36 protein-coding genes (2 of these 36 cut by a window edge) are annotated in these 57,671 nt (G+C 60.4%); 15 read left to right on the top strand and 21 right to left on the bottom strand.

What is annotated here, in order from left to right; translation table 11 throughout:
• The 3 genes from JNN07_26535 to JNN07_26525 all read left to right on the top strand — a co-directional run.
• On the top strand, positions 1-145 hold the 3' end of the coding sequence (locus tag JNN07_26535) for a DUF1553 domain-containing protein (protein ID MBL9171319.1). Its footprint begins 2,372 nt before the window's first position; the window shows 145 of its 2,517 coding nt (coding positions 2,373-2,517); its start codon lies beyond the left edge, outside the window; the stop codon is at positions 143-145.
• A 63-nt stretch (positions 146-208) separates the two neighbouring features.
• The gene (locus tag JNN07_26530) at positions 209-1,594 is read left to right on the top strand and encodes a DUF1501 domain-containing protein (GenBank protein MBL9171318.1); all 1,386 of its coding nucleotides are present in this window, start codon (positions 209-211) and stop codon (positions 1,592-1,594) included.
• Entirely contained in the window at positions 1,509-3,620 is a 2,112-nt protein-coding gene (locus tag JNN07_26525) for an acetylxylan esterase (protein MBL9171317.1), read from the top strand. Before JNN07_26530 ends, JNN07_26525 begins: the two co-directional genes overlap by 86 nt.
• A 245-nt stretch (positions 3,621-3,865) precedes the next feature.
• Here the strand turns inward: JNN07_26525 and JNN07_26520 are convergent, their stop codons facing one another.
• From JNN07_26520 to JNN07_26510, 3 genes are all read right to left on the bottom strand, one after another.
• Complete coding sequence (locus JNN07_26520) at positions 3,866-13,813, bottom strand: lamin tail domain-containing protein (GenBank protein MBL9171316.1); 9,948 nt, start codon at positions 13,811-13,813, stop codon at positions 3,866-3,868.
• Positions 13,814-14,170: 357 nt separating this feature from the next.
• Positions 14,171-15,286, bottom strand: coding sequence for a hypothetical protein (locus tag JNN07_26515; GenBank protein MBL9171315.1), 1,116 nt, complete (start codon positions 15,284-15,286; stop codon positions 14,171-14,173).
• Positions 15,287-15,468: 182 nt separating this feature from the next.
• Positions 15,469-16,047, bottom strand: a complete 579-nt coding sequence (locus tag JNN07_26510; protein ID MBL9171314.1) for an EF-hand domain-containing protein — start codon at positions 16,045-16,047, stop codon at positions 15,469-15,471.
• A 326-nt stretch (positions 16,048-16,373) separates the two neighbouring features.
• On the opposite strand from JNN07_26510, the gene JNN07_26505 reads away from it, so the two are divergent.
• On the top strand, positions 16,374-19,832 hold the full coding sequence (locus JNN07_26505) for a PSD1 domain-containing protein (GenBank protein MBL9171313.1): 3,459 nt from the start codon (positions 16,374-16,376) through the stop codon (positions 19,830-19,832).
• An 18-nt stretch (positions 19,833-19,850) separates the two neighbouring features.
• Positions 19,851-21,302, top strand: coding sequence for a DUF1501 domain-containing protein (locus JNN07_26500; GenBank protein ID MBL9171312.1), 1,452 nt, complete (start codon positions 19,851-19,853; stop codon positions 21,300-21,302).
• 642 nt (positions 21,303-21,944) lie between these two features.
• Here the strand turns inward: JNN07_26500 and JNN07_26495 are convergent.
• From JNN07_26495 to JNN07_26475, 5 genes are all read right to left on the bottom strand, one after another.
• Positions 21,945-22,847 carry a LamG domain-containing protein gene (locus JNN07_26495; GenBank protein MBL9171311.1) on the bottom strand — a complete coding sequence of 301 codons (903 nt, stop codon included), beginning with the start codon at positions 22,845-22,847 and terminating at the stop codon, positions 21,945-21,947.
• 83 nt (positions 22,848-22,930) lie between these two features.
• Entirely contained in the window at positions 22,931-23,560 is a 630-nt protein-coding gene (locus tag JNN07_26490; protein ID MBL9171310.1) for an OmpH family outer membrane protein, read from the bottom strand.
• Positions 23,561-23,575: 15 nt separating this feature from the next.
• A complete protein-coding gene (gene bamA / locus JNN07_26485; GenBank protein ID MBL9171309.1) occupies positions 23,576-25,963 on the bottom strand; it encodes an outer membrane protein assembly factor BamA in 2,388 nt (795 codons plus the stop codon).
• A gap of 9 nt (positions 25,964-25,972) precedes the next feature.
• Positions 25,973-27,445, bottom strand: coding sequence for a replicative DNA helicase (dnaB, locus tag JNN07_26480; protein MBL9171308.1), 1,473 nt, complete (start codon positions 27,443-27,445; stop codon positions 25,973-25,975).
• Positions 27,446-27,467: 22 nt separating this feature from the next.
• The gene (locus JNN07_26475) at positions 27,468-27,896 is read right to left on the bottom strand and encodes a hypothetical protein (protein MBL9171307.1); all 429 of its coding nucleotides are present in this window, start codon (positions 27,894-27,896) and stop codon (positions 27,468-27,470) included.
• Between the two features lie 246 nt (positions 27,897-28,142).
• Between JNN07_26475 and JNN07_26470 the strand changes: the two genes are divergently transcribed.
• The 6 genes from JNN07_26470 (at position 28,143) to JNN07_26445 (ending at position 33,581) form a co-directional block, all read left to right on the top strand.
• Positions 28,143-29,024, top strand: coding sequence for an ATP phosphoribosyltransferase (locus tag JNN07_26470; GenBank protein MBL9171306.1), 882 nt, complete (start codon positions 28,143-28,145; stop codon positions 29,022-29,024).
• Between the two features lie 13 nt (positions 29,025-29,037).
• Entirely contained in the window at positions 29,038-29,139 is a 102-nt protein-coding gene (locus JNN07_26465; GenBank protein MBL9171305.1) for an AURKAIP1/COX24 domain-containing protein, read from the top strand.
• A gap of 66 nt (positions 29,140-29,205) precedes the next feature.
• On the top strand, positions 29,206-30,936 hold the full coding sequence (locus JNN07_26460; GenBank protein MBL9171304.1) for a tetratricopeptide repeat protein: 1,731 nt from the start codon (positions 29,206-29,208) through the stop codon (positions 30,934-30,936).
• Positions 30,937-30,978: 42 nt separating this feature from the next.
• Positions 30,979-31,368 (top strand): DUF2203 domain-containing protein, encoded by a 390-nt coding sequence (locus JNN07_26455; GenBank protein MBL9171303.1) that lies wholly within the window; start codon positions 30,979-30,981, stop codon positions 31,366-31,368.
• 86 nt (positions 31,369-31,454) lie between these two features.
• Entirely contained in the window at positions 31,455-32,834 is a 1,380-nt protein-coding gene (locus JNN07_26450; GenBank protein ID MBL9171302.1) for a Gfo/Idh/MocA family oxidoreductase, read from the top strand.
• Between the two features lie 99 nt (positions 32,835-32,933).
• Positions 32,934-33,581, top strand: a complete 648-nt coding sequence (locus JNN07_26445) for a YceI family protein (protein MBL9171301.1) — start codon at positions 32,934-32,936, stop codon at positions 33,579-33,581.
• A 691-nt stretch (positions 33,582-34,272) separates the two neighbouring features.
• On the opposite strand, the gene JNN07_26440 is transcribed toward JNN07_26445, so the two are convergent.
• Entirely contained in the window at positions 34,273-37,680 is a 3,408-nt protein-coding gene (locus JNN07_26440) for an HYR domain-containing protein (protein ID MBL9171300.1), read from the bottom strand.
• A gap of 297 nt (positions 37,681-37,977) precedes the next feature.
• Here JNN07_26440 and JNN07_26435 point away from each other — a divergent pair, with 297 nt between their 5' ends.
• A complete protein-coding gene (locus JNN07_26435) occupies positions 37,978-38,826 on the top strand; it encodes a helix-turn-helix transcriptional regulator (GenBank protein ID MBL9171299.1) in 849 nt (282 codons plus the stop codon).
• Positions 38,827-39,116: 290 nt separating this feature from the next.
• Here JNN07_26435 and rmuC read toward each other — a convergent pair whose 3' ends face one another.
• From rmuC to JNN07_26395, 8 genes are all read right to left on the bottom strand, one after another.
• Positions 39,117-40,640, bottom strand: a complete 1,524-nt coding sequence (gene rmuC / locus JNN07_26430) for a DNA recombination protein RmuC (protein MBL9171298.1) — start codon at positions 40,638-40,640, stop codon at positions 39,117-39,119.
• Positions 40,641-40,671: 31 nt separating this feature from the next.
• Positions 40,672-41,058 (bottom strand): reactive intermediate/imine deaminase, encoded by a 387-nt coding sequence (locus JNN07_26425; GenBank protein ID MBL9171297.1) that lies wholly within the window; start codon positions 41,056-41,058, stop codon positions 40,672-40,674.
• A 17-nt stretch (positions 41,059-41,075) separates the two neighbouring features.
• A complete protein-coding gene (gene iscX / locus JNN07_26420; GenBank protein ID MBL9171296.1) occupies positions 41,076-41,276 on the bottom strand; it encodes a Fe-S cluster assembly protein IscX in 201 nt (66 codons plus the stop codon).
• 55 nt (positions 41,277-41,331) lie between these two features.
• A complete protein-coding gene (locus JNN07_26415; GenBank protein MBL9171295.1) occupies positions 41,332-44,904 on the bottom strand; it encodes a protein kinase in 3,573 nt (1,190 codons plus the stop codon).
• A 69-nt stretch (positions 44,905-44,973) separates the two neighbouring features.
• Positions 44,974-45,729, bottom strand: coding sequence for a sigma-70 family RNA polymerase sigma factor (locus JNN07_26410; GenBank protein MBL9171294.1), 756 nt, complete (start codon positions 45,727-45,729; stop codon positions 44,974-44,976).
• 472 nt (positions 45,730-46,201) lie between these two features.
• A complete protein-coding gene (locus tag JNN07_26405) occupies positions 46,202-46,657 on the bottom strand; it encodes a VOC family protein (GenBank protein MBL9171293.1) in 456 nt (151 codons plus the stop codon).
• Positions 46,654-48,102 (bottom strand): DUF1501 domain-containing protein, encoded by a 1,449-nt coding sequence (locus JNN07_26400; protein ID MBL9171292.1) that lies wholly within the window; start codon positions 48,100-48,102, stop codon positions 46,654-46,656. Before JNN07_26400 ends, JNN07_26405 begins: the two co-directional genes overlap by 4 nt.
• Positions 48,092-51,016, bottom strand: coding sequence for a DUF1553 domain-containing protein (locus JNN07_26395; protein ID MBL9171291.1), 2,925 nt, complete (start codon positions 51,014-51,016; stop codon positions 48,092-48,094). Before JNN07_26395 ends, JNN07_26400 begins: the two co-directional genes overlap by 11 nt.
• Before the next feature lie 507 nt (positions 51,017-51,523).
• On the opposite strand from JNN07_26395, the gene JNN07_26390 reads away from it, so the two are divergent.
• Positions 51,524-52,069 (top strand): hypothetical protein, encoded by a 546-nt coding sequence (locus JNN07_26390; GenBank protein MBL9171290.1) that lies wholly within the window; start codon positions 51,524-51,526, stop codon positions 52,067-52,069.
• A 2-nt stretch (positions 52,070-52,071) separates the two neighbouring features.
• On the opposite strand, the gene JNN07_26385 is transcribed toward JNN07_26390, so the two are convergent.
• Complete coding sequence (locus JNN07_26385; protein ID MBL9171289.1) at positions 52,072-52,671, bottom strand: hypothetical protein; 600 nt, start codon at positions 52,669-52,671, stop codon at positions 52,072-52,074.
• Positions 52,672-52,805: 134 nt separating this feature from the next.
• On the opposite strand from JNN07_26385, the gene JNN07_26380 reads away from it, so the two are divergent.
• The gene (locus JNN07_26380; GenBank protein ID MBL9171288.1) at positions 52,806-53,456 is read left to right on the top strand and encodes a DUF2959 domain-containing protein; all 651 of its coding nucleotides are present in this window, start codon (positions 52,806-52,808) and stop codon (positions 53,454-53,456) included.
• A gap of 308 nt (positions 53,457-53,764) precedes the next feature.
• Here JNN07_26380 and mtnP read toward each other — a convergent pair whose 3' ends face one another.
• The 3 genes from mtnP to JNN07_26365 form a co-directional block, all read right to left on the bottom strand.
• Complete coding sequence (gene mtnP, locus JNN07_26375; GenBank protein ID MBL9171287.1) at positions 53,765-54,628, bottom strand: S-methyl-5'-thioadenosine phosphorylase; 864 nt, start codon at positions 54,626-54,628, stop codon at positions 53,765-53,767.
• A gap of 488 nt (positions 54,629-55,116) precedes the next feature.
• On the bottom strand, positions 55,117-56,484 hold the full coding sequence (locus tag JNN07_26370; protein ID MBL9171286.1) for a glycosyl hydrolase: 1,368 nt from the start codon (positions 56,482-56,484) through the stop codon (positions 55,117-55,119).
• 17 nt (positions 56,485-56,501) lie between these two features.
• A complete protein-coding gene (locus JNN07_26365; protein MBL9171285.1) occupies positions 56,502-57,305 on the bottom strand; it encodes a 3-ketoacyl-ACP reductase in 804 nt (267 codons plus the stop codon).
• A gap of 108 nt (positions 57,306-57,413) precedes the next feature.
• Here JNN07_26365 and JNN07_26360 point away from each other — a divergent pair, with 108 nt between their 5' ends.
• A protein-coding gene (locus tag JNN07_26360; GenBank protein MBL9171284.1) for an alanine--glyoxylate aminotransferase family protein crosses the window boundary here: on the top strand, positions 57,414-57,671 show its 5' portion. Its footprint extends 861 nt past the window's final position; 258 of the gene's 1,119 nt are visible here — the first part of the coding sequence; its start codon is at positions 57,414-57,416; its stop codon lies beyond the right edge, outside the window.

Here is a 57,671-nt window from a genome sequence, read left to right as displayed (position 1 = left end):
GCTTTACCAGCTGGTGTTCGGCCGGCCCGCCAGTCGTGCCGACCAAGCGCTTGCTGCCCGCTACCTTTCGGAGTCGGGCAAGGATGGTTGGCGACAGCTGGTTCATGCATTGTTGATGACCAATGAATTTGCTTTTGTGGACTGAACTATGAAACCGCGAATGGCTCAGACCGGGGACGGTGTAGCATTCAGGCTGTCGCGCCGTGAGATGCTGGCCAGGTGCGGCACTGGATTGGGCTTGATGGGGCTGGCGGCCATGGCTCAGCCAAGCGGTGTCACCTCGGCGCTCGCCGCGAGCTCGGGTGGCATCGCGCTGCCGATGTCGCCGCGAGCTCCGCACTTCGCCCCGCGTGCGAAGCAGGTCGTGCATCTGTTCATGAACGGCGGGCCGTCCCATTTGGACACCTTCGATCCCAAGCCGTTGTTGGATCGCTACCATGGCAAGCCACTTCCCGCTAACAACCTGCGGACCGAGCGCAAGACCGGCGCCGCGATGCGGTCTCCGTTCGCGTTCAAACAGCATGGTCAGTCAGGCATACCGGTCAGCTCGCTGTTCGCCAAAACCGCCGTCCATGTGGATGATATGGCCATCATTCGATCCATGCATGCGGAGGTGCCCAATCATGAGCCTTCGCTGATGCTCATGAACTGCGGTGACTCCCGGTTGCCCAGGCCGAGCATGGGATCGTGGATCACTTACGGCTTGGGGAGTGAGAACCAAAACCTCCCTGGGTTCATGGTGCTTTGTCCTGGTGGGTACCCCGTGGTCTCCACACAAAACTGGCGTTCTTCGTTTTTGCCCGGAGCGTTTCAAGGCACCTATATCGACACCCAGCACACGGACGTGGAGAAGCTGATCGCGAACATTCGGAACAATCGTTTGTCGATGGAGGATCAACGTCGGCAGCTGGACTTGGTTCGGAGTTTGAATCAAGCGCATTCCGAGCAGCGCCAGAACGATCCGGCGCTGGAGGCGCGCATTGCGACCTTCGAGTTGGCTTATCGCATGCAGATGGAAGCGAGTGACGCCTTTGACCTGGCTCGCGAGCCGGCTTCGGTTCGCGACGCTTATGGAACCGGCACGCACGGTCGGCAGCTGCTGATCACCCGGCGGCTCATTGAGCGGGGAGTGCGCTTTGTGCAGGTCTGGTCCGGCGCGGGGCAGCCGTGGGATAATCATGAGAATTTGGAGAAGGAGCATGAAAAGCTGGCGGCCGGATGGGACCAGCCCATCGCGGCGTTCCTGGCGGATCTGAAACAGCGAGGGCTGTTCGACAGCACGCTCGTCCTGTGGGGCGGTGAATTCGGTCGAACCCCGGCTGCCGAGTTGCCGGCTTTGAACGGGCGCGATCACAACCACTATGGGTTCACCTGCTGGCTGGCCGGCGGTGGAGTGAAGGGCGGAACCGTTTATGGCTCGACGGATGAGTGGGGATATCAGGCTGCCGAGAGTCCGGTCCATGTCCATGACCTGCACGCCACCATGCTTCATCTTTTGGGATTTGACCATGAACACCTCACCTACCGCTATGCCGGACGGGATTTTCGACTCACCGACGTTCACGGCCAGGTGGTCCGGGCCCTGTTGGCTTAATCGCGGGTTCTGGATCACATGCATTCTGGCGTGCGGCCTAGGATTACCCTGCGCCCAAGGCGCGGCCTTCCGCAATCCGTATGGCCGTCAACCGACCAATGCCTCCATCGGCGATCGGATGCTGGCCGATTACTTTCGCGGTGAGACGCGTCGTCTGGCCGACGCGAGCTTGGAGGACATACAAACCCTGGATGAGTGGAAGTCACGACAACCCCAGATGCGCGCTGAGCTTTTGGAGATGCTCGGGTTGGACCCGCTGCCGCCGCGGACAGAACTGAGAGCTCAGGTGACGGGGACGCTGGTGGAGCCCGACTTCACGGTTGAGAAGCTTCACTTTCAGTCAATGCCGGGGCTTTATGTGACCGCCAATCTTTACCTGCCCAAGTCGACGAACCAACCGGTGCCCGCGATTCTGTATGCTTGCGGCCATGGCATGGTCAAAAGCAACGGAGTGAGCTACGGAAACAAGGTCCATTACCAACATCACGGAATCTGGTTCGCTCGCCATGGATATGCTTGCTTGATCCTGGATACCGTTCAGATGGGCGAGATCGAAGGGATTCATCATGGCACGGCTCGCGAGGGCATGTGGTGGTGGAACTCTCGCGGATACAGCTCGGCGGCCGTGGAAGCTTGGAACGGCATTCGGGCGTTGGACTACCTGGAGACGCGACCAGAGATTGACCGAACCCGGTTCGGTGCGACGGGCCGGAGTGGCGGGGGAGCCTATACCTGGTGGGTGGCGGCGTTGGATGAACGAATCGCGGCGGCCTGCCCGGTGGCGGGAATCACCGATCTGGAGAACTATGTCGTGGATGGTGTGGTTGAGGGACACTGCGATTGCATGTTTCCGGTGAACACCTATCGATGGGATTTTCCTCAGATCGCCGCCTTGGTCGCGCCGCGGCCCTTGCTCATCGCGAACACGGACAAGGACACCATCTTTCCTCTCGACGGAGTACAGCGCGTGCACGAGCGGGTGCGCCGCATTTACGATCTCTGCGGGGCCAGCGACCGATTGGGGCTGCTGATCACGGAGGGACCGCACAAGGACACTCAGGACCTCCAGGTTCCAGTCCTGCGCTGGTTTGACCGCTTTCTTAGGCGGGAACCGCGGTCGATTGAGTTGGCGGCGGCACCCCGATTTCGGCCAGAGCAGCTGAAGGTCCTGGAGCGGTTGCCGGAGGATGAAATCACTCGGCGATGCCAGGAGCAGTTCACCCGGCTGGCCAGTGATGCGGATCCGTTCGATGCAACTCGAGCCTTATCCCAATTGGAAAGGAAGACGTTCGCAGGGTGGCCGAAAGGCTTGCCGAACCCGACCGCCCGGCTTTTGTCATCACAAGAGCACGAAGGAGTCAAACTGTCGGTTTTTGCGTTTGAGAGCCAACCCGGCGTGACCTTGCGGTTTTATGTCGTTACTCCCGTCCAAGGCGCGATTAAGTCTCTCACGCTGCGGGTGGTGGATGAGCAGGGCTGGCGGGATCAGTTAAGGCTGGGACGAAGCGGGTTTCTCGCGTCCCTCAAGGCCGAGTGCGAGCAGGCGGGCGTTCTGGCTGATGCTGCGGTGCCTGATGGCGAACGAGAGGAGTTTTCGAAACTGATGGCTGCTTTTCGGCAGAACGAGACCTGCTATGTGACGTTGACGCCCCGCGGCGTCGGGATGACTCAGTCGGCGGGCGATCGAAAAGTCCTCACTCTCATCCGCCGGCGCTTCATGCTTTTGGGGCAGACCTTGGCCGGCATGCAGGCGTGGGATGTGCGTCGAGCCGTTCAGGCGTTGCAGGCGTTGCCGGGGTATTCCCCTCTTCCGATTCAGCTTGCCGCGAACTCGGAGATGACGGAGGTCATCAGCTTCGCCGCCTTGTTCGAGCCTGGGGTCAGTTCCGTGACGCTCCCTCATCCCGTGCGGAGGGATCTGGATGCACCGGATTTCCTGAACTGGTCTCGAATTGTCACGCCGGCCCAGCTGATGGTGATGTTGGAAAAGCGCTGCGCAGTGACCGTGCAGTCCAGCGGTCGGTGAACCAAGGATTTCCTTTTAGGGTTTAACGACGACATGGGTAGGGCGAGACTTGATCGATGATCGATCCGACGAGGTTTATAGTTCTGATCTCGATCGAGCCCTGACCGGCGCGAGGGCATCGAACGGAACGGGGCTAGGTCGCGGAGAGCCAAGGGGGCGACCTTCACCTTTCAGCCCTCGCGGAGTTGCCCCTTTACCATCCTGCCCCTGGGGCCGTAGTGGGCTCGACAGAGTCTCTCCCTACCTTAGGGCGCTTGGCGGCTGCGCAAGAATTGTTTGGGCAAGCCTTCGATAAGATTGGTGATGGAGAGCAACGAGCTGCCATTGGAATCGAATCTGCCGTTTCCGACCACGGTCCAGTTCAACAGGTCTTCGGAAGACTCCAGAGTGTAAGGCGTGCCGCCCGAGCCTTGGATCTGGACTTCCACCACGTGTGGGGAGCTGAGCTGCACCGAGCTCACACGGGTGCGCAAAACCTTAACTTGATCCAGGAACCCCTCGCGATTGCTGGTGTCCCCGAACGGCAGCGGCGTCAGGAATGACCAACGCACCGGTTGCGGTCCTGGGGGGACGGATATAATCCCCGGAGTCCAGGTCCCCTGGCGGGTTTGCTCCAGGACTTGGATACCGCCGATCCTGGCTACTAGCCGATCCCGGAGGACGGTTGAACCGAAGGACGAGTTCATTCCTCTCATGCGCCATTGAAAGCTAACCAACGCAGGACCCTCCACGGTTGTTTCCACCCAGGTAGCCGAGTTGTCGGTGGGCTGGGGAATGCGAAGGGCATCTGATCCGTCGGAGGTGATCGCTCTCTGCGAGGCCCAAGGCGAAGGTTGTCGGGTTCGCCACGGGAACTCCGGAGCTTCGACTGCATCCCCGCTCAACTCCAGAATGGCCTCGGGAAGGACCGACAGATTCAATCGCACCGTTCCGGTGCTGTAAGCGGAGATGCGGATCTGGTACGAGACTCCCGCCTCGCAGCCGAACGAGACCCGGCTTGCCCCGCTCTCGTTGGGACCGGAGGACGCGGCATCATCATCGGAAACATATTCCCACAGCGTATTGAGTTGCTGTCCCAGATAGACCGCCAGGATGGCATCCACTGATCCGCCGACCGGGCTGCGACTTCCGATGGTATCCAAGACGCAGATGCCATCGGTGGGGGCGATCCATTCGATCCAGAGGCTGCGGCCCACTCCACCATCATAGACCGGGGTGGGCTCGCCGGGTTCGGTGGTCGCACCGCGATTGTCGGCTGAAAGCGATCGATTCGTTCCGTTGATGAGCCCGCGCGAACGAAAGGCGTCCGTGAGAGCCTCCGGACGGAGACCAACCGAGAACCTCCGTTCGGTGGTGATCGAGGGCTGTCCCTCGTTGTCGGTAGCCAGGACACGCAGCACGTGATGGCCCACGGGGAGGTCGGTGAGTTGAGTGGTGTAGGGAGCGTTGGTCGTTTGCGCGACGAGATTGGTTCCTAAATAGAACATGACGGAAACCACTTGGCCGTCGAGGTCGGCAGCGGAGGCGGTCACCGAGATGGATGGGGTGCCCTCGCTAAAAAAGTCTCCCTCGCTCGGTTGGAGCACCTGAACCTGTGGCGCCTGGTTCAGGTAGAGGGAAAGCAGGTTGCTGATGGTGTAGGCTCCCAGTTGATCCACAGCATACGCGGCCACGGTGTTGCTGCCCGCCGGAGGATTGGTCCAGGTCGCCACATAGGGTGGGCTCGACCACTGACCGAGGAGAACAGTTTGGTTCGCCACCAGAATCACGTTCGTCACTCCATCCCCAGCATCGGGGTCGGCGGCCTGAATTTCGATCACGATATTCGTTGGGCTTCGTGGATAGTGGAGTTCGCCGGTTGGGTTCAAGACCAGCAGCGCGGGAGGTTGGTTCTCATCGTCATCGATGAAGGCTGTGGCGGTCCGGTTGGTGGCGAGCTTGTAGTCAGAAGTGGAAATGAGACTGAGCTGAACCGATTCCAGCGGTTCGCGCTGGGAATCGTCGAGCACTCGGAGGGAGACTTCCAGGGAATCCGTGCCGGCCGGCAACCGGACCGAGGATGGAGGGACTGCATAGTCCTCTCCGGCAGTGGCGGTTCCTGTCCAGCCTAGCTGCACGTCGAACGGCAAATCGTTGGTTCCGAAACGTTGGATCAGGAACGTTGCGCTGGTGGAGTTTCCCTCGCGGAGGATCTCGGCGGGTCCGGAGAGGGTGAGGACTGGAGCGGAGCGAACTGAAATTCGGGCGCCCGTGCTGAGGGCTGAGCCGGCAGGGTTGGCGGCCGAGAGTGTGTAAATGCCGGAATCGTCCAGACGAGGGTTGGAGATGACCAGTGTCTGGTTGGTCGCGTTGCGCACCGGTTGACCATTGCGCCGCCACTGAAAACGGAGAGGCGTGCTGCCTGCGACCGTTGAGGTGAGAGTGGCCGGCTGGCCCTCGTTGACGAGCACCAGGGCGGGGCTCGGTTGCTGCACGAAGCTTGGGGGCGTCTCGATTTCCACCAGAGCAGCGTCGCTCGTGACTCGTCCGTACCGATTGCTGACCTCGGCCACATAGGTTCCCAGCTGCGCGGGTGTCACCTGACGGAGAGTGAGAACCGGATTGGTGCCGCCGAGGAGCGATGTGCCGTTGTGTTTCCATTGAATCGCCAGTGGGCCGGGACCTTGGACGCCTACGCTGAGGGTAAAGTCTGACCCCAGCAGGAGGACAGAACCCTCCGGTTGCCGATTGATGGTGGGCGGACGGTTGAGCCGCAGCCTGGCGGTGGCACTGCGCGCCGCCCCGGAGGCGTTGCTGACCCGAAGGTCATAAGCGCCCTCGTCCGAAGCCGAGGCGGCCGAAAGCGTGAGAGTATTATTGGTGGCCCCCGGCAGCTCGAGCCCGTTCAATCTCCACTGATAGACCAGCGGCCCCGTCCCGGAAACTGTCGCGGAGAAGGAAACGGTTTGACCTGGCGTGGCCAGTTGGTCGGTCGGCTGACGCGTGAACGCAGGCGGCGGCGGGGCAGGAATTCCGTTGAGCCGGCCAGCAGTCGGAGGGGAAGCCACCCAATTCGTGGCCTCGTTGCCGTAACTTGCGGAAGAGCGTCGCTGCAGTGAGTTGCCCAGGCCACTTCCTTGGCCGTCCGCGCCCGTGGCCCAGGGAGGGAGGTCGGTGTAGGCGATCCGGTCCGCCAGAGAGCGCGGCAAGCGGGTGCCGAGCGGGGTGGTAGGCTGGTTCAGCTCCACGGTTTCACCGGAGTTATCCAAGCGGCCGCTCCACGGACCCTGGATCGCGACCGCCGCGGGCACCCCGAACCGGCTGCGGAACGAAGCCGTTAGCGACGCGTTCGTGGCGGGATCAAATCCGACCAACAGAAGAAATCCGTTGGGAGCGAGAGTGGTGCCGGGAACAAGGTCGAACTCGACGGCGTTTCGAAGATGCCAGGTGTTGGTGGGTTCCCAGGACGAGAACAAGCTCACCGGGCTGCCGCTGGTGTTCAGCAGTTCGATGAACTCATCGGTCTCAGATCCCCCGTCGGCCGCCTTGGGATGGTAGTGAATCTCGTTGATGACAACAGGGCCCACGCGCGGCGTGCTGTTAGTGGCACCCAGGGTGACCGAACTCAAGAGCGGGTAATCCAGGCCCAGGCTGGTCTCGAAGGGACCCGTGCTGACATCCACATCACTGGTGGCAGCTCGGGCGTGCGTTCGCAAACCCGAGAGCGCACCGCCCGTGGTGACCCCGCTCAGGTAGACGGTTTGGGTCTGTCCGGGCTCCAGGATGAGGCCGATGCCCCCGCCCGACGGAAGAGCTAGTTGCGCGGCGTCCAATACCAAGATTCCCCCCGGCGGCAGGATGGTGTGGTCGGGAAGTCGAGCCTGTTTCGGATTGCGGTCATCGGTGCTCAACCACCAGCCGCCAATGTGCTGGGGAGACTCGGAGGGATTGCGTAACTCGATGGCTCCGCCGCTGGCGCGCCGAGCGATCACTTCGTTGATGACGACGTCACCAAAGGGAATGTGATTGAGTTGACCTGGGCTGGCCGTGCGCGGGAAGCGAACCCACGCCGTGCCCCCATCGGGCAGGCGGCCTTCACTGATGCCGGTGTCCTGTTTGCTAAAGTTCACCAAATCGAGAATCGTCACGCCATCCCTACCGAACAGGCCAATGGTTTCACCGTTCGCCGCCAGCTTGAAGTTGACGTGGTCGGCCCCTTTCTCCGGCGCTCCATCGGCTCGCCATTGGAGATAGGCGCCACGGGGGCCAGTTCCCAGGAAACTGAGCGGCGGGATTTGATGTTGGGTAGGCTGCGATGGATTATCACTGAGGTGAAGTCCGGCCAATGCGACGGGGAGCAAACCCGGATTGAAGAGTTCAAACCAGTCATCCCCGCTCGTTGGCGCCGCCATCCACTCGTTGATGCGCAGGATGGATTCACTTTCCAGCGGTGCGGCGAGGTTGGGAGCCCCCGGAGTGGGGATGTTCAGTTCCCAGAAGGGGCCGGCCGTGGAGTATCGGCCCAAGGAATAGTCCGTGGCCTGGATGCCGAAGCTGAGTCCGTCCAACAAACCAGAGCCTGACGCGGGTGTATCGAACAGCAGGAGCCGGTCTCCTTCCGCCTTGAGGCTGAACCCGGCATTGAGAGTGTCGCTGTCTTCCAGCGAGGCGGGAAGATCGCTGCTCAACCGGACCACCCGATACCCCCCAGGGGGAAGGCTGGAGCCGGGAGGGAAGACCCACCGCCGCGGCTGATCGGCCGAGTCGGTCAGGCTCATCCCCGACAAGTCGGTGGCCTGCGCGACGGATGGGTTATAGAGCTCCACCCAGTCGGTAATGGTGCCATCGGCGTTGGTCAGTCCTTGGTTGCGCGCCAAAATCTCATTGAGCAGGACCTTCTGCGTGCTCGTGAAGTTCGTGACTGCCCGGTCGGCGCGCAACGAAAACCCTAGGGCGATGTCGTCGCTGCTGGCATCGCTTTGGTGAACCTCGATCGCCAAGAAGTTGATTCCCGGCACAAAGTTGGTGGCCGGTATGGGGATCGATTGGAGTCGGCCTTCGGGAGAAATAGACGTCGAAGCAAAGGTGTTGTGATTGAAGAGGGTCGGCACCCCCTGACGCGGACCCTGCCGGCCATTAAAATAGATGACCACTCCGTCGTCGTAGAAGAGGTTGGCAACGAAGGATGAATTGCTGCTGTAGAAGGGGGGCAGTTCGAAACTCGTGCGAAAGTAATAGGTGCGCACCTGGGCTTGGCCATCAGGTTGAAGGAGCACCAATGGCGTGCGAATCGGCTCGGGCAGACAATTGCAGTCTTCCAAGCCGAACGGTCCAACTCCGGACATCCAGTCGGCATCATCGTACTCAGGCTGCCGCCAAGCGGTCAACAAGTTCACATTGTCCTGACGATACTTCCAGACGTGGTTGGTGAAGCTGATGATGTTCGTGGTGTAGTTTTGGATCTCCCGAGCGAAGGGTGGGGCGGGTGCTGGGTTGGGAGACCCGGGCGTCGGCTCGTTGAAATAGGCAAGCAGACTCGCGCCGTTGGGCGAGCGGCCCTGGGAAATATCTCTTCGCTGGCTCTGGTACAGGAAGCAGTCGATGGTCGCGCCGGTTTGCGTGTGCAGCGAGAGGAATCCCTTGTCGGCGGATAACCCGAACCGGAGATGATTGGCTCCGGCAGCCTCATTCCCATCGGCCACGAACACCTGTAAACCCTTTCCATCGATGAAGCTGAGCGGGGCGATTCGGTGTCGGTTGGGATAGGCAATGGTGTCGTCGGTGAGGGTAAGTCCGCCGAGGCGAACTGGCAACGGATCAAGGTTGTACAGTTCGACAAAATCATCACCAGTGCCATTCGCCAGCCATTCGTTGATAACGAGGCGCCTTGGGTCTCCGGTGCGCGCCGTTCGGTTGGGCGCTCCGAGAGTGGGTAGGGCAAGATCCCAGGATCCATCCGGGAGCCGCGCGATCGAGAAGTCGCTCAGTTGAGGGCCGTAGTCGATGGCGTCCAGGGGTGGCAGGTTGGTTGCTCCGGCTCCAAAGAGCATCAGGCTTCCGCCCTCGGCCCCAAGTTGAAAACCCATATGGAATGGGCTTCGCCGTTCGTTTTCCGCGAACAAGACCAGATAGCCTCCGGGGGACAAGACTGTGCCAGTGGGAATCTGGAATCGATGCGGTTGGCTTGGATCATCCGTAATCCCCATTCCGCCTAGGTCGTACTGCGTCGTCCCGAGATTCTGGAGCTCTATGGCATCAGGAAAGCGTTCTTCGTGCACGTAGGCTGTGCGGTTTCGGGCCAGGAGTTCGCTCAGCACGATTCGCCGCGCGTTCGGATCAACCTGCCACGGAGCTGACTCCATGATGGTTTCATCCCATGTTCCCGCGCTGTTGAGTCCCAGCACCCGCACTCGGTGCGTGCCCGGAGCGAGTCCGGTAAGCGTTAGCGTGGCATCCAAGCTCCTGGTCTCGCTCAGAGGTCCGTCATCCAAGGCGAAGCGATAACCGACGTAACCAGCTCCGCTGACCTGGAGATCGGCCCGAGTGGACGTCGTGTTCCCGCGAGGTTGGCCGCGCAGCGCGAGTCCACCGGACACCAGAGCGCCCAGATCCCGCCCATCGGCTCCTGCCCCCAGGGCAGGGGATCCCGGTCGGAGGGCTACGGACAGCCTCAGGGCGTTGGCGCTCGTCAGATCCTTACGGCTGTCGGTGAGCCGTGGGTCTTCACGCAGGATCGGGCTGGCGTTCGCTGGGAGATCCTCGCCCGAAAGCAGGTTGAAGCTTGCAGTTAACTCCGTGGTTCCGAATTGAGGGTGCCCTTCGTAGCGATCGAGGAAGTTCGTCTCTGTTCCCCAAACCAGGTTTCCGGTGAGTCGAGCTCCCCATCCAGGCGTGGCGCCGCTGGCGCGCAGTCCAGGTTCATCGAATCGGAAGGCCGCGGCCTTGAGTAGATGAAAGGTGTTGTTTTCCGCAGTGACCCTGGCTCCGTTTCGAACCACGACTCCATGGTCGCTGAGAAGGAAGCTATTCCGCGCCAGCATGACTTCGGTGGTGGGGGACGCGCCGTTGTTGCCGATGATCGTGATGGCGGACGCCGAGTCCCCCGGCGGCGCTGTCTCGTGTGACTCTGCATGAGCGAACAGATTGCCTTCGATATGCGCATCCGCATCGGTGAGTTCGATCAGGTCGTCGGACCCGCCGAGAAAGTCATTGTCCAGAAGTTGGAGAATCGGCCCCGGGCGATGCCCTCCGGTGAAGCGGATGACGTCATTGGTGCCATTCAGGCCGGCGAAGTGATTGCGAGCGATGATCATGGAGCCGTCGGCTGGGATCCCTTTTCCGCGGATCACCTCATCGATGACCTCGGGTGGAAAACGGGAGTCGGACAGCCTTAGGGAGCAGTCCTCCAGGTCCAGGCACGTGTTCTCGGTGGAGAGCACGGTGAGGTGATCGATCTCGAGCCGCGACTGAAGCGCACGTATGCCGGTGCCGCTGGAGCCGGCCCCGATGAGGTAGACATGAGACAGCCGCACGGGACCGTCCGCTCGGTTGAAGACGATTCCTTGCCAGACGCTGAGGCTGGGATCGGCGGGATCCTTGCTGAAGAAGATGGGCTGCGTTTCGGTCCCGACCGCCTCGAACTCGCCTTCGACGAACAATCGGGTGCCGGGGTTGAAGATCACGGACACGCCGGGTTCGATCCGCAGGCGTGTGCCGCGGGGGACTATCCAGTCGTTCGTCACCCGATACGGGCTTTCGGCCAGGGTTAAGGTCCGGGTGCCCTCCACGGAACCCGAGAGCGGGGTGTGGGTGGGGGCAGGGGTCCAGGCGACAATATTCGTGCGTTCAAACTCTCGGCCCTGAGCGTCGAGCGACTGAATGAGCACCTGGTTCAGGCCATAGTTGAGCGCGACCCGATTAGTCCAGCGAGCCACCCAGGGTGTCACGAGAGCAGGGTTTCCGTTGACCAGCACCCGGCGGGTGCTCTCGGCATGAGTGGTGCCCCACATCAAAACGTTATTGGTGGCAAAGCGAACCAGCGGCCCGGTGACGGTGGATGCCGTTCCGCCGCGCCATTTCAGCTCGGTGGGAATGAGCCCGAGGATGGTGGAGGCTCGATTGGTGGCATAGCGCTTCATGTTGAAGATCGTGGTCGCGGGAACCCAGGAACTGAGATTCTCGTCCAACACCCGAGCCACGGACTGTGGCGAGAAAGCGCCTTGCAACTGCCTGAGCAGCTCCCCGTAGTAGAGTGGCGCGACGTCGGGATGCTTCAGCAATCGATCCACCGCGGGAAGTTCAGATGTCACGAAAATCTGGGCTGGGGCGCTGCCGGCTTCGCCCAGCACGGAGTCCCAGTCGTGACCAATGAGCTGGAAGCGGGGATCCTTCACACCTCGATACATAGCGTAGTCGTCGCCGATTCCGGTGCCCAGACTGGTCTCCGTGCTGCCCGAGAGCAGAAAAACCGAGAAGTAAGTGAGCCATTGCCGGATGTTAGCCCTTGCCTCGATGTGGGTGAGGTACGAGTTGGTGTTCGGGTTGGCCAACGCTTCGGTGAGACCGATGAGGTCGGTCCAGTCGTTTTCACTTTGGTGGGTGGTTTTCGAATAACCGGCGCTTCGGTAACGGACCGGATCCGTTCCGAGATACTCCAAGGTGGCGGCGTGACTGGAGGCGCGATAGAGATTTCCGTCGGCGTCCTCTGGAAAATGGTTTTCCGCGAATGCGGAGTCAGGCACTTCGGTGTGAGCATAGACACCCAGAGGTGGCTGGCCGGTCGTGGCGAGGTTGACCCCGTTGACGCGCACCTGGACCGGACGATGATCCTCGGTGAGCAGTCCCGCCCGTTTGGCGAGTGCCTCGCCGGCGATTTGGCTGTGGACACTGAAGATGTTGAGATTGAGTGCGGTGACTCCATTCCACCGTCGATCGGAGGGAATGTTCACGCGATAGTTCGGCGGGTTGAGGAAACGACTGCTGGCGCCCCGGAGACGCACGCCGCAGCCGTAGCGAACCTCGGATCGGCCGGATTCGCTGCTGATGAAAGTCGCGTTCAGCTCGACGTCGGAGTAGGGGTCATTTTGCGGAAGGCTGGCCAAACTGGCCCGGTCCGTCTCGGTCAGCACCAGGGAGTAGACGGGCTGAGGGCCGGAATAGGAGCTGTTGTCCACCTGGTAGAGTGCATTGGCATACTGAGCTTCGATTCCGAATCGGTCCCGAGTCGGCGGCGGATAGGTGCGGGCCGGCCCGGTGTCCGACGTGGCCTGCACGTAGAACTCGACTACCGTTCGATGGGGAAGCTCGGCGAGGATTACCCCGAAGCGACCATCCCCCGCCAGGCCATCGTTTTGGGTGCCGTCGTCCAACATGGAAACCTGGCTGAACTCAGCTGGCTTGGCGATCGAAGCAATTCGGTAGAACAGCACTACCGTAGGCGGGGAGTTGCTGGGCCCGCCGACCCGAACCGTGATTGTCACTGGCTCGTTGGACCGAGGAATCGAGGGGGCATGTTCCAGATCCCAAATCAACGGAGCGGGGTTGTTCAGGAGGCGGCTATTGGGGGCGCCGGGAGTGCCTTGAAAGCCGACGCTTGTCCCCCAATTGGCGCCGATCATGCCCGATTGCGTCGGATCGATTCGCTCCAATGAAGGTCCGGAGCCGTCGGCCGTGCTTTGATAGGACCAACCGCGGGCGGAGGAGGAAAACGTCTCGTAACGAGTCGCAAAATCTCCGGAGTCGGCATAGCGCACTTCATCCGAAGTGACGTCCTGAGCATCGACCAAGCGGAGGGTTTCGCCGGAGTTGGCCAAACTGCCTGTCCAACCGCCGAGCACGGCGGTGACCGCCGGATGATTTTGCGCAAAGGACTCCAAGTTGGCGGCTACCACCAGGAAGCCTCCGGGGGCAAGCGGGGCGGAATTGGTAAAGGTGAAGGAGATGCCGCGATCCAGCCGCCAGCCCTGCAGGTCGACGGTGTTGGTGTCCGTGTTGTGAAGCTCGATGTACTCATCAACCACCAGATGCGAACTGGGGTGAAAGTGGATTTCGTTGATGACCACTTGGCCGGCATTCAGTGCTCCCGATTGGAGGAAGACCGCGAGGAGGAAAAGACCGAGCGCCCCCCTGGGAGGAAGCGTGTGGCCGCTGGCGCTGGATCGCAGGCTCCGAGCGGTCGCGTGCAGTGCTTGAGGCTCGTTCGAAATTCGATTCATAAGCGGATATGCCTCCTAACGATACGGTAGTGTGGACAACTGAGTTCTAGCGTGTCAGCTCTGGGTCATTGGTGCAAGCGAACACTTCGCGTTGGCTCCACTGGGGGTGTGAGTCTGTTTCCGGATGAGGGCAAGCGGGATCCTCCCTCCGGGGGTGACCGAAAGGCTGTAGAGGGCTACAGCAGTCCATGACGCTTGGCGGGGCACTACGCCATATGGAGTGCGGCAGACCTCTGCCGCTTTGGGCCCCATGCCGGTGGGAGAGATGGACCCTCCCGCCCTTGTCAAACGGCGATCACGGCGCTCTCACTGCCTTCCACCAGGGATGGTGGGAATGCGACTTACACGGCGGGCAGACTAGTGTCCGTGGCTTTTGGTCCAACCGGCTGCGGCGTCCGGATCGAGAACTTCCCAGCGGTTCACTATGGAAGCGATCGTCTCGCGACGAACACCTTCGTCCCGGATTGCTGCGGTCCACTGCATTGCGGCCGATGGATCTCGTCGAAACGCCGAGGTGTCGAGCAGGGCTCGCAGCGCGGCGTCACGGGAAGCTCCTGGGCTGAGGGAGCGAACCCACTGCGCGGCGGCTCGAAGATCCTGTTTTGCCCAGCGACTGACCACCGCGACGGTGGCGCTGTCCCGCTCCTCCAGTTCGGTGAGCTTGGTGGCCCATTCGGCGGTCTGTTGGGGGGCGTGCTGGGCTCGTTCCCCAGCCACCTGGGCGATCATCTCGGTTCGCTCCGCCCCCGGCTCTCGTTGGTTGATGGCCTCGATGATGCGGTCAGACTGGTTCAAACTGAGCTGTGAGATGGCCGGCGCCAGGGCATCCAAGCGCACCTCCTCGGGGAGTCGGCTCGCCCATTCAAAAGCTTCGAGTGGATCTGTCTGCGACCATTGCTCGGCGATGGTTCGGGCGGCGGCGCGTTGGCGCGCATCGAACACCCCGAAGTCGCTCGAGTTTTCTTGAAAAAAGGCGGCCGCAGAGGCGGGGTCCAAACGTGACCAGGTGCTTAGAACACTCAGTTCACCCGTGAGGTTCTCCGGGGAAGGGAGCTGAGACGTGACGCTCAGAGCCAAGGCGGGATCCATTTCCGTCAAACGGGCGAGCATGAGCTGCTGAGAAAAGAGCTTTTCGGGACCGGTCGGCCGGTTGTTGAGGTCCTGTAAGGCCTTGAGGAGTTGGTCCGCATTCAGATGGCGAATCGCGAGTTCGGTCGATTGGAGATGAGCGAGCAGGTTGTGGTGGTACCCGGCCGACGCGGCGGCCGCTGCCGGGGTTTGTGTGGCCAAACCCGAGGCGAATGGATCGCGTTGTTCCCCACGATGCTCCATCGAGGGGGAGGGAGCGTTGACGGAGGCTGAAGTTTGATGATCTCGGGTTCCGTGGTGGCGATAGCCGCAATAGTAGGCGATTCCGATGGCCGCCAGGTGGGTGCCGAGGAGTATGGCGGGCAGCGGACACAAACGTTTCATAGCTCAGGGGGGGATTTTTTGAGGGGAGAGGGCTTGGTGAATGAACCTAAACTTCAGCGGGGTCAGGCTGGGACGTGAACCAGTCTGACCCCGCATTTTGAACCTCGCCCAGATCACCTGCCGGAAGGGAACCTAGTGGCTGGGTGCCTGGGTGGTTCGTGCTCGCCATCACGTATCCAGAGCTAGGATCGATGCTCCAGGTGGGCGAGAAACTCTTCCAGGCTCACGAGTGAGTCGCGGCTGCGGTCCAGGCGACCGAAGAGGCATCTTAAGCGATGCGTGCTGAGATCGGGCTGTCCCGCCTTAAATTCGTCCAGAGAGAGCTTGCCGTCGCCATTGCCGTCGAGCTTTACGAACGTGGCCGTTTGTTCCGCCTGCTGCTGTGCCAGCCACTCAGCCTTGGCCGCCGCCCGTTCCTCGCGCGACAGCACGCCGTCGTGGTTGACGTCGTATTTGTCGAGCAATGCCTGGCGTCGTGCTTGGCAGGCCGCCCTCACTGCCGCCCGTTCCTCGGCCGAAAGTCGGCCATTTCTATCCACATCGAATTTAGCCAAGACCGACGGTAACTTGCCACAGCTAGGGCCGGGAGCCGGCGGTGTGGGAGGGGGCGTCGGTGGAGGGACGGGCGTGGGATCCGGCACGGGAGTTGGGGTGGGGGGCGGTCCCAGGTTGTCCAGAGAGCCTTCTGCCGCTGCCTGGAGGTTGGGGGCTGCTAACGAAAGTGCTGCCACCATACTGAGAAAAAGTTTCTTAACGCACATAGTCTTTGCCTTTGCTGCAGGGGGTCCGTTTTGGATCCCACTGCAGGGTCTCTTTAGCAACTTGCGCACCGCCGCTGGAGCGGGCTAAAACGACAGAAAACTCCCCTCTTTTCGGTGTTTCTCTAAAGTGAGTGTCACTCGCTGGAGCACGAGGTGGCTTCAGACTCTCAAATTTGGGCGATGCTTCAGGAATGCGGCATCGGGTGGATTCGAAAAGACGCGGCTGGTGGTCGCGGCTGATTCCCCCACAATCCCCTAGATTCCATTGAAGTCCCCTTGCGCCGCCAGCGTCTTTATCTCATGATTCTAGCTAGGTATCTCGCGAGATGACAAAGGTATCCATTCAGTTCCTGGGCCCGGTCTTGGTCAGCTGCTGGCTATGGGTGGGCCGCGCGTGGGGGGTGGAGTCCGAGGGTGAGTTCTTCGAGAAGAGAATCCGCCCGGTTTTGGCGGAGCATTGTTTTGAGTGTCACAGCGCGGAGTCTCAAAAAAACAAGGGCGGCTTGCGAGTGGACAGCCGGTCGGGATTGCTGTCCGGAGGAGAGACGGGGCCTGCTCTGGTTCCGGGAAAGCCGCTCGAGAGCCTGCTCTGGTCGGCCATGGCTCATCGGCATCCGGAGCTAACCATGCCTCCCAAAAAGCCCAAGCTCCCCTCCAGCGTGTTGTCCGATTTTGAGAAGTGGATCCGGGACGGGGCGCATTGGCCAGGAGGCGACGCGGTAGCAGCGGTCCCGATTCCCGGTGGATTCGATCTGGAACAGAGAAAGGCGAAGCTGGATTGGATCTGGAAGCCTCCCGTTTTAGGCTCAGTCCCGGCGGTGCGGGATACCAATTGGGCTCGGGGAGTGATCGACCAGTTTTTGCTCAGTCGGCTGGAGAAGGAAGGTATTCGGCCAGCTCCGCCCGCGGAACCCGCGGTTTGGTTGCGTCGGGTGCATTTTGCGCTCACCGGCCTCCCTCCTTCCATGGCCGACCTACAGGCGTTCGTTCAGGATCCCTCCGATGCCGCTCGCGAGCGCGTGGTCGACCGGCTTTTGGGCTCCCCTCGCTTTGGCGAGCGATGGGCCAGGCACTGGCTGGACTTGATGCGCTATGCCGAGTCTCGAGGCCATGAGGGAGATTACATCATTCCCAACGCTTATGAGTATCGAGACTATGTCATTCGCGCTCTGAACTCGGATGTGCCATACGATGAGTTTGTGCGGGAGCATCTGGCGGGCGACCTGCTTGCGCATCCGCGGCGTCATCCCCAGCTTGGATTCAACGAATCGGTGCTGGCCACGGGGTGGGCTTTTCTGGGTGAGGAGATCCACGCGCCGGTAGACACGCGTTTGGACGAGACGGAGCGGGTGGACAATCGAGTCGATGTGCTCAGTAAGAGTTTTCTGGGGCTGACGGTGTCCTGCGCGCGCTGCCACGATCATAAGTTCGATGCGATTTCTCAGCGCGATTACTATGCCTTGGCGGGTTTCTTTATCAGCTCGGGGCAACGGCTGGCCCGCTTTGAGAGCATGGAGTCGGAGCAAACCGCTGCCCGCCAGTTGGCGGGATTGCGCTCCCGATCGGCTTCCACCCTGGCGAAGCATTGGAGCGAGGCTCAATTGGCCACGCTTCCGCAGCTCAAGTCCTATCTCATCACCGCCGCGGAAGTCGCGCGAAAACGGACGAACGCTCCGCCATCGGCTGGTAAACCACTCAAGGCCTCGGACCTGAAGGGCCCTGAGTCGGCGTCGCTGCGAGAGCTTTCCGCAGCCCGTTCCCTAGATGGTGAGGTGTTGGCGCATTGGACGGCCGCGTTGCTGAGTTCAGTCTCCAACCGAGCGGATCTGCTCTCTCCGTTCGCTTCGGTGGCGCTCTTGGGGAATCTTCCCCCACGGGGCAAGGCCAATCCCGGCTGGGAGGCGGTAGGGGCTGCGCCGGATGCGCGGGTAGTCCTGGACTTCAGGAATTTGGCTCCGGGCCAGTGGCGAGTGGATGGAGTCGCTTTCGGGGCGGGGCCCGTGTCCGGGGGCGAATTCAGGTTGGCTAAGGGATTCTCGAACGCTCCGCCTGCCTTCCGAATTCAGTCCCGAACCGCGGCCTGGGCTGATCAGGATTGGTTCCCGATGGGATTTCGTCCGGGAGTGGAGCAGGAGCCGGCGATGTATGGCGGGTGGGTGCGTGATGGCGCCATGCTCCGCAGTCCCAAGTTTCAGCTGACGGGAGGAAAGCTGCACTATCTGGTGAAGGGGGGCGGAAGGGTGTTGGCGGTTGTCGATTCTCAACGCCTCGTCACCGGGCCGATCCACACCGCCTTAGTGCGCGAGTGGCAGCATCGGGATCAATGGCACTGGGTCAGCCAGAATCTAGCGGAGTATTCGGGCCATCGGGTGGCGCTCGAGTTTTCTCCGGAGACGGGGTTTGATACGGCTATCGCCCTGGTGGTGGAATCCGAGACCCCGCCGGAGGAGCCGTGGTCGGCCAGTGCGCATCTGACGGAGTTGATGCGCTATCGATCGGCGAGCAATGTGATTTCCATTGAGGCTGCGGCGCAAGTCTATCAGGAGCGCCTCACCTCGGCCATTCGGTCCTTCGCGGCCGGGGGTGCCAAGGACTCTCCAGAGGATCTCGAGCTGGCCGATTGGCTGGCGCGTCGGCCGGAGCTGGTGTCCGGTCCGACAGGGGAGTGGCCTGCTCCGTTCGCCAACACCCTGAGGAACTACCTGGCTGAGCGCGATGCCCTGCTGCAGCCGGTGATCTGGAAATCGAGAGTGGCACCCGCCATGTGGGATGGCGATGGAACGGATGAGTTTCTGTTGGTCCGAGGAAAGCATCACGCCCCCAAGGGGACGGTGCCCCGGCGTTTCCTGGAGGCCGTCTCGGGGGTGCAGCCGATTCCAGCTCCTCAGAGCAGCGGGCGGCTGGAGTTGGCTGAGATCATCGCTGATCCGGCGAATCCCTTGACCGCCCGCGTGTTCGTCAACCGTGTTTGGCATCACCTGTTTGGGCGAGGGATCGTTCCCTCGGTGGACAACTTTGGATGGCTAGGGCAGAGGCCATCGCATCCGGAACTGCTCGACTATCTGGCTGCTTCATTTACCCAGCAGGATCAGTGGTCCATGAAGCTATTGATTCGTCGGATCGTGCTTTCCAGTGCTTTTGCGATGTCGAGCAAGCCGACGGCTCCTGAGGTGGAGGCTCGCGATCCTGAGAACGTTCTTCTGCACCGGATGAATTTGCGTCGGCTGGAGGCGGAGGCAATTCGGGATGCGATCTTGGCTGTCTCCGGGCGTTTGGACACGAAGATGTATGGGGTCTCGGTTCCGTTGCATGAATCCCAGTTCGTTGAAGCTCGCGGGCTGCGGAGCGAGCGCGGACCTTTGGATGGCGCGGGACGGCGGAGTGTGTATGTGGCGGCGCGCCGAAACTTTTTGCCCATGATGATGACGGCCTTCGACATGCCGATCCCGTTCACCACGGTGGGGCGACGGAATATTTCAAACGTTCCCGGCCAGATGCTGTTTTTGATGAACGATCCTTTTGTTCATCAGCAGGCGGGGGTCTGGGCGAAACGCAGCGAGCGTGAACATGACCGTGTCTCCGAGGACGAGCGGATTCAGGATCTGTTCCTGAGCGCGTTCTCGCGGCCGGCTTCGGACAAGGAGGTGGCGGCGTGTCGGCAAGCGCTTCGGGAAGCTCGCCAATTCGGCGACGAAGCCGCCTCGGCATCGGAGTCGTCGTCGGCGGCTTGGACCGAGCTTTGTCACGCACTGCTGGGGGCCAAGGAATTCATTTTCATCCCGTAGAAAGCCAAGCGCACCATTATGCTCACCGACTTCATTTCGCCTTCGCATGTTCGGTCCTGTCTCAGCCGACGGGAGATGCTCAAGCGTTTTGCCTGCGGTTTCGGGTCGGTGGCGTTTTCCGCGTTGTATGGGACGCAGAAGGCTTGGGCCGGGGCAACCAAACCCAATCCACTATTGCCTCGATCGCCCCATTTCAAGCCCCGGGCTCGCAGCGTCATTTTTCTCTACATGGATGGGGGCGTCTCGCAAGTGGACAGTTTCGACTACAAGCCACTCCTCGAGAAGCATCATGGGGAGGATCCATACAAAGCGATGGGCCGACTGGAGAAGACTCAGTTTGCCAATGTTGGAAAAGTGCTCAAGTCACCCTGGAAATTTGCGCAGCACGGGCGCAGCGGTTTGTGGGTGAGCGAGTTGTTCCCGCATGTTGCCAAGCAGGCTGACCGCCTCTGTGTCGTCAAGTCGCTTACGTCCAAATTCCCCGAGCACACGAGCGCTAACTATTTTCTGCACTCGGGGACCGGGCTTCAGGGTCGGCCGAGCATTGGTGCTTGGGCCACCTATGGGTTGGGCAGCGAGAATCAGGATGTTCCCGGGTTCGTGCTGCTCAACGGTGGGCTGATTCCATCGGGAGGCATGGACAATTTTAACAGCGGCTTTCTTCCGGCGACTTACCAGGCCTCGGTCCTCGAGGCCAAGGACCCGCCGTTGGCAAACATACGTCCGAGCGAGAAGAACCCGCGCATGCAGGGCGTCAAGATGTCCCTCATCCGCGAGCTGGATCAACAAACCTTGGAACGAGCCGGGCAGCTGGACTCGTTGGAGTCGGCGATTGCCAACCACGAACTCGCCGCCCGCATGCAGCTGACGGTGCCGGAGCTTCTGGATCTCAAGGGGGAGAGCGACGAGACCAAGCGTCTTTACGGCTTTGAGTCCACCTTTGGCCCCACGCGAATTTATGCCAAGCAATGTTTAACGGCCCGTCGGATGGTGGAGCGCGGAGTTCGTTTCATCGAGTTGACCTGTCCGCGTGTGAATGGAGCTGATCGTTGGGATGCGCATGGCGGGCTCATTCAGAATCATGGCGACAATGCGCGCGCCACGGACCAGCCGATCGCGGCCTTGCTGCAAGATCTCCAGGAACGCGGACTGTTGGAGGATACTTTGGTCGTCTGGTCGGGGGAATTTGGCCGCACGCCCTTCGCACAAGGCTCTGACGGACGAGACCACAACGAGTTTGGTTTCACAGTCTGGATGGCGGGGGCAGGGGTGAAGCCTGGCTTTACGTTTGGCGAGACGGACGACTGGGGATATAAGGCGGTGGTCGACAAGTTGGAGATGCACGATCTTCACGCGACGATCCTTCACATCCTGGGGTTGGATCATCTTCAGCTCACCTACCACTTCAGCGGCCGGGACATACGACTCACGGATGTTTCTGGAGAAGTGGTTCACCAGATTTTGGGCTGAACCTGCGGGCCCTGGACCGCCAACGAGCGGTATCAAGTTCGTTGCCATCCTGCCTGCCCCTTTTGGGGGATCGGACTCTTCTCACGGCGGTTCCTAAAAGGCTCGAAAGGAAGGTCGAGATAACCTCCCAGGAAGAGTTTTGCCCACGGAACACACAGAACACACGGAGTCGGAGGGAATTCAGCAGAACAGTAACTTCAGTCGGCTCGGCCACTCGTCCCGCACCCGCGGTCGGGGTTGCGGTGTCTCCTCAGATCCGTGTGGTCCGCGTGGTCCGTGGGCAAAATGTCCCCGCTCCCAAGATTTCCAAGCGGCCCCCTCAACCCGAAACCAAGCCCGAGCAGACTTACACCGCAGAGACGGGAAGGCGCAAAGAGGGAGAGCAACTGGTGAACCACGGATTTCGCTGATCCCACGGATTAAGAATCCCGAAGGGATCGGAAGTGGAACTCACTTGTTCTTTTCTATCCGAGACATCCGAGAAAACCGTGGTTAAAACTACCGTTTTAGGTTTCTCCGGAACGGCTCCTCTCTGCGCCCATTCCCATCTCTGTGGTGCAACTGAGGCCCTTTCGTCGCCTGTAGGAGTACCCTCTAAGTTGCTTGAGCATGGGGGGCTGCGTTGCCCCCTACGGCTTCCTCCTACCGCACTAGGTCGCTCACGCCATTGGGTAGATCCCGCAGGGTGATGATCTCTTGGGGACTGAGTGCGCGGTTGAAAATGGACACGTCGTCGTAGAGCCCCACGTAGCCGATTCCGAGCATGATGAGCGACTTGGCCGGATCCCAGTTGAACGTCTGAGTGCGGGCTGGAATCGCACCTCGGAACTCACCATCCAGATACAGTTTGGCAACGCCATCCGGCTTTCCGGTATTGAAGTTCTCGAAGGTGAACACGACATGGGTCCATTTGCCCGCGGAGAAGGGGGGATTGTCGATGGTCAGCAGCGGCTTCTCGTGCGGAGCCATTTTATTCCAATCGCGGTCATTGGGATTCCAGACTTTGAGATCGGCGTAGACCCCTAGGCGGAAGGGGATACCGTTGGTCTTCTTCTCAAACTCCGTGAAGAAAGCGGCGTCGTTCCAGGCCTTCGAAGTAATCTGGATGGGATCGCAATAGCCGGGGGCCAGCTGAGTCGCAGGATCGGTGCTAAGCCAGAACGACACCGTTCCGCTCCACCGATTACTGTGGAATTCCACGTTGGAAGGAGAATGGTAGAAGATCACTGGAGCCTTCGCCTGATGGAATCGCAGCCCATGCCCAAAGCGTCCCGCCTTCTCCACCAGTTGAACTTCCGGTGTGGTCGGGAGTCCTGGCGTGCCGGCGAAACGCTCATTCATGCCCTTGGCGTGATAGATCTGGCGATCCCCGCGCGCATAATCGGCATTGGCTCCCTGGTCGAAGGAGGCGTGAAAGGTCAGGCTTTCGCGAAGGGTGTGACGCGCTGAATGGGAGGAGGCGCAGCCGCTGACCAGGATGACGACCATCGCCAGGAGTGCTGCTGGCGTGCAAGTGGTGATGAGGCGGTGGAGGGTTCTTCGCATATTGGCATTCGAGTTAGCTGGAACTGAAAACCCGACTCCGCAGTTAGCGGCAGTCGGGTTCGCAGAGAAATGGAGGCTCGGTTCTACTTCTTTTCCTTGTCCTTGTCTTTGTCACTTCCAGTGGTCACCCGGTTGGCTGGCGCGGTCTCGTTGAGCTGGGCCAGCACGGCTTTGGTGATATCGGATTCGTTATTGGTGTAGAGCACGAAAGGAGTGCGATTCGCGGTTTCGCCGGCGGTATCCAGCACCATCGCGTAGCCACCGGCCTTGGCCTTAAGTTCCACCACTCCGCGAATCTCGGAGAGGATGTTGTCGCGCATTCGGCGTTGTTGCTCGTCGAGGGAGGTACGGGCCTGGCGGTCGAACTGGGTGATGCTGGACTCGAGATCATTCATCTCAGCGAGCTTCACTTCGGAGGACTTCTTCCGCTTTTCGCGTTCCTCGGCCGAAACCGCCTGCTCGTTGGCTTTTTCGAGGGCGGTCTTATAATCGGCCTTCAGCTTGGTATATTGGTCGATCATCTTCTTCCGATCGCCGTCCAGGTCCCCCGCCTTGTCCTTCAAGGCGGTGTCGGCCTGCTTGGTCTTCCAGTAATTGTCGAAAACCTGCCGGAGATCGATGGTGGCCAGCTTTTGCTGTTGAGCGGAAGCGGGGAGCACACATAGGGCGCTGACGAGGAGCACCCAAATCGCTTGTTTCAAAATCACGTTCATGTCAGGAGAATTAAATTAAAATTCGCGGGTATAGCCAACACCAAACTGAAACCTTCCCGAGGAACTGTCGTTACCCGGGGTGAATGGGCTGCGTGGGGTGGCATGGAGCGGAATGCCGTAATCCAGCCGGAGAGGGCCGATGGGCAGATTGAGGCGGATGCCCACACCGACGTTGTCGTTGTATTCCCCGAAATTCCACTGATACGAGTTCAGGTAAACCATGCCAATATCATAGAACGCCGCGATCCGCAGACGTTCAATCACCGGAATGCTATATTCGATGCTGCCGAACCAATAGGTGTTACCACCGTAAGGTTCACCATAGGCGTCGGTTGGGCCGACGCGGTGGTAGCGGTAGCCACGCAGGGAATACATACCGCCCAGGAAAAAGCGGTCCAGCACGTGCAGGTGATCACTGTCACCAAAAGTCTCCGCCACTCCGGTTCGGCCGATGACTTCCAGCAGATGTCCCTCGTCCAATCCCCGGAAGTACCAGGAGCTGCGGGCTTCGAGCTTGTAGAAGTTCCAATCGCTGCCGATCGCCCCGGCAGCGATATCGGCCGAGATCTCCGTCCGTTGTCCTTTGGTCGGCAGGAGTGCGTTGTCCCGGGTATCGTAGGCCAAAGAACCGCCGAACTTCGACAAGAGGCTATAGCCTTGGTCTTCCAACACGTCCGGGCGTCCGGGATAGCGCACCGCGCGCGAGCGGTCGATATCGACCAGTCCACGGTTTTCGATGTTGTAGTTGACGTTGCCGATCAGGTTGTCGTTCCACAGTGCGCGGGTGAAACCCAGCCGGGCGCCGGTTTGGACGAGATCATACAGATCCTCGTCGGAGTAAGTGCTCAGCCGGCGATGGTAGAGATCGGTGCTGAACTGCAGCTTGCGTTCCAGGAACCAGGGCTCGATGAACGTGATCTCGTAGTCCTGTCGACGAGGACCTGCCGCCACACGCATGCGGAACTTTTGTCCGCCGCCCATAAACCAGGGGGGCTTGGCAATGTCGAAATTACCCTGAGTGACTTCGACAAACCCGATGACGCTGTCGATGGAGCTGAAGCCGGCGCCGAGTGAGAAGTGGCCCGTGTTCTTTTCCTCCACCGTGATCTGGAGGTTCCGCCGATTCGGAATGTCGGTTGGCTCCGGCTGGGCCTCAACGCCACCTTGCTCCGCGAAATACTGCAGACCTTCCAGGCGACGCTTGCTGCGCTTCACCTCGGTCATGTCGAAGACTTCGCCCGGCGAGACGCTGAGCTCGCGGCGAATGACCTTGTCCTTGGTCTTGGTGTTGCCCTTGATTTCGATTTTCTCGATGTAGGACTTTTCCTTCTCCTCGATGCGATAATTCAGATCGATCGTGCCCGTTTGAACGTTCGGATTTTTCCGGGCCGAAATGGTGGTGTCGATGTAGCCCTCGGAGCCGTATTTATCTTGGACGACTTCGATGTCCTTGTTGAGCCCCTTGGGTGTGAAGGTTTTCCCTTCGGGCATCTTGAGGTCCTGAGCCAGCTGGTTGGTCGTGAAAATCTGGTTTCCCTGAAAGGCGATGGTTCCCACCTTGTATTGCTGGCCTTCGGTGACCTGGAAGTTCAGCTTCACCCTCTTCTCGCCGCTGTAGTTATACTCGATGTTCTTGATGTCGAAATCGATGTAACCTTCATTGCGATAGAATTCGGCGAGCTTGTCCCGATCGTCCTCGAGCTGGTCATCCTTCAGCGTGCCGCTGCCGGTGATAAAGGAGAAGAACCAGTGGCGTCGGGTCTTGATCTGCTTGCGCAGCTTCTTTTGGCTGAAAGCCGTGGCGCCCTCGAAGCTGACATCCGTGATCCGCACTTTGGGCGTCTCGACGATCTCGAAGGTGACGCTGCCACGCCCGGTTGATTCCTCGACGCTGGGCACATACTTGACCTCGGTCTTTGGATATCCCGCCTTCTGGTACTTGGTCTTGATCGCCTGAACATCGGTGAACAGTTTCCGTTCGTCCAAGGGATCGCCGATCTTGGACGTCACCGTCTTGAGGAGGCGTCGGTTGCTGTACTTCTTGTTCCCCTTGAAAACGATGTCCGTCAGCTTGGGTTTGGCCTGGAGGACGTACGTGAGCCGCACGCCTTCCACTTGACGCACCTCAGTCACCTGCACGTTCAGGAAGTAGCCTGTTTTGAGCAAGTTCTGGACGTCGTCGTCGACCATCCGGAGATTGTAATTATCGCCCTCCTTGACCCGCATGTTGGCGCGGATCAGGGCATCGCTCACGTTTTGCGGTCCGACGTTGGTCAGGGTGATACCGAGAACGGGGTAAGCCTCCAGCGCTGCCCGGAGGGATTCCTGGGCGCTGAGAGCCGTTCCGGATGCTAGATAAGCCAACCCGCAAGGCCAGGCGTGGCGCAGCCAATTTTTGTTCATCAACTTGAGTTAGGTCGGGATGGAGTCCTCGCTGATCTTGGACTTGTTCTCGAACCGAGTAATCGATTTACGGAAAACCATTTCTACGTCGCCAGTCGGACCGTTACGTTGCTTGGCGATGAGGAGGTTGACCGGTATGGCTTCGTCTTCCGCGCTCGGAGCCGCACCCTCTTCCTCATCCCCGCTGCTTACTTTGTAAAGCAGCCCGATCAGATCGGCATCCTGCTCGATGGCTCCGGACTCGCGCAAGTCAGACATCCGCGGTTTGCGGTTTTTTTCCTTCTCGAACTCGCGGTTGAGCTGGCTCAGCACGATGACCGGAACCTTCAGTTCCTTCGCTAAAGCTTTGACACCGCTGGAGATGTCAGCGATTTCCTGCTGACGGTTTTCAACACGGCGCGCAGTAGAATGAAGCAGCTGCAGGTAGTCAATGACAAAGAGCTTTACGCCGTATTGCTGCCACATGCGGCGGGCTTTGGCCCGGAGTTGCAGCACCGAGAGGCCGGGGGTGTCGTCGATATAGAGCGGGGCAGCCGCTAATTTACCGGCGGCGCTGGTCAGCCTGGGGAAGTCGCGTTCGGCGATGAACCCACCCCGGATGTCGCGCAGGTTCACCCGAGCCCGCGAACACATCAAGCGCAGCACCAGGGAATCGGCGGTCATTTCCAAACTGAACACCCCTACTGGAAGCTTCTCTTCCAGAACGACATGTTCGGCGATGTTCATCGCCAGAGAGGTCTTGCCCATACTGGGACGGGCGGCGATCACGATCATTTCTCCGCCATGCAGCCCGCTGGTCATCTTGTCGAGGTCGGTGAACCCCGTAGCCAAACCGGTGAGCATGCCCTGGCGTTGCTGATAGTGCTCGATCGTGTTGATGGCATTGCGGACCAGGTCGCGCATCCCTTTGGATTCCGGCTCGACGCGAGCTTCGCTGATCTGAAGAATGTCTCGCTCGGTTTCGTCGAGCAGGCCGTCCACCTCACCTTCGTGCTCATACACCCGCGACATCACGTTGGAGCAGGTCGCCAACATCCGTCGCAGCAGGTATTTCTCCTTCAGAATCTCCAGATAGTAGGAGAGGTTCGCGGCTGAGGGCGTGGAATCCGGCAGGGAAGCCAGGTAGGCGAGGCCGCCTACGCCGTCGAGCAGTCCCTGATCCTTCAGCCTTTGGGGAACGGTGATCAGGTCGACCGGCTGCTTCGCCTCATACATCTCGACCAGGTGCTCAAATAGGGTTTGGTGACGGAGGTCGTAAAAGGCTTGAGCGCCGGCCTTGAGTTTCTCGACACACTCGCCCAGGCATTCATTGGGGGCAATGAAGATGCAGCCCAGCACGCCCTGTTCGGCTTCGAGGGAGTGGGGGGGCAGGCGGTCACCCGAGGCGGGTTGAAGCGCATTGGTTTGGCGTGATCCGCGTTTGGAGCGGCGACGCTGGGACTTGGGATCATCGGACCCCGAAAACGACTCGGCTTGAGACATGTGCTCGGAGAGACTACGGGGGTTAGCCCTTCCTGCTCAAGCGCTCGTTCGTCCCGCCCCCTGAGCCGCTCGTCTTAAACACCGGGACTTCCGTGAAGTCGGCGAGGGTTGGCTTGGGGGTTGGCTTTTTGAAAACGTTCGCTGTTTGGCCGCTAGGGAACTCTCCACCGAGGGATCGGAGAGTCTCGTCGCAACGGTCTGGGTGGGCGAACAAGTAATCGGCGAGGGCTCGGCCTGAGGAAGAGGCAGCGGCGGCACGGAGGGGTTGGGAAGCCTGCGAGCCCGCTTGGGAGAGGAGTCGCGCCTCGTAATAGAGACTGGTGAGGTCTTGGAGCGTGACATACAGGTCCGCCAGGGCTGCCTCGCGAACCCCCTCCAACTGAGGATCCAGAGCCCGGCAATCCGGCAACGCGCTGCAAAGCTGTCGCAGCTGGGCTCCTAAGTCACTCATTTCGTTGGCTGTCCGTTGCTCCATGTGCATGGTTTTCCACCCTGGTTTCCACGTTGTTTGTGTCGTGGCTCCTGTCTCTGATGCTCCGCCCCCTTAGAAAATTCGATTTTCTCGGGGGACTCAATTCCGAGTTGTTGGCAGATGCTCACAGGTTATTCACATAAAGAAAAACATCGCATTGTGTCGCCAAACCTGGCAGATCACCGTGCTCCGGTTCCGAAATGGGGACCGAACAGACGATTATACATGAAGAAAGAGTCCAAACTCCGGTTTGGTTTGCCGAAAGGCAGCCTTCAAGAAGCCACCATCGAAAAGATGGGGAAGGCGGGCTTCAACATTCAGGTGAGCAGCCGCTCGTATGTCCCCTATGTGGACGACGAGCAACTTGAGATTCGTTTGATTCGCGCCCAAGAGATCAGCCGCTATGTCGAGCTAGGTTACTTGGATTGTGGGATTACGGGTCACGACTGGGTGCAGGAAAACGATTCTGACGTTCATGAGGTAGGGGAGTTTCTCTTCAGCAAGGCGACGCGCCAACCGGCGCGCTGGGTTTTGGCAGTGCCCGAGGAATCCTCTATCCGTTCCGTTAAAGACTTGAAGGGCAAGCGGATTGCCACCGAGGTGGTCAACCTCACCAAGAAGTATCTCCGCAAGCATGGTGTCAAGGCCCACGTCGAGTTCTCTTGGGGAGCTACTGAGGTCAAGGCGCATGAGTTGGTCGACGCGATTGTAGAAATTACCGAAACGGGTTCTTCGTTGCGTGCCAACAAGCTTCGGATTGTGGACACTTTGCTGGTCTCAACGCCTCGGTTGATAGTGAATCGCAAGGCGTGGAAGGACCGCTGGAAGCGCGAAAAGATCGAAACCCTGGCCCTGCTGCTGAAGGGCGCCCTCGAAGCCGAGGCGAAGGTCGGGTTGAAGATGAACATCGCGGAAAAGAATCTTCGGTCGCTGCTCGACAGCTTGCCGGCTTTGCGGAATCCCACGATCTCCAGCCTGAGTCAATCAGGATGGGTGGCGGTGGAGACCATCATTGACGAGCATGTCGTTCGGGAATTGATCCCGAAACTAAAAGCTGCCGGGGCCGAAGGAATTATTGAATATCCACTGAACAAAGTGGTTTACTGAGCACAACTAAGTTATGGGTTCACTGAAGAAACGTCGGAAAGCTAAGATTAACAAACATAAACGCCGCAAGAAGCTTCGGGCTAACCGCCATAAGAAGCGTACCTGGCAGAAGTAAGCGCCTTTCGCGTTTTGCTTTGGTGCAACCCGGCTCAGGTCTCAAGCCGGGTTGCACTTTTTATCCATGCAGACCACGCCAATCATACTCGGGCGTCGATTCTCCATCGCCACAGCTTTGTTTATTGCTGGCTTGGTATTGGGGGGCTGCGCCTATTCGCCTAGCTCGGGCGGTGTTGGGGGGGGATCCTCGCCTCGCAGCAAGTCCAAGTCGTCGCGAGAGCTATTGAACGGCAAGCCGATTTCCCCCGAGGAGGAGCGGAGAGCTGAGGCTCACGCCCAGTTCGGCGCGGGGCTCATCGCGGATCTGCGCGATGAAGACAAGCTCGCGCTCGAGCATTATGAGCGGGCGGTGCAATCGGATCCTTCTCAGGATGGACTCGCTCTCGATGTAGCCCGTCGCCACCTCGTCAACAAGGACTCGGAGAAGGCGATCACCGTGCTGCGGGAAGCCATCGGGGCTGGGGGCTCGGGGGTTTTGTCTGCATTTCTGGCCTCGATTTATGCCAGTCTGGGACGAAACGCGGAAGCGATCGACTCGAACCTGGAGGCCATCAAGCGGTCGCCGTCGTTGTTGATCGGTCATCAAAATCTTTCCCAGCTCTATCTCAAGGAAGGCAAGCCGGAAGAATCCCTGAAGGTGCTGGAGCGAGCCGGGGAGCTCAAGAACCCTACCGCGCAGTACCTGGTGGAATTGGCGGAGCTATGGATCGGGCAGCCTCAGCCCAAACCGGAGACGAAGGCGTTGGTGCGCAAACGCGCGACCGAACTTTTGGATCGGGTGATGGTGATGAAGGACAATCCGGCGATTGTTCAACAGCGGGCGGCCGATGCCTATATGTTGGTAGGCCAGAACGCCAAGGCCATCGACCTTTATCTCAAGCTGGTGGAGAAGTATCCCCAAGCTACCCCGTTGCGCGAACGGTTGGCAGACCTTTTTCTGCAGTCTCGCGATTCCAAGCGTGCCATCGAGCAGATGGAGGCACTGATCAAGGAGGAGCCGAGCCGGTATCCCCAAGCGTACCTGATTTTGGGCAGCCTGGCCTTGCAGGACAACAAGTTCAAGGAAGCGGAGGACTACCTGCGCAAAGCGGTGGTTCTCACCCCCACCTTCGAGCCGGCTTACTATGACTTGGCGATTGCCCAGGTTAATTCCGGCAATGTTCGTGCCGGGTTAGAGACCCTGGACGACGCGCGACGTCGGTTCTCGGAGACTTTCCAGACCGAGTTCCTGTCGGGCCTCGCGCTGGCGCGGATGAAGGATTACTCCAATGCGGTTCGACGCTTCACGACCGCCGAGATCATCGCGCGCACGCGGGAAACCAATCGACTCACCCATTTCTTCTATTTCCAGCTGGGGTCCGCCCATGAACGCAACCAGAGCTACGAGGAATCCGAGAAACACTTCCGCAAGGCCATCGAGATCATGCCGGATTTTGCGGAGGCCTTGAACTACCTCGGCTATATGTGGGTCGAGAAGGGGATCAAACTGGACGAGGCCAAGAAGCTGATCGACCGAGCGGTTCGGCTAGAGCCCAAGAATGGGGCGTTTTTGGACAGTCAGGCCTGGCTCTTCTACAAGCAGGGCAAGCCCAAGGAGGCTCTGGGGCCGATGCTTAAAGCCATCGAAAACACCCCGGAGCCGGATCCCACTCTGTTCGACCATTTGGGGGATATCTATCAAGCGCTGGGAGATGTTCGGCGGGCGATGGAATCCTGGAGAAAATCGCTGAAAATCGAGCCTAACCCAGAGATCCAGAAGAAACTGGATGCCTCGGAGGCCGCTCCCGGGAAATGAGCGCGCGCGCGGCGATTCTAGCGGCATCACCCTGAGCCTCCCATGCGCTATCGTTTTAATCACCACTACACGAGGGAAGAAGCGCGTCGTCTGATTCCGCAGCTCACTCACTGGCTGGACGCCATGGATCGGGCCCGTCATACCCTCGAGCGTTCGGGTCCTCGACTGGAAAAAATGCTGTCCATGGGGTGTGAGACGGGCGGAAGCCTGACCAAGTCCTACCTGAGTGCCTTTTTGGAGATGCGGTCATTGCTGAGGGAGTTCTCCTCGCGTGAGATCATGATCAAGGACCTTGAGCGGGGGCTGGTTGATTTTCCCTCGATCCTGGCCGGCCGCGAAGTTTTTCTGTGTTGGGAGCGTGGCGAGCCCGATGTTGAGCACTGGCACGATTTGGATTCCGGCTACGCGGGTAGGGAGCAGATACAGGAGTGAATGGGATGGGGGGTTCTGGCCCCTTTCCGACCAAAAAAACATTGGAGTTCCCCCCATTTCCCGTACACAATACTTTATCAATGAACATGCAATCGACATCACCCGCCGGGGTGCCTGATTTGAACCGACGTGATTTTCTGCGCCATTCTTCGACGGCGACTTTGGTGGCCGCGGCTGCGGGCGGCGTTTTGACTGCCAGGCAAGCCGGCGCGGCGGATGCCGCTGCGACGGATAAGAAGCCCAATGCGCCGGTCAACATCGGAGTCATCGGGTGCGGCTACTGGGGGCGGGATGTGGTCAAGACGCTTGGGCAGTTGGTTAATGCCAAGGTGTTGGGCGTGGCGGAGCCCTATGAGGCGTTCCTGCGCCGAGCCAAGGATGCGGCTCCGGGAGCTGAAGGCTACGAGGACTATCGGAAGCTGCTCGAGAACAAGGACATCAAGGCAGTCGTGATCGCGACGCCCACGCACGAGCACAAGCAGGTCGTGTTGGATGCCTTGCAGGCCGGCAAGCATGTCTACTGCGAGGCGCCCTTGGCGAACACCATCGATGATGCCCGTGCGATCGCCAAGGCGGCCCAGGATCACTCGGCCCAGGTGTTTCATCCGGGCTTGCAGCATCGGTCGGATCCTCAGCGTCACTTCTTATTGAAGTTTATCCGGAGCGGGGCCACGGGGCGGATGTTCAAGGGACGGTCCCAGTGGCACAAGAAGGAGAGCTGGCGTCGGACTTCTCCGAATCCGGAGCGCGAGCGCGAGCTGAACTGGCGATTGCGGAAAGATGTCTCGCTCGGTTTGGTCGGCGAGATCGGGATTCAGCATTTGGACAACGCCGGCTGGTTTCTGAAGGCCGAGCCGATTGCGATTTCTGGCTACGGTTCCACCCAGCTGTGGAACGACGGACGCGAGGTGCCTGACACTCTCCAAGCCACGGTTGAATATTCGGAACGAATCCTGGTGAACTTCGAGGCCTCCTTGGCGACGTCCTTCGACAGCGATTATGAGACGTACTACGGGACCGACAGTACCGTAATGGTGCGGAAGAACAAAGCGTGGATGTTCCGTGAGGCCGATGCTCCGCTGTTGGGTTGGGAGGTCTATGCCCGCAAGGACGCCTTTTATGGGGAGCTGGGTATTGCCTTGGTAGCCAACGCCACCAAGCTGGCCGCTCAAGGCGAGAAGCCGGCGGAAGAGGCCCCGTATTCCAATACGCCGCTCTATTTCGCGCTGGAGGCTTTCTTGCACAACGTTCACACGATCTCGGATGGGGTGACCGACTTCACCGACAACTTCGACGCGACCGACAAGCAGGCGCTGAAGGAGTACTTGGGAAGCCTGAGCAAGTCTCTCATGCCCGCGGCAACCATCGCGGAAGGCTTCCGCGCCACGGTTCTGGCGATCAAGGCGAACGAGGCTGTGATGGGACAAAAGCGTATCGAACTGCCCGGTCAGATCTTCGTGATTTAAGCCCATCCTAAACCGATTTGAATGAGCCCCTTGGCAGTCCAGTCCAACTGGCTAGATTGTTGATGGCATAAGACCTTAGATCGTCTGAATCCACTTCCCATGAAAACATTGTTTGTTCGAAACTCCGCGCTGGTTCTATCCAGCTTGCTGCTTGGTTTCTCGGCGTCCGCCCAGAGCTTGTCAGTCTATAGAGCCGAAGCGGCCGGCAGCTCCGTCAAGATTGATGGTTCCTCGACCATTCATGACTGGTCGGTCGATGGAAAGATCATCGGGGGCCGATTCGAAATTGATCCGGCTTTTCCCATTATGGGCACGCCAGCTCCGGGCAAGGTCAACGCCAAGGCCAAGGCGACGATCCCGGTCCGTTCGCTGAAGAGCGGCACCGTGCGCATGGATGAAGTCATGCAGGAGCACATGAAGGCCACTGAGTTTCCCAAGATCGATTACGAGCTTTCCGAGATGACCTTGAAGGAAGCTCCCAAAACGGCGGCTGATCCGCTCGTTTTTGACACAGCCGGCAAACTGACGATCTCCGGTGTGACCAAGGATGCGTCCATGGTCGTGACCTGTGATCGCTCCGTGGCCTCAAAGCTCAAGTTCAAGGGCGTGGCCAACCTGAAAATGACGGACTTCGGCATCAAGCCTCCTGCTCCGAGCCTCGCGCTGGGGCTGATCAAGACTGGCGACGATGTGAAAATCACCATCGAATGGGTGACCTCGCAGAAGCCGGAAGCTGCCGGAAAGTAGGTTGTGACCTGAGCGGTAGTGAGTGAGGAGTGACGAGTTGGCGTTGCCGACGACGGCGCTCAGGAAAATCTAACGTTTGCAGCACTCGCCACCCGAGAATCATTAAGGATCGCGTGAGGCAAGGTTGAACGCTTCGGTGACCTCGCTACGCGCTGCTTTACACTGTTAACCTTTATTCCTCCACGAGCCAAAGCGGGCCTCAGTTGCACCGCAGAGACGGCAAGGGGCGCAGAGAGAGCCGTTCCAGAGAAACCTAAGACCGAGGTTTTAACCACGGATTTCTCGGATGACTCGGATGGAAAAGAACCAGTGGGTTTCACTTCCGATCCCTTCAGGATTCTTAATCCGTGGTTCACCCGTTGCTCTCCCTCTCTGCGTTCTTCCCGTCTCTGTGGTGTAAGGCCGCTCGGGCCTGGTTCGGGTTGGCTCGAAGGATTCGTCTCCTTCCGCCTTTGACACGCGTTCGGCGTAACAAGCGTTCCCTCCGCATTCATGACCGTAGGGCACGCTCGCCTCGGCTCCTACATTCCGAACCGTGGGCCGACGTCAGCCTCCCAGGCTCGAGCAACAACAATCCCCCAAAAGGGAGCGGACGCTGGCACCTTCTGCTCGATTGGTACCAGCGCCCGCTTTTGAGTTGAGAGGCCTATGGCCGGCCTCTGGGATATCAATTTAGAACTTCATCTCATCTTTATCGTCCGGCCGGTTTCACCTCCGGAGTTATGAAGGGCACGGAGACCCTGAAGAAGAGCCGTTTGTCGGAGGGTTGCACCAAGTAGCCAGGCCGGGCTTCCGCAATGGCTTTCCATGGCCCGGTCGGCTCATTGGAGGCTTCCAAGATGCCATCCCCTTCGTCGTTCCAGTCGAGGAGGAGCCCTTTCTCGGTCTCGGTCAGTCGGAGTGTCGGAGGGGGTACTACCGGATTCTCGACATCGAAGGATCTGAGCGTGTCGAAATCCTGGTCGCCGTCTACATCGGTCTCGATGAGGATGGTGTATAGCCCGATAGGGTCGGCTTGGACGAACCGGATCGGGATGCGGAAGGACAGGTCAAACGCCGCCGGAGATGGCCCGTTTCCATTGACGATCCAAGGAGTTCCCGGCGGCAAGCCATTCAGGCTGATGCTTTCGGTGTCTGGCTCCATGCCGGGGGCAATGGCTCGCACCCGGACGAGGGCACCATCCGGAAGGCCGCCCAGGCTGACCGGGACATTGACCGTTCCAGCGGTTCCCGGGACTTGGACAATGTCTTCGGTCACAGTGGTGGTGATGGGCCCTGGGTTGATCACCGAGCCTCGGCATACCGTGGGACATCCGTTCCGAGGTAGGATGGTCAGGTTCCATTCGACGACAGACCCGATCGGAACGCTGTTGGTCGGGCGTCCGAGCTTGATGGGGATGTTGGTGCAGGTCGTTGGCGGCAGAACCACGACTCCGCTGTTGGGCTCGGCGATTTGCATGGGGCCGGTGGCCATCCAGGCCACGGTCTGAGGCAGGACGCTGCAATTGCAGATCTTGGCCATCACCGTGACAGATTCGCTGTTGGTGGGAAAACTGACATCCCAGGGGATGATGCACTTGATCTTGCACTTGCCGGCCCGATCGGCGGCATGCAGGCCGCTCACCTCAGCCAGCGTCAACGGCCGACTGAAGATTTCGACCTCATCGATGGCACCCGCGAAGTGATTTTGCGGCACCGGATAGGTGCTGGCTCCGATGTGAAGCCGGGAGTTGTTGGCCAGCGGGGCTGGGATCGCCGCCGCCTGGACGTTCATCTGAACGCCATCCAAGAAGAAGCGAACCAGACCGCCGCCCGATCGACGCACGGTGGTCACGACGTGATGCCACTTGTTGTCGGCCGGAACCAGGACGCCCGAGTTGAAGTCGGTGACGGTCGTTCCAGCCAGAGTCAAGTGCATGATACCTTGGTTGAGGTAGAACTCATATCCACGAGGGTCGGCGGCGCCCGGGAGGCTGCCCATCTTGCTGACGATGGTGCGTCGGCCGCCGGTATCGCGTCGGAGGATCCAGGCATCGATAGAGAGGTCGCTTTGCGCGAGCATGATGGCGGCATAGTTGGGCACCGCCACATAGTCATTGAAGCCATCGAAGCCCAGGCTGTTGAACACCTTCTGTCCCAGCACTGGAACGGGCCCATTGAGGTGCATCCCGCTGGGCGCCCCGTTGATCGCGTTGAACGCCACCACCCCGGCAGGTTCATCGAATGGCGTCCAGAGGACCATGTTACCCGGAGGAGTCATGCACGGCAGGCCCGGCCGGACGATCACGTTGAATTCGCAGCAAACCCGACGCTGACAGCGGTCGATCACGCAGCAGACCACTTTGTTGGTGCCCACGGGGAAGAAGGATCCCGAAGGGGGATCGCAGCGCAGCACATAGTTCTCGAGCCCCGTGTCCCCGATTATCGTTGGCCTGGGGAAGTGAACGATCTGGCCCTCGTTACACGTCTCGATCACGATGTCCTCCGGGCAGCGAATCCCCAGCCGCGGCTGTTCCTTTACCGTCACCGTGAATTTGCATTCGGTTCGTCCGCATTGGTTGGTGGCGATGCAGGTGACGATGTTCACTCCCGGTTTGAAGCAGGTTCCAGAGGGTGGATCACACTGGATGAGCTTCCCGTTTACCACGACCGGGTCGGGGTAATTCACTATTGCGCAGTCTTCGCACGTTTCCACCACGATGTCCTGCGGGCAGCGGATTTCGGGCTTGGCCCCGCCCGGACGGACCGTCACGGTGAATTTGCACTCTGTGCGGCTGCATTCGTTGGTGGCGACGCATCGAACGATGGTCACTCCGGGTTTGAAGCACGTTCCCGACGGAGGATCACACTCGACCAGCTTTCCATTGACCACGATAGGGTCTGGATATCGGACAATCGCGCAGTCTTCACAGGTTTCGACGACGATGTCCTGGGGGCAGCGGATCTGCACAGCGGGTTTCTCGAGCACGGTGATCGTGAAGCGGCAGACTTCCTTGGCGCACGCGTTGGTGGCGACGCAGGTCACGACGTGGACCCCAGGCTTAAAGCACGTGCCCGACGGGGGATCACAGAAGGCCAGAGCTCCGTTGACGACCACCGGCGCGGGGTAGGTGACTTTTTCGCAGGGATCGCAGGTGGTTACCACGATCGGTTCGGGGCAGCGGATTTTCGGGGGTTCCGCTTGTTCGGCACGGACGTGGACCACGAATTCGCAGGTGGCGGTGCGGCCACAGTCATCCTTGGCGATGCAAACAATCACGTGATCGCCCACCGGCAGACAAGTGCCGGGCGCGGGTTTGCATTCCACCAGGGTTCCGTTCACGACGGAAGGTGCGGGGTATCGGATGGGGATGCAGTTGGTCTCACACGGAATCGTCACCACGATGGGGTTGGTGGGACAGACGATTCGGACGGGGGGTGCTTCACGAACGACAATTTTGAACTCGCAGCGCGTGGCATTTTGACATCGGTCGAATGCGGTGCAGACGACGGTGTGCACCCCGCACGGGAAGAAACTGCCCGAGGGTGGGTTGCAGGTGACGGCGACCGACCCGCTGTTGTCGGACGCGATGGGGGATGGGTAGTTCACGATGGCGCCACAGGCTCCGGTTACACTCTGGCACGCGATCACCACCATATCCTGAGGGCACTCGATTTTAGGGGCTTCCTTGTCTTGGATGACCGTGATGGTGAATTCGCATTTGCCGACCTCTTTCCTGTTAACGCGAACGATGCAGTTTACCTTGTGAATCCCTACGGCGAATTCACCTGGAGGAGGATCGCATTCAAACGTTACATCGAGCAAGGCGGGGGGAACGTTCGGGCAGGTATAAACGATCTCGAACGGGTAGTTTCGGAGGGAGGCGGTTCGGTCGCAGGTGTAGAGGGTGAGATTAGTGGGGCAAGTGATCTCGACACACTCGGCTTTGATGACTTCGGCGATGGCGGTGATCTGCGCCCATCCTTGGGAAGGGAGAGCGACGGCGAGCAGCAGCCCTAGGATGAGCCACTGAAGGCGGTTCCAGGGAGTCTGGGAGGCGCTGGTCGGACCTGGTATCCGGGGGCAGCGACATGGACAGGAAGGGTCGTTGTTTTGCATAATGGTTTTGGTTGAGGATCAGAGTTTCATACCCTTCTACGAGTTCTTGCAATGACTCTTACAGTCGGAGATGGGAGCGATTCCTGGCCTCATTTTGTCATTGAGCTGGCAGCCCGCGGCTAGGACCATGATCTTATGGCGTTGGCGAAGCGTGCGACACTTGATCCGAGGCATTCAGATCCCAGGACCGTACCCCTGACTGGGGCGGTGTCGCCTGTCGATTCCCCTCTGGATGAACCGGCGCTGTGGAGGTCTCAAGGTGCAGAATGGAGGCAACTGTTCGGTAGTTTTCATCGGATGGGAGTCAGCTTTGAGTGGCATGACTTTGTGCTGAGCGAGCGTATCGACTGGGCACGGAGTTTTCACCCGGGTTCGTTGGAGATCTGCCTGAACCTGAGCGGGAAGGGATGGGTCGCGGACCGCCAGCGACGCATTGAGTTTGAAGAGCAGACGGTGGGGTATTACTTTTCGGGGGACGGGAAGTTAGAGGCAGCACGTGAGCCGGGGGAGGTTCATCGATTCATCACCATCGAGTTCTCGTCCCGGTTTTTGTCCGAGCAGCTGGGAGGGCAAGTGGGAGGGCTGGCAGGGCTGGTGGTGGACGTCGTGAAATCGCAGCGGACAGACTCGGCCGTCGGCCCTTCCCGTCGAATGACGAGCGGACAACTGGAGATAGTCCGGAGTCTTCAACGCCCCCCGGTGTACGCTGCCGCCCAGGAGGTTTGGTATCGAGGCAAGGCGCTGGAGTTGGCCGCGGCATTTTTATATGAGCCGCCGCCGGAGGCTGAGCTGTTCTGTCATCGCCAGCAACACGTCGCATCGGAACGTGTTGGTCGGGTGGTGGAACTGCTGCGTGCCGGGATGGCTGAACCCCTGTCCTTAGAACGGATCGCCAAAGCCGTGGGCTGCAGTCAGTTCTATCTGAGCCGTACGTTCTCGCGGGAAACGGGAATGACCATTCCCCAGTATCTTCGGAAGCTCCGTATGGAGAAAGCGGCCGAGTTGCTCAAGAGCGGGAAGTACAACGTTACTGAGGCCGCTTTGGAGGTGGGGTACAACAGCCTGAGCCACTTCAGTCACACCTTTCATCAGACCTTCGGGTGCTGCCCCGGTTTGTTCCCAGCTGTGAAGCCGCCGGCTCGGTAGTTGGGGGGGGCGAAACCCTGAAAGCCGTGCCACCCGTCGGCCAATGGACTGACGAACTGATTAGGTTAGTTAAGTCGGGTGACGCAAATCGCAGACGCCGGTGGCATCACTGCGTGATGCTCCGTAATTTTAACAGTTCCGGGGGTGCGAGCACCCCCGGCTTATGTCTGTGAACCCGGTGGGTTCTAGCCACTGCTGTAGAGTTGTGAAGTGATCCGTGAAGGAAGTGGCGTAACGGGAGGGATGAGCCCGGTGTGCGGTGGAGGGGGACAGGTCGCCCGACACAGAACTCAGGTCCTCAAAGTGGTCTGGGAGGACTCTTCTTTGATGCCCGTGGTTGGAGGCAGTCGCAGTGGGGTTTCGAGCGGGGGAATGATCTCCGCTTCTTTTCCCTCAATGGCGCCACCGAGCTGTTTGAGTCGCTCCGCGCTCGGGCGGACCTGGCGTTCGTAGCTGCCGACGGCCTGATTGTAGGCGTTGGTGGCTTTTTCGAGTCCGTCGCGGACCCGCTCAAAGTGCTCGATAAACTTGCAGACCCTTCCGTAGAGCTCCTGGGCGGCGGTGGCGATGTCGCGAGCGTTCTGGGTCTGAGCATGATGCTGCCAGCTCACGCTGACGGAGCGGAGGATGGCCAGGAGCGAGGAGGGAGTGGCCAGCAGGATCCGACGATTCTGAGCCCAAATCATCAGCTCTCGATCGCCTTCCAAGGCGGCACTGAAAAGCGATTCCGCCGGTAGAAACAGCACGACGAAATCCAACGAGTTCTCGAATTTGGCTGGGTAGTCCCTTTCGGCTAGGGCCTTGATGGTTTGCTTGAGGCGGTTGGCATGTTCGGCCAACGCTTCACTGCGGCTAACCTCGTCGGCGCTCTCCAATCCGTTGAGAAATTCGAGGTCGGGAACCTTGGCATCGACGATGATGACGCGCTCGCCCGGGAGGTGGATCAACAGGTCCGGCTTGCTGTCATCCGACTGGGCCTGCTCGGTGAAGTCGCAGTGCGTGCTCATCCCCGCTGCCTCGACGACCCGGCGAAGGGTTTCTTCACCCCATCGGCCTCGCGCCTGGTTGGAACTCAGCACACGTCGAAGTTGGGAGGTCTCGCTCGAGAGCGAATGGCTCTGCTGGGTGAGGCTTTCGAGTTGTTTCCGGATTTCGCCCAACAGATTGGATTGGGAGGACTCGGCCGTCTGTAATCGCTGCTGGTAGCTGTGCAGCTGTTCCTCCAACGGCTTTACCAGGGTGGCGATCGATTGCTGGCGCTGGGAGAGGTCCCCTTTGGAGGCCTCGGCGAACTTGGCAAACGTTTCGTTGGCGAGCCGCAAAAACTCGGGTTGGACCTGACGCAGGGCATCGCTGCTCAAGGCCTTAAATGCCTCGCGGAGATCGGCGAGCGCGCGGTTCTGCCCCTCGCGCAGGAGCCCTTGCTCCTGCTCATGCTGCACTTTCTGTTCGGCCAGTTGGTGGACGGCGGCCTGCGCCTCGGCGCGCGCGGTCGCCGCGGACTCGGAGGTTTTCCGAAGCTCATCGCGCAGGAGCTCCTGCGCTGAACGGCTTTGGACAAGCTCGACCTGGGCCGCCTCGAGTTGGAGCAGCGCGGATCGTTGGGTGGCTTCGAGGCTGGCGGCGGTGGTCTGGGACTGCGTGAGCTGATCGCGCGTCGCCGCCAAGCTTTGCTGGGCCTGAGTTGCCTGCTGCCGCAACTCTTCCTCCAGGCGATCGTCCCGCTGCGCCTTGGGCAGGGAACTGCTGCGGATGAACCATCCGATGGTCCCTCCTAGAACGACACCCACTAGCAGATAGACGAGCGACATCATGATCGAGGGACAACAGAATCTCCGGGTGCGCTCAGTAGTGGGCGATGACTTCGATCTCCACTTGGGCTCCTCGGGGAAGCGCCGCGACCTGAACGGTGGAGCGGGCGGGGAAGTCGGCCGTGAAGTAGCGGCTGTAAACCTCGTTCATCCCCGCAAAGTCGGTTAGGTTGGTCATGAAGACGGTGGTCTTGACGACGTTGGCAAAGCTCAGGTGTTGGTCGGCCAGTATCAGCCGGACGTTGTCCAAGACCCGTTCCGTCTGGCCCTTGATGTCCGGCGGGAAGGGGGCCTGTGGGTGTTGAGGATCGATCGGTATCTGGCCCGCGCAGAACAGCAGGTCTCCGACCCGCACGCCGTGGTTGTAAGGTCCCAGCGCTGGGGCAGCCTGGGCTGGCTTGATGATAGTCTTGGTTGGCATGGGATGCTGGAACGCGTTTACTTCTTCTCTTCGTACCAGGCCATTTGGATATTCTCCAGGACCTTTTCGTTTGATTTGTCCGGCGCATCCCCAAAGTCCTCCAGCTCGCAGACCATTTTATGCAGCTTCGGGAAGCTGAGCTTCAGGGGGTCTTGATCGGGATACTTGTCCATCAACGCCCAGGCAATCTCTTCGAAATCCTTCCAGGTTAGTTTCATGGCCAAGCGTTTAGAGGAAATCGGCCACTGACACCATCTGAAAATCTGCGGCCTGCTAGGGAAGCGGCTCGCGGGTCAACCCGTTGGTATCGCGCAGGCTCTCGCGCGTTAAGGATGACCACGCGTTGAGGGTTCGGGTGCGACGGTTTGCGAAGAACCAGCGCGCCCACTCTTCCCACAGCCGGTCAGGACTCTCGCGGAGAGGGGGCTGAGAGAGGCGTTCGCGCAGTCGGATAAGGCTGTCCATAGCCACCGGCAAGGGTCGCCGGTCCGCGTCGAACGCCTGGCCGGCCACAGCCTCCGCGAGGTCGGCCAGCCAGGAGGGAACGCGGTAAGGCAGCCGGGGCACCTCGATCAAACGTGCACTACGATCCGCGAAGAGGCAGAGCACGACCTGCTCGTCGGGGCTTAGCCTCGCGTCGTCTGGCTGACTGATGAATGGCTTTTTCCAGATGCCGCCACCGAGCGGTTCCGTCAAGGGAAGGCCGGTCCGGGTATCCCACACTCTCAGCGTTCCAGCCCAAGTCGTGGTGATGGCTCGAGTTCCGTCCCGAGTCAGGAAAGCCGACCAAACCTGGTCTTCATGACGCAGCGGCTCGGCCAACAGGCGTCCGGTTGGCACTTCCCAGAGTCGGGCGGTTCGATCGCTGGAGTACGTGATCAGCTTGGTTTCGTCCTGGCTGAACTGGGCTCCGAGCACGAAGTGATCGTGCGAAAGCACTGCCAGGGGCTGTTCAAAGGCATCGACCTTCCAAAGCCGCGCAGTATGGTCGTCCGAGGTGGTGATGACGTGTTTGCCGGAGGGGCTGAAGTCCGCCCAGCGCACCACCTTTCCATGCTGGAAGCGCCCAATCAGCTTGGGTGGCGACAAGGATCGGAGTTCAGCTCGACCGAATTCCAGCGCCACCAGCACCTCCTTCTGGCTCGGCGACAGCCGTGCTGAGCAGATGGAGCTGGCACGAGCAGTCTCGGAACCTGAAAACACCACTTCGGTTCCGACGTTGGTGTGGCGCAGGTCGCTCCAAGTGACTTTTCCGCTCCAGGAGGCGGCGAGCAGGTATTGGGAGTCCCGACTGAACTGGGCGCTGGTCATTCGCTTGCCGTGGGGAAGCGGGCCGACGAGGCGAAGGCCCGTCCGCACATCGATGACATGGGCTGAGTTGCCCTCACGAACTTCCATGCGTTGGACGAACTTGGCTCCTTCAATCGCTGCGACGCGGGATGAGTCGGGGCTGAAGTGGACGCTATGCAGGGGCTCGACATCGAGAGGTAACTCGTGGATCAGTCGGGCCTCCGCGGCATTCCAGAGGCGCAGCTGATTGTCGTTGGCTACCGTGGCCACGCTTCGGCCATCCGGACTGAAGCTCGCGTGCAGGATCGCGGAGGGATGGGGCAGGGGGACGGAAAGGCTACGTCCTTCATCGATATCCCACAGCCGAACAAAGCCATCTTCACAGACCGTGAGCAGTGACCGGGAGTCGGGAAGGATCTCCGCCCCCAGGACTCCGGCGGGGTGTGAAAGAGGTTCGGTGAGGGGCAGATTATTGGAGAGGTCCCACACCCGGGCGGTTCGATCGTCCGAGGTTGTGCACAGGAGCCGGCTATCTCGACTGAACTCCACACTGGAGATCGGGGCGGCGTGGCGGAAAGGGCCGGCGATGAATTTGAAGGTGTCTACGTCCAGGATACTGACGGTCTCATAGCCCTCCGCTTGCGCGGCGATCCGTTTCCCATCGGGGCTCCAGGCCACCTGGCTCAACTCGGATGGCAGCTGAGCCTCGCGCACGATCTCGGGCTCGGGCGTTCCCAAATCCCACAGCCTTATCGAGCCGTCCAGGTAGGAAATTGTGACGATCTTCCGGCCATCCGGACTGAACCGGGCGCGCGAAATGTTTTGGCTGTTGCGAAGCTCGCGGACCCCCTTTCCCGTCCGCCAACTCCAGAGCTTGACGGGGTCAACACCTCCGCAGGTCGCTATTTGACTACCGTCGGGGCTGAACTCGGCGAAGCGGCTTCCGCTGGTTTCCGAACGAAGGGTCTGAATCAGATCTCCGGTAGAAGACTTCCAGATGCGGGGCGATCCTTCCTCCCCTATGGTGAGGAGGAACTGATTGTCTGGACTATAGCGTGCGACGAGGATGCTCGACGAGTGGGGCAGCGGCTGGCGAACCGCGTGACCGTCCCGGGTGTTGAAGAATACCGCGTGTCCATCGGCGGTCGCCATCACGGCCTCGTCCCCGGATTGGTTGAGGTGCAGGGAGCGCACGCCTCCGCGTGACACTTGGGTCGAGTACAGCGGAAGCGCGAAGTTGCGATGGTTCAGCAGCGACACAATGCGGGAGCCGGCGACGTAGTTACTGGAGGATTGGCGGACCAGATGGGCAAACAGCGCGAGGGCGTGGCTGGGACGCCCAGCGCCAAGTTGTCGGTCGGCGTCCTCGACCAGCAGTCGGGCCGACACCGCCTCGGCCCGCCGCTGCTGTTGAATCGAGAAGTCCCGCTCCAGGCGAAGATTCTGGGCGGCTCTGGATCGCTCTGCCACGAAGCCAGCTGCGCCCACGACACACACGACGATCAGCGCTGCCAGCGCCGGGTTGCGCCTTGTCCATTTGAGGGTTCTTTCGATCCAAGTGGTGGGGCGCGCCGTGATGGGCTCGTGGTTCAGCCATCGTTGCAGATCGTGGGCCAGCTCTTGCGCGGTGCCATAGCGATGCTTGGGGTCTTTGGAGAGACATTTCAGGCAGATCGTGTCGAGATCTGCCGGGATCCGGGAATCCAGGATGGAGGGCCTCGGAGCGTCGGTCTCCAGCACGCGACGCACTGTCTCATAGGTGGTCGGCCCCGAAAACGGGGGGCTGCCCGTCAGGGCTTCGAAAAGGATGGCGCCGAGACCGTAGGTATCGGTCGCGGTAGTGGCCCTGGCAGTTCCGCCGGAGGCCTGTTCGGGAGCCATGTAGGATGGCGTTCCTAGAGTGGCGAGAGTGCTGGTGACGGTGCTGTCGTGCTCCATCAATCTCGCGAGGCCGAAGTCGGTCAAGTGAGGTTCGCCGTCTTGGTCGATCAATACATTGCCTGGCTTTAAATCGCGATGAAGGACTCCGCGCTGATGCGCGTAGTGAACGGCTCCGGCGATTTTGATGACCAGTTTGGCCGCGGCCTCCGGGGTGTACGTCCGCGCGGCCGCCGCCTGATCCAAGGACCGGCCTTCGACGAGGCGCATGGCCAGAAAGGCCTGGCCCTCGATTTCGCCGCTTTCGAAGACGGACACAATGTTGGGGTGTTCCAAGGAGGCTGCCGCCCGCGCCTCGATGCGAAACCGCTCCGCGAAGTCGGGTCCTGCCACCTCCCGGGAATGAATCAGCTTCAAAGCGACGAGCCGATCCAACTGAGCCTGGCGAGCCTTGTAGACGACACCCATTCCGCCCTGTCCGATGCGCTCAAGGAGCTCGAATTCACCGAGGATTTTAACCAGAGGCACCGGCTGATCCGGAGGCATGGACGGCGCAGGCTCATCAGGGTCGCTCGCCAGAACCGATTCCACCAGGCAGGCGGAGCACAGGCCTTCGGTGCTGGCTGCACCGAGGGTTGCACCGCAGATAGGGCACCGGCTGCTGGAATCGCGTGTCATACGCATCGGTCACTGGTTTCTAACGGAAACCGAGGCAAAGGTTTCGCCCTCGACGTGGAACATACCGGCTCAGCCTTCACGTAGGGCCCGAAGCAGATGCCTCATTTCGTCGTCCACCTCAGCCGCATCGTCGATGGTTTCGGCGATCTCGGCGCGAAACACATCGCGGAAGCGTAACCGCAACCGGTGCACCGCGGACTTGATGGCGGGCTCCGACATGCCCAGCCGGGCGGCTGCGTCGGCGAGGGGAAGGTCGCTTCGTTCGCCCAGGAGGAATACTTTCAGCACGTCGAATCGTTTGACCTGCCCGGCGACATCGAATTCGGCGCGCAGAACGCCGAACACCCGATCCAGTATTGTCCGGGCCCAGCGACGGTCAAAGAGCAGGTCGGGCGAGGCCTCCACAGCTGCTTCCAGTTCATAGCGATCTTCTGACTCCAGGCTATCCAACGAGATGGTTTTTTGGCCACGCCCCCGCTTGTGGGCGTTCTGTTTTTCCCACTCGTGACTGAGGTAGTGATTGGCCGAAGCGAGTAGGAAGGAGCGGAATCGGCCGCGAGAGGCATCCGCCCGCTCCAGTCGGTTCTTGCCCAGCAACTCTTCGAAGAAGCCTTGGGTGAGATCCTGGGCTTCTTCAGGACCGTGCCCCCGGCGTCGAATGTGAGCATACACCGGAAACCAATAGCTGCGGCACAAGAGCTCCAGGGCTTTGGCTGAGGCTTCCGATGGTTTGCCCCCAGCGGCCTTTACCAGGCTCCAATGGGTAGTTCGGAACGAGGCCTGGCCGCGCGGTTCGGCATTCGCACTGGATTCGGAGACAGGCATCGTTTGAAGAAGGTAGCACTCACGCAAGCTAGCGGAAAGCCGATTTGAGAGGCGGGCGTGCGCGGGGGTCCGATGGGAAGTGGGGGAGATTCAGTTTGAACTCAGCGGGTGATTCCGTGCGATGGTGCGGGCTTTCAGCCCTCAGCGTGTGTGGGGTGACGAAACCTGGGGTTGTCACCCCCGGCGGGGGGGGGACAGGGCCGGTGGCCCGCAGGCTCAAACCCCAGTGATTAATCCGGTAGGAATCTGGGATTAAGGTTCCGGGCTGAATTTGGTGTTAGGTCGGAAGCTCGTGGCGCTGAAGCACCAAGGGTGCGTGCTATCCCAGCCTGGGGTGACAACCCCAGGTAACGACCCCCTCCCATCAAGGGCTGAAAGCCCGGCATAAGGCCGCCGAGTCCGTCAGGACTTCACCACCTTTCTCACCCACCTTTAATCCCACCCCGTGTGCGGGGGTCCGATGGGAAGTGGGTTATTTGTAGGTCGCGCTCCGTCCCCATCGCTCCTGCATCTCGGCTGGAGTGAGGTTTTCAATGCGCTGCGAGAGCATCCATTCAAAACCGAAGGGATCCCGCAGGTTGGCGCAACGATACCCATAAAACTGATTGGCAGGGGCGCGAAGGATGGTACTTCCGCTGCGAACCGCCGCTTGCACCACCGCATCCACGTCGGCCACTCCCAGAGAGAGTTGGACCGAGGGGGGCGGAGTCCCCTCGAAGGATGGCTGGGGTTCGGAGCTTTGAGTCAGCATCAGCACGCTATCCCCGATTTGCAGTTCGGCGTGGGCGATGCGGCCGGACTTGGGATCGGTGAGTCGATACCGTTCCTTGGCGCCGTAGACAGCGACATAAAATCCAAGGGCCTCGGCGGCATTGACCACACGGAGCACCGGGCTGAGCGTGGGTAACGGGAGTGGTTCGGGCGTCATGTCAGAATTTTTCGGATGACCTGCCCGTGGACATCGGTCAAACGCATGTCGCGACCTCCGAAACGGTAGGTGAGGTGTTCGTGATTGAGGCCGAGTTGATGCAGGATTGTGGCGTGGATGTCGTGGATGTTGACGGGATTTTCGACGGCGCTCATGCCCATCTCGTCGGTGGTCCCGAACGTCATTCCCCCGCGTATTCCGCCTCCAGTCATCCAGATGGTATAGCCGCTCACATGGTGGTCTCTTCCATCCTTGCCGCTGCTATGAGGGGTGCGGCCCATCTCCCCGGCCCATACCACCAATGTTTGGTCGAGCAGCCCGCGGGCCTTGAGGTCGGCCACCAGCGCGCTGACCGGCTGATCTGTGATGCGGGCATTCTCTTCGTGTCTCAGCTTGAGTTCGCCATGTTGATCCCAAGGCGCGTTGTTGCTGTGGGTCAGCGGGCAAGTGACCTCCACGAATCGCACCCCCGATTCGATCAGCCGTCGGGCTCGAAGGCATTGAGTGGCGTAGAAGCGATCGAACTCATTCGAGCGGTCGACGCCGTAGAGCCGCTGGACGGACTGTGGTTCTCGGCTGATGTCACAGAGCTGCGGCACGCTGAGCTGCATCTCCGCGGCCGTCTCGTAGTTTTGAATGGCGGCCTCGAGAGACTCCTCGGTCTGCTTGGATTTGCCCGAAGCCCGGTTCTGCTCCTGTAAAAACTCGAGCTTCGCTCGCTGGATCGCGATGGGGTCGGCGGGCTGAATGTTGTCCACGGGCGTGCCGCGGGCGCGAACGAGCGTGGCCTGGTGGGTGGCGGGGAGGAAGGCGCTGGCGAAGTTCTGGAATCCGCCGTTAGGAATCCAGTCATTGTTCAGCAGCACATAGCCGGGAAGCTGTGCGTTCTCCGTCCCGAGCCCATAGGAAACCCAGGATCCCATGCTGGGCGCGGCCCCTATGGATCGGCCGGTATGAAGGAGGAGGGATTGAGCTCCGTGCAGCGGGGTCTCACCGACCACGGATCGCACCACACACAGATCGTCCGCGATCTGGGCCATGTGCGGGAAGAGGTCGCTGACCCACAACCCAGATTGGCCCCGCTGTCGGAACTCCCAGAGGGAGCCCAGCCATTTGCGTCCGGCGCTGGTGGCTTGCGACAAGGTATCGGCTCGCCACTTCGCCGGCTCGCCGTTGCGGCGGGTGAGCTCCGGCTTGGGATCAAAGGTGTCTATGTGCGACACGCCGCCGTCCATGAACAGAAAAATCACCTGCTTAGCCCGCGGGGCGAAGTGGGTCCTCGTGGTCTCTGCGGTTCCGGAGAGGGCGTGCTGGGTTGCCAGTCCTCCGAACGCCAGCGATCCGAAGCCCATGCTGGATCGGCGCAGGAAGTCCCGGCGGCTGAGTGCCGGGGTTTGCTTACCGGGACATCGGGGCGCGGAGGATCGCTGCGGTTCAATAGACATGAATAAACTCCGTTAAATTGAACAGGGCGTGGACGACATCCTGCCAGACCGGCTGGCTGGACGGCAGGTCGGAAGGGTTCACCCCGCGCAGCTCCGCCGAGCGCTCAGCCAGGCGGAGCAGGCGATCGGCCTCTTCTGGATGAGCTGGTCGGCCCAGCGCCTTGAAAAGGAGCGCCTGCACCTGCAGGCGGGTATCCGACTGGGCTTCCCGGGAAATCCGGGCGCCCCACTGCCTGGCCATGGTCTGGACGAAGGGGTCGTTGAGCAGCGCCAGCGCCTGGTCCGGGACCTGGGTGGTATCCCGTCGGCCCGCGGTGAGCTTGGGAATCGGCTGGTTGAAGAGCGCCAGGAACCTCGGCGGTTCCATCAGGGTCATTTTGGTGTAGAGGCTCCGGCGTCCCAATCCATCCAGGGGACCGCTGAACAGTCTCTTGGCGGGGTCTTGCGCGGTGCGGTAGGGATCGATGGGCGGCCCATACAGGCGCGGGTCCAAACTCCCGGCCACGGCGAGCAGGTTGTCGCGTATCGCCTCGGCCTCGAGGCGCAGCGCCGGCCGATGATGCCACAGCCGGTTTTCCGGGTCGACGACCAGCGCTCGCTCCGCGGGACGGGAGCTTTGTTGCCAGGTCGCCGAGGTGACCAAGAGGGTGATCAGTCGTTTGAGCGACCAGCCTTCTTGCATGAATCGAAGCGCCAAGGCATCGAGCAGCTCTGGATGCGAAGGCTTTTCCCCCAAATGACCGAAGTCGTCGGGTGTGCGGACCAAGCCCTCTCCAAAGAGATGGTGCCAGACTCGGTTGACGAAGACGCGCGCGGTGAGCGGGTTGCTGTCCTCGGTCATGCTGCGGGCCAGTTCCAGCCGGCCGCTGCTCTGTGCTGTGTTTTTTGGGGGGGAAGGCTGCGTCAAGAAGCGGATGTTGCCGCGCGGCACGGTTTCCCCGAGTTCGGTGTACGATCCTCGAACTCCAAGACGCTCGTCCCGCGCCTCCGCCCACTCCTCGGCCGATCCGATCGTCGTGTCGGTTTGGATCTTTTTTTCGACCCGACGGTAAAGCTCGACCTCGCGGTCCAGGCTTGCGTCCGCGGAGAGAGCTTGGGGGAGCCACTGTAGCTGCAACGCTTCGTTGATCAACTGCACATCGTCCGCAGTGCAGGAGCCCTGGCTCCAGGCATGGACGGCGGTCAGGATCAGATCGGCGAAACGGTTCGTCCAGTCGGCCTTGGAGTCGAACAACGGGAGAAATCGCTGGAGATCGTTTTGTGGACCGTGACCGGCGGCGTGCTGGTAGATCCGGGTGGCACCGAACCAGGATCGTTCATCAGTCGCATCGGATTCCTGGAAGCCGCCGTAGGCAGTGCGCGGCGGGAAGTAGTTGTTCAAGGACTTCGTAGCCAGTTCCAGGTAGGAGCGTCGTGGAACCTTGTCCATCCCGCCTTCCAAGGTGTCGAATTGACCGGCGGTCCAGGTTTTCCAGATCGGGTACGGCGCGTCTAGAAACTGCATCCGCTCCGAGTGAAACGCTTGATCAACGATCATGGCATGGGCCGCAAACGCGCCGGCGGCCAGCTCCATGGAGAACGTCTGTATCGAACCCGGTTCGAAAAGGGGGCTGCGGAGCGCTCCTGCCAGGCGGGGGCTCCAAACATGGGACCATCGTCCGGCGGGGAGCAGGTGACGGACGGCCTCATTCCCGTCTTCTCGGATGACCAACTCCCCGTGGTTCACCAGGCCGTGCTTCATGCCTAGACCTTCCCAGCGCCACCCGTTCTCACCGGCCTCCTGAGTGAAGTCGGCGAGCAGTCGAAGATTTTCCTGATTCGCTTTCTGCCGACGCCGGTGCTCGGTCAGGAAGGCTTCGCGGGTGGGAGCCTGGGTGGAGAAGCTCAACCAGGCATCGCGCAGTGTCTCTGGAAACCGTTGCGGCGGGGAGTTGGTCGAGTAGGTCCTGGCGAGCGCGCTCATTAAGCCGGGACGCGAACTCGACCACAGGCCGGCGAGGGCGATCCGGATTCGTTCTTTGATTTCCCGAAGCTGGGAGAGAGTTGCCAGATTAGGGTCCACCACGTCCAGGCAGCGCACGCTCCAGCGCGTGCTCATGAAGATGCCGGCGAGGGAGTAGAAGTCGCGCTGGCCGACGGCATCCAGCTTGTGATCGTGGCACTGGGCGCAGGCGACCGTGGTGCCGAGGAATCCCTTCCCAACGGTGTCGATCATGTTCGCGACGGCCTCCTGCGTGACGCCTTCGGCCGCGGCATTGTCGCCGTGCCGACGCTCACCGAGTCGGAGCGCCATGGGACCGATCAGCGCTTCGTTGAACTTTCCGCTCGCATCCAGCCGGGGCGCGATCAGGTCCCCGGCCAATTGTTCCAGCAGGAGTTGCTTGATCGGAACATCCGCATTGAAGGCCCGGGTGAGGTAGTCTCGGTAGCGCCAGGCATTTTTCGCCGGCGCGTCCCATTCGTAACCGTGGGTATCGGAATAGTGGACCACGTCCATCCAGTGGCGAGCCCAGTGTTCGCCAAAGTGGGGGCTGGCCATCAGGGATTGAATGAGGGTGTCCAGCGATCGAGGCGACTCATCGTGCAGGAAACCATCGAGCGTTGACGGGGCGGGAGGGAGGCCGGTGAGCGCAAAACTGAGCCGGCGGGCGAGGGTGGGGCGGTCGGCGGCGGCTGACGGCTTGATCCCCTGTTGCTCCAGTCGGGACAAGATGAACGCATCCACAAAGTTTCTGACCCAGGCGCGGTCCTGGACGGGCGGGACGGTGTGAGAGAGCAGGGGTTGGAGACTCCACCATTGCAAGCGCGCCTGGTATGCGCTTTCCCAGGCTGGGCCTGGTGTGTCTGCGCCTCGCAGAAACGAGACCAGAACGGTCGTTGTCAGCCAGGCGAGAATGACACCGCGCAGATTCATGCGTTGGGGGAAAGAGTGCCTGGGAGAATTACCAGGGTCGAGGTTAACTTGGGGTGTGATTAGAAGTGGGTGAGACGGAGTTTGAATTCAGCGGGTCATTCTCTGTGATGGTACGGGCTTTCAGCCCTCGGCGCGTGTGGGGTGACGAGACCTGGGGTTGTCACCCCAGGCTGGGATGGTGCTGGGCCTTTGGCCCGCGGGCTTGAACCTCGGTGATGATTCCCTTAGGAATGTGGGAGTAGGGTTCTGTGCTGCATTTGGTATTGGGTCGGAAGCTCGTCGCGCCTGAGCACCAACGGTGCGTCCTATCCCAGCCTGGGGTGACAACCCCAGGCAAACATCCCCCCCTTCCTGTCAAGGGCTGAAAGCCCGGCATGAGTCCGTCAAGACCGTCGCGACATCACCCACCCCTAACCACGCCCACTCCCCCGGGTGTAATCACACCCCTGGCCACCCCCCTCCACCCAAGGTTTGACTTTTGGGGGGTACGCTGACTTAGTGTTCGCCATGATCTTTTCTCGTTTAGGATGCTTTTGTGTGGCTCTTTATCTGGGCCTGACTGGACTGGTCAATGCGGCTGAGGCTCCGGCTTCCTTTAAGGTGGGGGAGTTTGAGTTTAAACGCCCTGAGAAGTGGTCCTGGGTTGAGCCGACCTCCCCGATGCGGAAGGCGACGCTGAAAGTAGCCAGCGCCGATGGCAAGGACTCAGCTGAAGTTGTCTTTTTCCACTTTGGACCCGGCAACGGTGGCGGAACCCAGGCCAATGTAGATCGCTGGCTTGGACAGTTTCAGGAAGGTCGCGAGAAAATCCAAGCCAAGGTGGAGGAATCCAAGGTCGGGGGGCGGAGCGTGACTTTCGTGCAAGCGCAGGGAACTTATCTCAGCGGAATGCCGGGCGGTCCCAAGACCGCTCTCGCGGGCACCATGCTGAAGGGCGCCATTGTGGAGAGTTCCGAAGGGAGCGTATTCATTCGCATGACCGGGCCGGTGGCATTCGTCAGCGGTCTCGACGCCGCCTTTCGTGGGATGGTCGAATCTCCACTCAAGAAGTAACCCTAAGGGTCGCGAGTCATGCCATCGATGAAGAGCGCCTTCTGGAGGCGATCCGCCGCGGCTTGACGAGCAAGAAAGACGGTTTGGCCCGGCTCATCCGCCGGGTTTCTTGGCCCGGCGGCGGCGCCCTTGGCGGAGGCGTCCGTCTCATGGTCCGGCGGGATGGACCCGAGTTCGTGTTTTGCCTGGACGAAGGTCTTCTCGAGAATGGTTTCGATGGCGGTTCGGTTCAGCCTTCGAAACCGACGCAGGCAGGCGTCGGAGGGGAGATTCGTCCCGAAGGAGGCCCTCAGTTCCTGATCCTGCAGCATCGCCACCTCGATCTCACGGCAGCTATAGATCCCCTTAGCGTAACAGTAGGAGACGATGGCTAGCAGAGTCTCGGCGGAAATCATTCCGGCATCTTTGGGCAGCAGCAAGCGAGCCGACTCGCTGGGCGGCTGGTCGGCCACTGCTCTACGAATAAATTCGGTGGTGGTGGCTGGGTGCTGCGCTCCACCGGAGACCGCTGGTTGCTGGCTGGCGACCTCATGGAGATGCAAGCTGGACTCCCCGGCGGGCGATGGCGGCACGGACTGCGAATTCGAATTGGGTTCACTCATAACCGACGGACGGATGCACCGGAAACACTCTGGGCCCCCATTCGTTCTATCGGCAGTCCTGAACCTCGAATACAGGAGGGGGGCTTTTTGAGGTTGCCAGGGAGTGTCTCAGTTCTAGACTGACCCAGATGAAAATGTTTTCAAGGTGCGCGCGTTCCTTCGGTTTCCTCGTGGCGGCGACCGTGCTGCTCTGCGGCTGCAGCACGGTTTATTACAGCGCGTGGGAGAAGCTGGGAGTGGAAAAGCGCGACCTGCTCAAAAAGCGCGTCATCGAGGCGCGGGACGAGCAGAAGGAGGCGGGAGCGGAGTTCAAGGACGCGATGACGCGGCTGAAAGAGATGACCGGTTTTGACGGCGGCAAATTGGAAAAGGCCTACCAGGGGCTGAAGTCTGATTTTGACTCGTGTAACAGCCAGGCTGAGACTGTTCGGAAGCGGATTCGCGATATGGAAACCGTCGCTCGGGACCTATTCGCGGAATGGGAGAAGGAGATCGTGCAGATTAGCACTCCGTCCCTGCAAGCGAACAGCCGGGAGCAGCTCCGCTCGACCAAGGAGCGTTATGAGAGCCTGCACTCCACGCTCGTGAGCGCGGAGCAGAGCATGGCGCCCGTGCTCACGCAGTTTAAGGACTACGTGCTGTATCTTAAGCACAACCTCAACGCTCAGGCCATTGCGTCGCTCAAAGGTGAGGCTACCAATGTTCAGAACGAGATTGGACGGTTGATCTCCCAGATGAACGCCTCGATAGCGAAGGCGGACGAGTTCGTGAAGTCGATGCCCTAGCACCCTGTCCTAGTTGTTCCCACCGGACGCGAGTTTGGCTGTGGAGACCGAGAGTGCTGAGTTTTCGCTTAGGAAGCGTCCCGACAGGCTGCTAGGTAGTTTTCCTGCGGAAAAAGTAACCCATCCTCTGATGAGCGTTTCCTACAGTTTTGAAGTGTAGGAGCCGAGGTGACGAGGCTTGGCTCATGGGGAGTCGGTCGAACTTATCCGCACCCCGACTCGGAGTCGGGGTGGTTGCTAGCAGGCCGACGCCCAGAAAGGCGTGGAACCAAATAATAGCCCTGCCGGGCACTCTGCAGAAAGGTACTCTAAGTCCGATGGCCTGCTAGGATGGGACCCAGATTGCGGACGGTCTTTTTGGGCCAGAGTTTAGGATCTGTCATGATGGCGTTTTGCAGCGCGTGATGGCACGGCCAGCCAGGCTCCTTGGGAATCATCGGGATGGTCTCGAGCAAAATCGCTTTCGCTTGTTCAGCATTGTGACGCAGATTCTCGATCACCATCTCCACCGTGACATGGGCTTCGTCGACCTTCCAGCAATCGTAATCGGTCACCATGGCCATGGTGGCGTAGGCCAGTTCGGCCTCGCGCGCGCACTTCGCCTCCCCCAGGTTGGTCATGCCGATGACGTCGTAGCCCAACTTGTGATTGGTCAGGGATTCGGCCCGGGTGCTGAAGGCAGGCCCCTCCATGTTGACGTAGGTGCCTCCGTCGTGGACTCGGGCGCCGCAGGCTTGAGCGGATTTGAGCAGGAGCCTTCGAAGCTCCTCACAAATCGGATCCGCGAACGCCACATGCGCGACGATGCCTTGGCCGAAGAACGTGTGTTCGAAGGAGCGCTTTGTGCGGTCGATGAATTGGTTCACCAGGACGATATCGCAGGGATGATATTTCTTCTGCAGCGAGCCCACCGCGCTGACGCTGATCACCCATTGAACGCCTAGTTTCTTCATCGCCCAGATATTGGCGCGATGGTTCAGCTCGCTGGGGAGGATACGATGGCCGCGGGCATGGCGTGGCAGGAAGACGACCTCGCGGCCGGCGAGCTTCCCCGTGAGCAGATCGTCGGACGGAGGACCGAACGGTGTTTTGACCTTTACCCACTTTTGTTGGGTAAAGCCTTCGATATGATACAATCCGCTGCCGCCGATGATTCCGATTTTGTGGCTCATGTTGGTGCTTTGCCGACGGGCGCTTGATCCGGGCCGCACGGCGCCACCTTTCCTCTTCTGTTCGTCGTGCGAAGTCAATGCGGAAGCCGAGAACCCGCAGGGTTCCCAGAGATTACGGGGCGTGGAGCGCAGCAATATCCCCGGTCAGTCGGCCTCCTAATCAACAGCACCCTGAAAGGCGTGCCACCCGTCCGCCAATGGACTGACGAACTGATTAGGTTCCTTGAAGCGGTTGACGCAAGCCTAAGAAGCCGGTGGCATCGCTGCTCGATGCTCCGTACTTTTAACAGTTCCGGGGGTGCGAGCACCCCCGGCTACATCTCTTTGAACCCTGCGGGTTCGGGCCTTGCCGACAAAGTGAGAAACGCCGGCGTTACCCAACTTGTTTAGTTCCCATTTTTTGGAGGTAAAGATGAGAGGCCTTTACCACTTTGGTCCCCTCAGCGGAGCTGGGATCCCCTTCGGGGGGCGAAACGTCCTCTAAATGATCAGGCCCAAAAGCGCAGGGCGGGTTTTCCCTCGGCTTCGCGGAGGATGAGCAGGCCGAGTTCGCGGGCGTGATAGTCGCCCCACATGGAGCTCTCGCCGTTGGGAACCTTTTGCCCCTTGACGATGTAGTCCCATCCGTTCGGACGATGGTAAATGGAGTGAAGGATCAGGCCTTGGTGCTTGTCCTGCACGCTGAGATAGGGGTCCCGGAAGAGTGTGCGGGCGATCGTCAGGCCCGCGGCGTGGTAGCGCCGGCCGATTGCTAGGCGGCGTTTGGCGATCAGATGTCGGCCGAGCACCAGAAATCCTTGCGCGGCGATCGCTGCGGCTGAGCTGTCGACCGGCTCCCACGCGTTGTAGGGGTCGGAGGCGCGCTGGGCGTAGGCACCGAGCCGGTGCAACTGCGGCGCACCCGTGTCCCAGACGGGGATTCCGTCGGTGCAGCAGTCCTCCAAGTAACGTTCCGCTGCGGCCATCGCGGTCTGCTCAAACCGACGGAGCACAGCCGGGGTCACGATCTCCGGCTCATCCCATTGGCTCAGGAACTCCAGCTGCTCGGCAAAACCCAGCAGCGCCCACGCCAGACCGCGGGTCCAGGTGGTGAAGGGGGAGTAGCCTTGTTGTGAATTGGGACAGCGGTAGCTGCCGTCGTTGAGGTTGAAGATGGACTCGTGAGCGACTCGCCCCGGCACATCGTAGGCATCCCGCCCCTGGCCAAAGTAAACCGCGTAGTCGGCGGTCGTGAGCGCGTGCTGGACCAGGCGCTGCAAGAGGGAGATCTTCCGGTCGCGTTCCGCCATGAGCGGATGACCGAGCTGATGGGCGATGGCCAGGGATCGCAAGGATCGCATGGTATCGATGAACAGCGAATGGGGACCGTTGAAGGAGTAAATGAAACCTTGCCCCTTGGGCAACTCGGTCCAGCGAGCGGCTTGGACGGCTCCCGACACCTTGAGCGCCAGCTCATAGAAATTCATCGCTTCCCGGTCGTGGGGGATCCTGCCTTCGCGCATCAGGCGCCTCAGGTTTCCGTAAGTGGACACATTGTTGAAGCCGTGGTCATGCACTCCCACATGGGACACGTGCGTCGCCATGTGCTCCACGGTTCCGCTGCGGCCAAGCTCGAGGAATTTCTCCCCGCCCACCGCATCGAATTGGAGCAGGCAGGCTCCGTATTGGAATCCCTGAGTCCATTCCGTCCAGCCTCGACTCGTGTAGCGGCCGGCGCGGGTGAAGACCGGGGTGCCCTGGGAGGGCTTCCAGGTCCGGTTAAGTGACTGAATCTTCCGCGCGGACAGTTCGAAGAGACGTAGGACGTCCGGCCGTAGGTTCGACGGGGTTAAGTCGGTTCGGAGATGCAGCGGCATGAGGAAGGTCGGGTGAGTTAGAGACGTCGCAAATGAAATCCGCCATCGACGTTGAAGACGTCGCCGGTACTGAAGGGAAATGCATCGCTGGCGATGGCTGCGACCGCTTTGCCGACATCCTCGGGCGTCCCCCATCGGCGGATGGGGGTAAGTCCCTCGGCGATGAGGCGATCGTAGCGATCGCGCACCCCGGCGGTCATGTCGGATTGGATGATTCCTGGTCGAATCTCGAACACGAGGATGCCGTTTTCGGCGAGCCTCTCCGCGAACAGCGGAGTGAGCATGCTGAGGCCGGCCTTGCTGAGGCAATAGTCACCCCGATTGACCGACGCGGTGTAAGCGCTGATCGACGTGATGGTGACGATCTTGGGCTTGGGGCGATCTGGATGTGACCCGGTCTGCTCGATCATCCAAGCGGCGGCCAGCTGAGTTAGGAAGAAGGGCCCTTTGAGGTTGATAGCCAGCAGGCGGTCGAGGCTTTCCTCGGTGGCTTCGAGCAGATCGCAGCGGACTTTGGGGGCGACTCCGGCGTTGTTCACGAGCAGGTCGAGTCGGCCGAACTGTTCCCGATGGACCGCGATCAGGCGCTCTCGGTCGCTGGCTTGGCTGATGTCGCTCTGGCAAATCTCCGCGCGGATGCGTTGCTGCCGGGCGGCGGCCGCTGCCCGACAATCGACGGCGGTTTGCTCGGCGGCTTTCTGATCCTGCGCGTAGTTGATCAGCAGGTCATGGCCGGTTTGCGCCAGGGCGAGAGCAATGCCGCGTCCGATGCCCCGGGAAGCGCCGGTGATGAGGGCAGCGGGATTCGAGGTGGATGCCATGTGTTGAGCGTCACGATGGGCGAGGTCGTGCGGCCTGTCAATGCAGGTGGGGCGGGGGGCCTCGACAAAAGATTGATCCTAGGCGGTCGAACGCCTAGGTTTTCGCCCATGCAAACACCTGCTGCTTTTCAGCCGTCGTCGCGTCTCTTGATGGGACCGGGACCGAGCATGGTTCCGGCCTCGGTTCTGGAGTCGATGGGCAAGCCTGTCCTGGGACATCTGGATCCCGAGTTCATCAAGATGATGGAAGAACTGAAGGGGATGTTGCGGCAGGTGTTTCAGACGTCGAACGACATGACATTCCCCGTGAGCGGTACGGGGAGCGCGGGGATGGAGTTCTGCTTTGTGAATCTCATTGAACCGGGC

The sequence above is a fragment of the Verrucomicrobiales bacterium genome (genome assembly GCA_016793885.1).
Taxonomy (GTDB): domain Bacteria; phylum Verrucomicrobiota; class Verrucomicrobiia; order Limisphaerales; family UBA11320; genus UBA11320.
The sequence above is the reverse complement of the archived record's forward strand: the minus strand, read 5'-3'. Positions and strand labels throughout refer to the sequence as shown.

Excerpts from the sequence above, each read along its gene's own strand:
- JNN07_26530 (MBL9171318.1), top strand. The coding sequence starts at position 209 with ATGCTGGCCAGGTGCGGCACTGGATTGGGCTTGATGGGGCTGGCGGCC.
- JNN07_26525 (MBL9171317.1), top strand. The coding sequence starts at position 1,509 with ATGAACACCTCACCTACCGCTATGCCGGACGGGATTTTCGACTCACCG.
- JNN07_26520 (MBL9171316.1), bottom strand. The coding sequence starts at position 13,813 with ATGAATCGAATTTCGAACGAGCCTCAAGCACTGCACGCGACCGCTCGG.
- JNN07_26515 (MBL9171315.1), bottom strand. The coding sequence starts at position 15,286 with ATGAAACGTTTGTGTCCGCTGCCCGCCATACTCCTCGGCACCCACCTG.
- JNN07_26510 (MBL9171314.1), bottom strand. The coding sequence starts at position 16,047 with ATGTGCGTTAAGAAACTTTTTCTCAGTATGGTGGCAGCACTTTCGTTA.
- JNN07_26505 (MBL9171313.1), top strand. The coding sequence starts at position 16,374 with ATGACAAAGGTATCCATTCAGTTCCTGGGCCCGGTCTTGGTCAGCTGC.
- JNN07_26500 (MBL9171312.1), top strand. The coding sequence starts at position 19,851 with ATGCTCACCGACTTCATTTCGCCTTCGCATGTTCGGTCCTGTCTCAGC.
- JNN07_26495 (MBL9171311.1), bottom strand. The coding sequence starts at position 22,847 with ATGCGAAGAACCCTCCACCGCCTCATCACCACTTGCACGCCAGCAGCA.
- JNN07_26490 (MBL9171310.1), bottom strand. The coding sequence starts at position 23,560 with ATGAACGTGATTTTGAAACAAGCGATTTGGGTGCTCCTCGTCAGCGCC.
- bamA (MBL9171309.1), bottom strand. The coding sequence starts at position 25,963 with ATGAACAAAAATTGGCTGCGCCACGCCTGGCCTTGCGGGTTGGCTTAT.
- dnaB (MBL9171308.1), bottom strand. The coding sequence starts at position 27,445 with ATGTCTCAAGCCGAGTCGTTTTCGGGGTCCGATGATCCCAAGTCCCAG.
- JNN07_26475 (MBL9171307.1), bottom strand. The coding sequence starts at position 27,896 with ATGAGTGACTTAGGAGCCCAGCTGCGACAGCTTTGCAGCGCGTTGCCG.
- JNN07_26470 (MBL9171306.1), top strand. The coding sequence starts at position 28,143 with ATGAAGAAAGAGTCCAAACTCCGGTTTGGTTTGCCGAAAGGCAGCCTT.
- JNN07_26465 (MBL9171305.1), top strand. The coding sequence starts at position 29,038 with ATGGGTTCACTGAAGAAACGTCGGAAAGCTAAGATTAACAAACATAAA.
- JNN07_26460 (MBL9171304.1), top strand. The coding sequence starts at position 29,206 with ATGCAGACCACGCCAATCATACTCGGGCGTCGATTCTCCATCGCCACA.
- JNN07_26455 (MBL9171303.1), top strand. The coding sequence starts at position 30,979 with ATGCGCTATCGTTTTAATCACCACTACACGAGGGAAGAAGCGCGTCGT.
- JNN07_26450 (MBL9171302.1), top strand. The coding sequence starts at position 31,455 with ATGCAATCGACATCACCCGCCGGGGTGCCTGATTTGAACCGACGTGAT.
- JNN07_26445 (MBL9171301.1), top strand. The coding sequence starts at position 32,934 with ATGAAAACATTGTTTGTTCGAAACTCCGCGCTGGTTCTATCCAGCTTG.
- JNN07_26440 (MBL9171300.1), bottom strand. The coding sequence starts at position 37,680 with ATGCAAAACAACGACCCTTCCTGTCCATGTCGCTGCCCCCGGATACCA.
- JNN07_26435 (MBL9171299.1), top strand. The coding sequence starts at position 37,978 with ATGGGAGTCAGCTTTGAGTGGCATGACTTTGTGCTGAGCGAGCGTATC.
- rmuC (MBL9171298.1), bottom strand. The coding sequence starts at position 40,640 with ATGATGTCGCTCGTCTATCTGCTAGTGGGTGTCGTTCTAGGAGGGACC.
- JNN07_26425 (MBL9171297.1), bottom strand. The coding sequence starts at position 41,058 with ATGCCAACCAAGACTATCATCAAGCCAGCCCAGGCTGCCCCAGCGCTG.
- iscX (MBL9171296.1), bottom strand. The coding sequence starts at position 41,276 with ATGAAACTAACCTGGAAGGATTTCGAAGAGATTGCCTGGGCGTTGATG.
- JNN07_26415 (MBL9171295.1), bottom strand. The coding sequence starts at position 44,904 with ATGACACGCGATTCCAGCAGCCGGTGCCCTATCTGCGGTGCAACCCTC.
- JNN07_26410 (MBL9171294.1), bottom strand. The coding sequence starts at position 45,729 with ATGCCTGTCTCCGAATCCAGTGCGAATGCCGAACCGCGCGGCCAGGCC.
- JNN07_26405 (MBL9171293.1), bottom strand. The coding sequence starts at position 46,657 with ATGACGCCCGAACCACTCCCGTTACCCACGCTCAGCCCGGTGCTCCGT.
- JNN07_26400 (MBL9171292.1), bottom strand. The coding sequence starts at position 48,102 with ATGTCTATTGAACCGCAGCGATCCTCCGCGCCCCGATGTCCCGGTAAG.
- JNN07_26395 (MBL9171291.1), bottom strand. The coding sequence starts at position 51,016 with ATGAATCTGCGCGGTGTCATTCTCGCCTGGCTGACAACGACCGTTCTG.
- JNN07_26390 (MBL9171290.1), top strand. The coding sequence starts at position 51,524 with ATGATCTTTTCTCGTTTAGGATGCTTTTGTGTGGCTCTTTATCTGGGC.
- JNN07_26385 (MBL9171289.1), bottom strand. The coding sequence starts at position 52,671 with ATGAGTGAACCCAATTCGAATTCGCAGTCCGTGCCGCCATCGCCCGCC.
- JNN07_26380 (MBL9171288.1), top strand. The coding sequence starts at position 52,806 with ATGTTTTCAAGGTGCGCGCGTTCCTTCGGTTTCCTCGTGGCGGCGACC.
- mtnP (MBL9171287.1), bottom strand. The coding sequence starts at position 54,628 with ATGAGCCACAAAATCGGAATCATCGGCGGCAGCGGATTGTATCATATC.
- JNN07_26370 (MBL9171286.1), bottom strand. The coding sequence starts at position 56,484 with ATGCCGCTGCATCTCCGAACCGACTTAACCCCGTCGAACCTACGGCCG.
- JNN07_26365 (MBL9171285.1), bottom strand. The coding sequence starts at position 57,305 with ATGGCATCCACCTCGAATCCCGCTGCCCTCATCACCGGCGCTTCCCGG.